48 protein-coding genes and 1 tRNA gene (1 of these 49 only partly in view) are annotated in these 53,619 nt (G+C 74.5%); 10 read left to right on the top strand and 39 right to left on the bottom strand.

Annotated elements, in window-relative coordinates; translation table 11 throughout:
* The coding region (locus ABWU78_RS04285; protein WP_439157643.1) for a 5'-3' exonuclease at positions 1-399 on the bottom strand (399 nt) is incomplete at its 3' end.
* A 97-nt stretch (positions 400-496) separates the two neighbouring features.
* Here ABWU78_RS04285 and ABWU78_RS04280 point away from each other — a divergent pair.
* Positions 497-880 (top strand): hotdog fold thioesterase, encoded by a 384-nt coding sequence (locus tag ABWU78_RS04280; RefSeq protein WP_253050722.1) that lies wholly within the window; start codon positions 497-499, stop codon positions 878-880.
* A gap of 57 nt (positions 881-937) precedes the next feature.
* Here ABWU78_RS04280 and ABWU78_RS04275 read toward each other — a convergent pair whose 3' ends face one another.
* Together ABWU78_RS04275 and ABWU78_RS04270 are read right to left on the bottom strand one after the other, a co-directional pair.
* On the bottom strand, positions 938-1,603 hold the full coding sequence (locus ABWU78_RS04275) for a GNAT family N-acetyltransferase (protein ID WP_253049697.1): 666 nt from the start codon (positions 1,601-1,603) through the stop codon (positions 938-940).
* 236 nt (positions 1,604-1,839) lie between these two features.
* The gene (locus ABWU78_RS04270; protein WP_053370758.1) at positions 1,840-2,460 is read right to left on the bottom strand and encodes an ANTAR domain-containing response regulator; all 621 of its coding nucleotides are present in this window, start codon (positions 2,458-2,460) and stop codon (positions 1,840-1,842) included.
* A 191-nt stretch (positions 2,461-2,651) separates the two neighbouring features.
* On the opposite strand from ABWU78_RS04270, the gene ABWU78_RS04265 reads away from it, so the two are divergent.
* A tRNA-Leu gene (locus tag ABWU78_RS04265) sits at positions 2,652-2,725 on the top strand.
* Positions 2,726-2,734: 9 nt separating this feature from the next.
* On the opposite strand, the gene ABWU78_RS04260 is transcribed toward ABWU78_RS04265, so the two are convergent.
* The 26 genes from ABWU78_RS04260 to ABWU78_RS04135 all read right to left on the bottom strand — a co-directional run bounded on the left by ABWU78_RS04260 (position 2,735) and on the right by ABWU78_RS04135 (position 35,279).
* Entirely contained in the window at positions 2,735-3,592 is an 858-nt protein-coding gene (locus ABWU78_RS04260; protein WP_439157642.1) for a nucleotidyltransferase domain-containing protein, read from the bottom strand.
* Positions 3,593-3,892: 300 nt separating this feature from the next.
* Entirely contained in the window at positions 3,893-5,323 is a 1,431-nt protein-coding gene (gene pyk, locus ABWU78_RS04255; RefSeq protein ID WP_253049701.1) for a pyruvate kinase, read from the bottom strand.
* Positions 5,324-5,435: 112 nt separating this feature from the next.
* On the bottom strand, positions 5,436-6,902 hold the full coding sequence (locus tag ABWU78_RS04250) for a glutamate synthase subunit beta (RefSeq protein WP_253049703.1): 1,467 nt from the start codon (positions 6,900-6,902) through the stop codon (positions 5,436-5,438).
* Positions 6,895-11,478 (bottom strand): glutamate synthase large subunit, encoded by a 4,584-nt coding sequence (gltB, locus tag ABWU78_RS04245; RefSeq protein WP_353709194.1) that lies wholly within the window; start codon positions 11,476-11,478, stop codon positions 6,895-6,897. The genes ABWU78_RS04250 and gltB overlap by 8 nt, the downstream gene beginning before the upstream one ends.
* Before the next feature lie 140 nt (positions 11,479-11,618).
* Positions 11,619-12,632, bottom strand: a complete 1,014-nt coding sequence (gene lgt, locus ABWU78_RS04240; RefSeq protein WP_253049707.1) for a prolipoprotein diacylglyceryl transferase — start codon at positions 12,630-12,632, stop codon at positions 11,619-11,621.
* Positions 12,629-13,540 (bottom strand): tryptophan synthase subunit alpha, encoded by a 912-nt coding sequence (trpA, locus tag ABWU78_RS04235; protein WP_439157641.1) that lies wholly within the window; start codon positions 13,538-13,540, stop codon positions 12,629-12,631. The genes lgt and trpA overlap by 4 nt, the downstream gene beginning before the upstream one ends.
* Entirely contained in the window at positions 13,537-14,805 is a 1,269-nt protein-coding gene (gene trpB, locus ABWU78_RS04230) for a tryptophan synthase subunit beta (protein WP_253049709.1), read from the bottom strand. The genes trpA and trpB overlap by 4 nt, the downstream gene beginning before the upstream one ends.
* Positions 14,806-14,932: 127 nt before the next feature.
* Entirely contained in the window at positions 14,933-15,745 is an 813-nt protein-coding gene (gene trpC, locus ABWU78_RS04225; protein WP_353709192.1) for an indole-3-glycerol phosphate synthase TrpC, read from the bottom strand.
* Between the two features lie 176 nt (positions 15,746-15,921).
* Positions 15,922-16,353 carry a DUF2752 domain-containing protein gene (locus ABWU78_RS04220; protein ID WP_439157640.1) on the bottom strand — a complete coding sequence of 144 codons (432 nt, stop codon included), beginning with the start codon at positions 16,351-16,353 and terminating at the stop codon, positions 15,922-15,924.
* A gap of 11 nt (positions 16,354-16,364) precedes the next feature.
* Positions 16,365-16,862 (bottom strand): DUF4190 domain-containing protein, encoded by a 498-nt coding sequence (locus ABWU78_RS04215; RefSeq protein ID WP_439157639.1) that lies wholly within the window; start codon positions 16,860-16,862, stop codon positions 16,365-16,367.
* Positions 16,859-17,110, bottom strand: a complete 252-nt coding sequence (locus ABWU78_RS04210; protein ID WP_439157638.1) for an HGxxPAAW family protein — start codon at positions 17,108-17,110, stop codon at positions 16,859-16,861. The genes ABWU78_RS04215 and ABWU78_RS04210 overlap by 4 nt, the downstream gene beginning before the upstream one ends.
* Before the next feature lie 108 nt (positions 17,111-17,218).
* Positions 17,219-17,875 (bottom strand): Trp biosynthesis-associated membrane protein, encoded by a 657-nt coding sequence (locus ABWU78_RS04205; protein WP_439157637.1) that lies wholly within the window; start codon positions 17,873-17,875, stop codon positions 17,219-17,221.
* A complete protein-coding gene (locus ABWU78_RS04200; RefSeq protein WP_253049720.1) occupies positions 17,872-19,449 on the bottom strand; it encodes an anthranilate synthase component I in 1,578 nt (525 codons plus the stop codon). The genes ABWU78_RS04205 and ABWU78_RS04200 overlap by 4 nt, the downstream gene beginning before the upstream one ends.
* A complete protein-coding gene (gene hisI, locus ABWU78_RS04195; protein WP_439157636.1) occupies positions 19,446-19,907 on the bottom strand; it encodes a phosphoribosyl-AMP cyclohydrolase in 462 nt (153 codons plus the stop codon). Before hisI ends, ABWU78_RS04200 begins: the two co-directional genes overlap by 4 nt.
* Before the next feature lie 86 nt (positions 19,908-19,993).
* Positions 19,994-21,874, bottom strand: coding sequence for an ABC transporter ATP-binding protein (locus ABWU78_RS04190; protein WP_439157635.1), 1,881 nt, complete (start codon positions 21,872-21,874; stop codon positions 19,994-19,996).
* Positions 21,871-23,769: an ABC transporter ATP-binding protein gene (locus ABWU78_RS04185; RefSeq protein WP_439157648.1), complete on the bottom strand. Its 1,899-nt coding sequence runs from the start codon at positions 23,767-23,769 to the stop codon at positions 21,871-21,873. The genes ABWU78_RS04190 and ABWU78_RS04185 overlap by 4 nt, the downstream gene beginning before the upstream one ends.
* Positions 23,770-24,062: 293 nt before the next feature.
* A complete protein-coding gene (gene hisF, locus ABWU78_RS04180) occupies positions 24,063-24,833 on the bottom strand; it encodes an imidazole glycerol phosphate synthase subunit HisF (protein ID WP_439157634.1) in 771 nt (256 codons plus the stop codon).
* Positions 24,830-25,768, bottom strand: coding sequence for an FKBP-type peptidyl-prolyl cis-trans isomerase (locus ABWU78_RS04175; RefSeq protein ID WP_439157633.1), 939 nt, complete (start codon positions 25,766-25,768; stop codon positions 24,830-24,832). Before ABWU78_RS04175 ends, hisF begins: the two co-directional genes overlap by 4 nt.
* Before the next feature lie 109 nt (positions 25,769-25,877).
* Complete coding sequence (pafA, locus tag ABWU78_RS04170; RefSeq protein ID WP_253049730.1) at positions 25,878-27,239, bottom strand: Pup--protein ligase; 1,362 nt, start codon at positions 27,237-27,239, stop codon at positions 25,878-25,880.
* Positions 27,240-27,245: 6 nt separating this feature from the next.
* Entirely contained in the window at positions 27,246-27,977 is a 732-nt protein-coding gene (prcA, locus tag ABWU78_RS04165; protein WP_253049732.1) for a proteasome subunit alpha, read from the bottom strand.
* Positions 27,974-28,909: a proteasome subunit beta gene (gene prcB / locus ABWU78_RS04160; RefSeq protein ID WP_439157632.1), complete on the bottom strand. Its 936-nt coding sequence runs from the start codon at positions 28,907-28,909 to the stop codon at positions 27,974-27,976. Before prcB ends, prcA begins: the two co-directional genes overlap by 4 nt.
* Before the next feature lie 19 nt (positions 28,910-28,928).
* Positions 28,929-29,129: a ubiquitin-like protein Pup gene (locus tag ABWU78_RS04155; RefSeq protein WP_047232853.1), complete on the bottom strand. Its 201-nt coding sequence runs from the start codon at positions 29,127-29,129 to the stop codon at positions 28,929-28,931.
* A gap of 152 nt (positions 29,130-29,281) precedes the next feature.
* Positions 29,282-30,919: a depupylase/deamidase Dop gene (dop, locus tag ABWU78_RS04150; RefSeq protein ID WP_439157647.1), complete on the bottom strand. Its 1,638-nt coding sequence runs from the start codon at positions 30,917-30,919 to the stop codon at positions 29,282-29,284.
* A gap of 169 nt (positions 30,920-31,088) precedes the next feature.
* Positions 31,089-32,747, bottom strand: coding sequence for a proteasome ATPase (gene arc, locus ABWU78_RS04145; protein WP_253049738.1), 1,659 nt, complete (start codon positions 32,745-32,747; stop codon positions 31,089-31,091).
* A gap of 182 nt (positions 32,748-32,929) precedes the next feature.
* A complete protein-coding gene (locus tag ABWU78_RS04140) occupies positions 32,930-34,072 on the bottom strand; it encodes a tRNA (adenine-N1)-methyltransferase (RefSeq protein WP_439157631.1) in 1,143 nt (380 codons plus the stop codon).
* A gap of 28 nt (positions 34,073-34,100) precedes the next feature.
* Entirely contained in the window at positions 34,101-35,279 is a 1,179-nt protein-coding gene (locus tag ABWU78_RS04135; RefSeq protein ID WP_253049740.1) for a site-2 protease family protein, read from the bottom strand.
* A gap of 68 nt (positions 35,280-35,347) precedes the next feature.
* On the opposite strand from ABWU78_RS04135, the gene ABWU78_RS04130 reads away from it, so the two are divergent.
* Positions 35,348-36,094 (top strand): phosphotransferase, encoded by a 747-nt coding sequence (locus ABWU78_RS04130; protein ID WP_353709183.1) that lies wholly within the window; start codon positions 35,348-35,350, stop codon positions 36,092-36,094.
* Here ABWU78_RS04130 and ABWU78_RS04125 read toward each other — a convergent pair.
* Complete coding sequence (locus tag ABWU78_RS04125) at positions 36,091-36,804, bottom strand: HAD family hydrolase (RefSeq protein WP_308202245.1); 714 nt, start codon at positions 36,802-36,804, stop codon at positions 36,091-36,093. The genes ABWU78_RS04130 and ABWU78_RS04125 overlap by 4 nt on opposite strands.
* Positions 36,805-36,941: 137 nt before the next feature.
* Between ABWU78_RS04125 and ABWU78_RS04120 the strand changes: the two genes are divergently transcribed.
* Positions 36,942-37,808 carry a PAC2 family protein gene (locus tag ABWU78_RS04120; RefSeq protein ID WP_253049744.1) on the top strand — a complete coding sequence of 289 codons (867 nt, stop codon included), beginning with the start codon at positions 36,942-36,944 and terminating at the stop codon, positions 37,806-37,808.
* 34 nt (positions 37,809-37,842) lie between these two features.
* Here ABWU78_RS04120 and mshC read toward each other — a convergent pair whose 3' ends face one another.
* On the bottom strand, positions 37,843-39,117 hold the full coding sequence (gene mshC, locus ABWU78_RS04115; RefSeq protein ID WP_439157630.1) for a cysteine--1-D-myo-inosityl 2-amino-2-deoxy-alpha-D-glucopyranoside ligase: 1,275 nt from the start codon (positions 39,115-39,117) through the stop codon (positions 37,843-37,845).
* Positions 39,118-39,269: 152 nt separating this feature from the next.
* Between mshC and ABWU78_RS04110 the strand changes: the two genes are divergently transcribed.
* Complete coding sequence (locus ABWU78_RS04110; RefSeq protein WP_439157629.1) at positions 39,270-40,367, top strand: CorA family divalent cation transporter; 1,098 nt, start codon at positions 39,270-39,272, stop codon at positions 40,365-40,367.
* Between the two features lie 7 nt (positions 40,368-40,374).
* Here the strand turns inward: ABWU78_RS04110 and ABWU78_RS04105 are convergent, their stop codons facing one another.
* On the bottom strand, positions 40,375-41,250 hold the full coding sequence (locus ABWU78_RS04105) for an undecaprenyl-diphosphate phosphatase (RefSeq protein ID WP_253049750.1): 876 nt from the start codon (positions 41,248-41,250) through the stop codon (positions 40,375-40,377).
* A 209-nt stretch (positions 41,251-41,459) separates the two neighbouring features.
* Between ABWU78_RS04105 and ABWU78_RS04100 the strand changes: the two genes are divergently transcribed.
* The gene (locus ABWU78_RS04100; protein ID WP_439157628.1) at positions 41,460-42,428 is read left to right on the top strand and encodes an aldo/keto reductase; all 969 of its coding nucleotides are present in this window, start codon (positions 41,460-41,462) and stop codon (positions 42,426-42,428) included.
* 10 nt (positions 42,429-42,438) lie between these two features.
* Here the strand turns inward: ABWU78_RS04100 and ABWU78_RS04095 are convergent, their stop codons facing one another.
* Entirely contained in the window at positions 42,439-42,759 is a 321-nt protein-coding gene (locus ABWU78_RS04095) for a primosomal protein (RefSeq protein ID WP_253049754.1), read from the bottom strand.
* A 101-nt stretch (positions 42,760-42,860) separates the two neighbouring features.
* On the opposite strand from ABWU78_RS04095, the gene ABWU78_RS04090 reads away from it, so the two are divergent.
* Positions 42,861-43,094: a DUF5703 family protein gene (locus ABWU78_RS04090; protein ID WP_009861400.1), complete on the top strand. Its 234-nt coding sequence runs from the start codon at positions 42,861-42,863 to the stop codon at positions 43,092-43,094.
* 10 nt (positions 43,095-43,104) lie between these two features.
* Positions 43,105-43,956 (top strand): fructosamine kinase family protein, encoded by an 852-nt coding sequence (locus ABWU78_RS04085; protein WP_439157627.1) that lies wholly within the window; start codon positions 43,105-43,107, stop codon positions 43,954-43,956.
* Positions 43,957-43,975: 19 nt separating this feature from the next.
* Here ABWU78_RS04085 and ABWU78_RS04080 read toward each other — a convergent pair whose 3' ends face one another.
* The 3 genes from ABWU78_RS04080 to ABWU78_RS04070 all read right to left on the bottom strand — a co-directional run bounded on the left by ABWU78_RS04080 (position 43,976) and on the right by ABWU78_RS04070 (position 48,021).
* On the bottom strand, positions 43,976-45,355 hold the full coding sequence (locus ABWU78_RS04080; protein WP_439157626.1) for a M20/M25/M40 family metallo-hydrolase: 1,380 nt from the start codon (positions 45,353-45,355) through the stop codon (positions 43,976-43,978).
* 183 nt (positions 45,356-45,538) lie between these two features.
* Positions 45,539-47,245, bottom strand: coding sequence for a multicopper oxidase family protein (locus ABWU78_RS04075; protein ID WP_439157625.1), 1,707 nt, complete (start codon positions 47,243-47,245; stop codon positions 45,539-45,541).
* A gap of 242 nt (positions 47,246-47,487) precedes the next feature.
* Positions 47,488-48,021, bottom strand: a complete 534-nt coding sequence (locus tag ABWU78_RS04070; RefSeq protein ID WP_439157624.1) for a hypothetical protein — start codon at positions 48,019-48,021, stop codon at positions 47,488-47,490.
* Between the two features lie 166 nt (positions 48,022-48,187).
* Here ABWU78_RS04070 and ABWU78_RS04065 point away from each other — a divergent pair, with 166 nt between their 5' ends.
* Complete coding sequence (locus ABWU78_RS04065) at positions 48,188-49,513, top strand: sensor histidine kinase (protein ID WP_439157623.1); 1,326 nt, start codon at positions 48,188-48,190, stop codon at positions 49,511-49,513.
* Complete coding sequence (locus tag ABWU78_RS04060; RefSeq protein WP_439157622.1) at positions 49,510-50,229, top strand: response regulator; 720 nt, start codon at positions 49,510-49,512, stop codon at positions 50,227-50,229. The genes ABWU78_RS04065 and ABWU78_RS04060 overlap by 4 nt, the downstream gene beginning before the upstream one ends.
* Before the next feature lie 69 nt (positions 50,230-50,298).
* Here ABWU78_RS04060 and ABWU78_RS04055 read toward each other — a convergent pair whose 3' ends face one another.
* The 3 genes from ABWU78_RS04055 to ald all read right to left on the bottom strand — a co-directional run.
* Complete coding sequence (locus ABWU78_RS04055) at positions 50,299-52,461, bottom strand: M3 family metallopeptidase (RefSeq protein WP_439157621.1); 2,163 nt, start codon at positions 52,459-52,461, stop codon at positions 50,299-50,301.
* Between the two features lie 70 nt (positions 52,462-52,531).
* Positions 52,532-53,167: a GNAT family N-acetyltransferase gene (locus tag ABWU78_RS04050; protein ID WP_439157620.1), complete on the bottom strand. Its 636-nt coding sequence runs from the start codon at positions 53,165-53,167 to the stop codon at positions 52,532-52,534.
* A 100-nt stretch (positions 53,168-53,267) separates the two neighbouring features.
* Positions 53,268-53,619, bottom strand: the end of a protein-coding gene (gene ald / locus ABWU78_RS04045; protein ID WP_439157619.1) for an alanine dehydrogenase. It continues 764 nt past the right edge of the window; the window shows 352 of its 1,116 coding nt (coding positions 765-1,116); its start codon lies beyond the right edge, outside the window; it ends in the stop codon at positions 53,268-53,270.

Genomic DNA, 53,619 nt, shown 5'->3' with positions numbered 1-53,619 from the left:
CTGCGTGGCGAGCGTCGCGAAGATGTCGTCCGCCTCGTAGCCCTCGCGCTCGAGCGTCGGGATGTGCAGCGTCTCGAGGATCTCCTTGATGAGCGGGACCTGGCCGCGGAACGGCTCGGGCGACGACTCGCGCGTGCCCTTGTAGCTCGGGAGGATCTCCGTGCGGAACGACTGGCGCCCCGCGTCGAACGCGACGGCGACGTGCGTCGGCTCCTCGTCCCGCAGGAGGTTGATGAGCATCGACGTGAAGCCGTACACCGCGTTCGTGTGCTGTCCCGTGGTCGTCGAGAAGTTCTCCGCCGGGAGCGCGAAGAACGCGCGGTAGGCCATGGAGTGTCCGTCGATGAGCAGGAGGCGAGGTCGCGCGGAGGTCGTCACGGGTGCCAACCTACAGTCCATGACCGACACGCACGGCCCCGACCGGACCACCGACCCCGCCGCGCCCGCGGCCGCCGCGACAGGCGCGCCCGCGGCCCCGCGCCACGCCTACGAGGCCATGGGCCTGCGCACCGCGGGAACGCTCATCGAGCGCATGGGCATCGAGCTGGAGGTCGTGAGCGCCGACCGGGTCACCGCACGCATGCCCGTCGCGGGCAACACCCAGCCCGCGGGCCTGCTGCACGGGGGCGCGTCGGTCGTGCTCGCCGAGACGCTCGGGTCGATCGCCGCGCAGCTCCACGGCGGGCCCGGGCGCGCCGCGGTGGGGATCGAGGTCAACGCCACCCACCACCGGGGGGTGCGCGACGGCTGGGTCCACGGGGAGGCCGTCGCGGTGCACCGGGGCCGCACGACGGCGAGCTACGAGATCGTGGTGTCCGACGACGAGGGCCGTCGTGTGTGCACGGCCCGCCTCACGTGCATGATCCTCAGCCGGGACTGACGGCGACGCCGCGGCGGCCCGTCCCGGGTGGGCTCTGCCCGCGGACGGCCGCCCGGCTCAGCCGGGCAGGGTCTCGCGGGCCTCGACCGGCGTCACGACACCGCTGCGGTTCCGGTACTCCGCCTGGAACTCGCGCAGGTCGACCGGTCCGGACATCGTCTCGGTCCGGGCACGACGACGGCGCGCGATGAGGTCCTCGAGGGAACGGGTGCCCCGGCGGGTGGGGGTGAGGTCGGCCGCGAGGCGACGCTGGAGCACCGCGGTCGACACGACGCGGTGGCCCGCGACCGGGCCGAAGCCGAGCCGCGCGAGGAAGCGCTGGACGCCGCGGGATCCGGGGATCGGGACCGAGTAGACGTGCGTCGCACCGGCGCCGGCAGCGAGGTCCGCCGTCGCGCTGAGCAGCGCGTGACCCACGCCGCGTCGGCGGGAGTCCTCGCCGACGTAGACGGCCTCGACGTACAGGCTCGGCTCGTCGGCGAACAGGTGCGGGTCGAGCACGCGCGCGAGCACGAACCCGACGGGGCGGCCGTCGTGCAGGGCGACGAGGACGTTGCCGCCCGGGAGCGTGAGCAGCACCGACAGGTGCCGGACCAGGCGGTCCTCGTCGGGCGCGCAGATCTGCGCCCCGGACGCCGACTCGCGCCGGGCCTCCGAGCACAGCACAGCGATCCCCGGCAGGTCGTCACCGACCGCGGGCCTGACCTCCACTGCTGGGCGCACCGCGCTCCTCCTCGTTCGCACCGTGGGACCGACGGCACCGAGGGACGTGGGGGGTGAGATGGTTCCACGTCGCTCGGACGGCGCCGTCGGCCGTCGACTGAGCACTACGTGGCGACCGCGTGTCCACCGCCCCGGGAACTACTGGACGCCAGTCCAAGACGATAGCCCGCCCGGGGCGCCGTGACAAAGGTCCTGCTCAGGACACCGGCCACGGCCGATCGGTCGCCGACGCGGGCTCAGGCGCCGCCGACCTGCTCGATGACGGCGTCCGCGACCTCGCGCATGGTGAGGCGCCGGTCCATCGACGTCTTCTGGATCCAGCGGAACGACTCCGGCTCCGACAGACCCATCTTGGTCATGAGCAGACCCTTGGCACGGTCCACGCGCTTACGCGTCTCGAAGCGCTCCGCCAGGTCCGCGACCTCGGACTCGAGCGCTGTGATCTGCGAGTAGCGCGAGATCGCGATCTCGACCGCGGGCAGCAGGTCCGCCGGCGTGAACGGCTTGACGACGTAGGCCATGGCCCCCGCGTCGCGCGCCCGCTCGACGAGCTCCGCCTGCGAGAACGCCGTGAGCAGGACGACCGGCGCGGCGTGCGCCTTGCCGATCTGCTCCGCGGCGGAGATGCCGTCGAGCTCGGGCATCTTCACGTCCATGACGACGACGTCGGGCTTGAGCTCGAGAGCCAGCTTGACCGCCGTGGCGCCGTCGCCCGCCTCGCCGACGACGTCGAAACCGGCGTCGCGCAGCGTCTCGACCACGTCGAGACGGATCAGGGCCTCGTCCTCGGCGACGACCGCGCGGCGCGCGGGACGGCCCGACGGGGCGGGGGTCGCGGCGGGCTCGGGCTCGATCATCGGGGGCAGGTCGAGCGGCTGCTTGTCCTCGGGCTGCGCTGTCTGGTCACTCACGGGGTTCACTGTAGTGCGCCGCACCCCCTGCCGCCCCCGCGTTTCGCCCTCGGAGGAGTGTGATTCTCGTGAAGGCGCGCACGTGTGGTTCGATGGTGCACGCGCAACGGACCCGGCGACCGGCTCCGACGCGCACCGCCCCGGTAGCCCAACCGGCAGAGGCGTTCGGCTCAAACCCGATCCAGTGTGGGTTCGAATCCCACCCGGGGCACCTCCCCTGTCACCGCGCCGCACCCGGCGCGAGCCGGCGGCCCGTCCCCCACGCCGACGGCTCCGGACCGTACCGGACGACCATCGAGCGGAACGCCTCCGCCGCGCGCGTCCGAGCACCCGCCCGTTCCGCGCCGGGCTCCACCGCCTCCGACGCGCGCGCCAGCTCGTCGTCGACGAACCACCCCAGTGGTCTCGGGACGGCGCCGGCACCCATCTCGCGCGACACCGCCTTGAGCGCGACGAGCTCCGCCGCGGCGCGCACCACGTCCCCCGAGGCCTCCCCCTCCGTGAGCAGCGTCACCAGATCCATGGGCGGTACGGCGTCGTCGGGGCGCACGCGCAGCCACCGCAGCGTCGCCGCCGGGCGCACGACGTAGAAGACCTTCTTGTACGGCACCGCGGGCACCGACCACCATCGGTCGCGCTGACCCAGCGCCACGTGCAGGTAGTGGCGCCGCAGCGCGTCGCGGTCGACGACGTGCTCCGCGAGCGCGAGCAGCTCCGCCCGGAACGCGTCGTCGGCGCGATAGACGATCGGCGAGCGCAGCCACTCCAGCAGGGTCGCGTTCCCCCGTACGAGCAGCCGGACCGCCTTGAGCAGGTCCCACCCGTTCACGTCAAGCACCGCGTCGAGCGGGGTCTCGACGACGTCGCGCCGCGGCCACGGGTCCAGGTAGTCCGCCTGCGACCGGACGTACACGAACCGGCAGTCGTGGTCCGAGTCCGGCGACGGGAACCCCCATGCACGGCTCCCGCTCTCCACCGCGAGCGGTATCGCGACCCGCTCGTCGCGCACGACGGCGTCCAGCCGCGCGTCGACCCGACGCACGACCGCAGGGTCCAGGGAGTCCGGCACGGCACGCATCCCGCGAGGGTAGGGGTACCGAGAACCCCGTGTCGTGCACTTTCCGGCACGGTGCCGGGTCGGACGGTGACGTCACCGGGGAGCGGGGCCGGAGAGGAGGAGGGCGCGGGTCGTGGCGGGGCTGGCGGGAGGCCGCGAGGCACGAGCGGCCGGATGGTAGACCCGCGCCCTCCTCCTCGGAGCGCCTCGCGAAGGCGACCGCACGGGCCGGCTCCGGAACGCCGGACGGCGGCGCCCCCACGAGAGGGGCGCCGCCGTGCGACGTCATGCGCGGTCTACGCCCTCACGGGCGCGACGGCGTCAGGCGCGCGTGTCGGAGTGGTCGCCGATCTTGTGCACGAGGATCGAGTTCGTCGTGCCCGGCTGGCCCACGGGGGCGCCGGAGACGACGACCACGAGGTCGCCGACCTCGGCGAGGCCGTTGGCCTGGAGGGTCGTGTCGACCTGGTCGACCATCGCGTCGGTGTTCTCCACCTCGGGCACCTGGTAGGTCTGGGTGCCCCATGTGAGCGACAGGACGTTGCGCACGTGCTCGCGCGGCGTGAAGGCGAGCAGCGGGATCGACGAGCGCAGGCGCGACATGCGGCGCGCCGAGTCGCCCGACTGGGTGAACGTCGCGAGGTACTTCGCGCCGAGGATCTCGCCGATCTCCGCAGCCGCGCGCGTGATGGCGCCACCGCGCGTGTGCGGGGTCGAGCCGAGCGGCGCGATGCGCTCGCGGCCGGCCTCCTCCGTCGCCTCGATGATGCGGGCCATGGTCTGCACCGTGAGGATCGGGTACTCGCCCACGCTGGTCTCGCCCGAGAGCATGACCGCGTCGGCGCCGTCGAGGACGGCGTTGGCGCAGTCGGACGCCTCGGCGCGCGTCGGGCGCGGCGAGTTCGTCATGGACTCGAGCACCTGCGTCGCGACGATGACGGGCTTGGCGTTGCGACGCGCGAGCTCGACGATGCGCTTCTGGACGAGCGGCACCTGCTCCAGCGGGAGCTCGACCGCGAGGTCGCCGCGGGCGACCATGACGCCGTCGAACGCGTCGACGATCTCGGCGAGGTTCTCGACGGCCTGCGGCTTCTCGATCTTCGCGACGACGGGGACCGTGCGGCCCTCCTCGTCCATGATCCGCTTGACGTCCTCGAAGTCCTTCGCGGACCGCACGAAGGACAGCGCGATGATGTCCGCGCCGAGCTTGAGGGCCCAGCGCAGGTCGTCCTGGTCCTTCTCGGACAGCGCCGGCACGGAGACCGCGACGCCCGGGAGGTTCAGGCCCTTGTTGTTCGACACCGGGCCGGCGACCTCGACGCGCGTCACGACGCGCGGGCCCTCGACGGCGGTGACGCGGACGAGCACCTTGCCGTCGTCGATGAGGATCGGGTCGCCGACGCGCGCGTCGCCCGGCAGGCCCTTGTGCGTCGTGGAGACGAGCTCCTTGGTGCCGACGACGTCCTCGGTCGTGATCGTGAAGGTGTCACCCTCCTCGAGCCAGTGCTTCTCGTCGCCGCCGAAGCGGCCCAGGCGGATCTTCGGCCCCTGGAGGTCGACGAGCACCGCGACGGAGCGGCCCGACTCGGCGGCGGCCTCGCGCACGCCGTGGTAGACGGCCGCGTGCTCCTCGGCGCTGCCGTGGCTGCGGTTGATCCGCGCCACGTCCATCCCGGCGTCGACGAGCGCGCGGAGCTGCTCCTTCGACTCGGTCGCGGGTCCGATGGTGCAGACGATCTTTGCTCTGCGCATATCTCCAGCCTCTAGTCTTCCGACCGGCCGGGAGCCGGTCGTCGCGGGGTGCCCCTCCCTAGGATGCCCCGCTCATCGTCCCGGCGCCGGACACCCGGCGCCGGGGTGCACGTCAAGCGCGCAAGGACACGGTGTTCGCGCGCACAGGCGCGGGCAGCTCGGTCCCTCCCTGAAGGTAGGCGTCGACGGATGCCGCCGCCGCCCGTCCCTCGGCGATCGCCCACACGATCAGCGACTGCCCACGACCCGCGTCGCCGGCCACGAAGACCCCGGGCAGCGACGACGCGAAGTCGTCGCCGCGCGCCACGAGGCCGCGGCCCGTGAGGTCCGCGCCGGCCTGGGTCGTGATGGTCGCCGTCTCCGGCCCGGTGAAGCCCATCGCGACGAGCACGAGGTCCGCGGGGATCTCGCGCTCGGTGCCCGCCTTGGGCACGCGACGGCCGTCGGGCAGGTACTCGGTCTCCGCGACGCGCAGCGCGCGCACGGCTCCGTTCTCGTCGCCCAGGAACTCGACGGTGGACGCGAGGAACTCGCGCTCACCGCCCTCCTCGTGCGACGTGGACACCTCGAACACGATCGGGTCCGTCGGCCACGGCTGGGTCGCGGACCGCTCGAGCGGCGGCTGCTTGCCGATCGCGAGCGTCGTCACGCTCGCCGCGCCCTGGCGCAGCGAGGTGCCGAGGCAGTCCGACCCGGTGTCGCCGCCGCCGATGACGATGACGTGCTTGCCCGTGGCCGTGATCTGGTCGGCGACCTCGCGCCCGGCGACGACGGCGTTCGCCTGGTGCAGGAAGTCCATGGCGAAGTGGATGCCGTCGAGCTCTCGCCCGGGGACCGACAGGTCGCGCGGGACGGTCGCACCCGTGGCGACCACGACGGCGTCGTACCGGGCCCGCAGGTCGTCCCACGTGATGTCGACGCCGATCTCGACCCCGGGGCGGAACCGCGTGCCCTCGGCCTCCATCTGCGCCACGCGGCGGTCGATGTGGTGCTTCTCGAGCTTGAAGTCGGGGATGCCGTAGCGCAGCAGCCCACCGATCGCGTCGTCCCGCTCGTAGACGGCGACCGTGTGGCCGGCGCGCGTGAGCTGCTGAGCGGCGGCGAGGCCAGCGGGTCCCGAGCCCACGACGGCGACGGTCGAGCCCGTGAGGCGCTGCGGCACCTGCGGCGTGACGTAGCCGCGCGCGAACGCCTCGTCGATGATCGAGACCTCGACGTTCTTGATCGTCACGGCCGGCTGGTTGATGCCGAGCACGCAGCTCGACTCGCACGGTGCGGGGCACACGCGACCGGTGAACTCCGGGAAGTTGTTGGTCTCGTGCAGGCGGTCGATCGCGTCGGCCCACTGGTCGCGGTAGACGAGGTCGTTCCACTCCGGGATGAGGTTCCCGAGCGGGCAGCCCTGGTGGCAGAACGGGATGCCGCAGTCCATGCAGCGTCCCGCCTGCTCCTTGAGGAACGGCTGGCCCTCCTCGAGGTGCGCGTGCACGTCCTTCCAGTCCCGCAGGCGCACGGCCACCGGGCGGTTGGGCGGGAGCTCGCGCTCCCGCACCTTCAGGAATCCGCGGGGGTCAGCCACGGGCCACCTCCAAGATCTGGTCCCACACGCCCGGGGCCGCGGGGTCGAGCCCTGCCGACTCCGCCTTCTCGAGCGCCGAGCGCATGCGGGCGAAGTCGGTCGGCAGCACGCGCGTGAAGCGCTGGACGGCCGCGGGGAAGTCCTCGAGGAGCTCGGCCGCGAGCGGCGACCCCGTCTCCTCGTGGTGGCGACGGACGAGCTGCTCGACGAGCGCGACCTCGGCGTCCTCGAGCGGGCTCAGGCCGAGCTCGCCGGTGGCGAGCGCGCTCGTGTTGACGTTGCCCTCGCGCAGGTCGAGCACGTACGCGGTGCCGCCGGACATGCCGGCGCCGAAGTTGCGCCCGGTCGGGCCGAGCACGAGCACCGTGCCGCCCGTCATGTACTCGCAGCCGTGGTCGCCCACGCCCTCGACGACGAGCGTGGCGCCCGAGTTGCGCACGCCGAAGCGCTCGCCGACCCGGCCGCGCAGGAAGATCTCGCCCGACGTCGCGCCGTAGCCGATGACGTTGCCCGCGACGACGTTGCTCGACCCGGTGAGGACCGCGTTGCGGTCCGGGCGCACGACGATCCGTCCGCCCGACAGGCCCTTGCCGACGTAGTCGTTCGCGTCGCCGAACAGGCGCAGCGTGACGCCGCGCGGCAGGAACGCGCCGAGCGACTGGCCGGCGGACCCGGTGAGGGTCACGTCGATCGTGTCGTCGGGCAGGCCCTCGCCGCGGAACCGCTTGGTCACCTCGTGGCCGAGCATCGTGCCGACGGTGCGGTTGACGTTGCGCACCGGCAGGGAGATGCGGACCGGCTCGCGCCGCTCGAGCGCGTCCTCGGCGAGCGCGACGAGCTGGTTGTCGAGCGCCTTCTCGAGGCCGTGGTCCTGCGTCGTGGTGTTGCGCAGCGAGGCGCCCTCCACCGGCACGGGACGCTCGAGCACGGGCCCGAGGTCGAGGCCCTGGGCCTTCCAGTGGTCGATCGCCTTGCGCGTGTCGAGGAGCTCGACCCGGCCGATGGCCTCCTCGACGGTCCGGAAGCCGAGGCGCGCCAGGTACTCGCGCACCTCCTCGGCGATGAACTCGAAGAAGTTCACGACGAACTCCGGCTTGCCCGTGAACCGGGCGCGCAGCTCGGGGTTCTGCGTCGCGACGCCGACCGGGCACGTGTCCAGGTGGCACACGCGCATCATGACGCAGCCCGAGACGACCATGGGGGCGGTCGCGAAGCCGAACTCCTCGGCTCCGAGCAGCGCCGCCACGACCACGTCGCGGCCGGTCTTCATCTGGCCGTCGACCTGGACGACGATCCGGTCGCGCAGGTTGTTGAGCACGAGCGTCTGCTGGGTCTCGGCGAGGCCGATCTCCCAGGGCGTGCCCGCGTGCTTGAGCGACGTCAGCGGGCTCGCACCCGTGCCGCCGTCGTGACCCGAGATGAGGACGACGTCCGCGTGCGCCTTGGACACGCCCGTCGCGACCGTCCCGACGCCGAACTCGGAGACGAGCTTGACGTGGATGCGCGCCGCCGGGTTCGCGTTCTTCGCGTCGTGGATGAGCTGGGCGAGGTCCTCGATCGAGTAGATGTCGTGGTGGGGCGGCGGCGAGATGAGCCCGACGCCCGGCGTCGAGTGCCGGGTCTTCGCGACCCACGGGTACACCTTGTGCCCAGGGAGCTGACCGCCCTCGCCGGGCTTGGCGCCCTGGGCGAGCTTGATCTGGATGTCGTCCGCGTTCGTCAGGTACTCGCTCGTGACGCCGAAGCGGCCCGACGCGATCTGCTTGACCTTGGAGCGGCGCTCCGGGTCGTACAGGCGCTCCGGGTCCTCGCCGCCCTCGCCGGTGTTCGACCGGCCACCCAGACGGTTCATCGCGATCGCGAGGGTCTCGTGCGCCTCCGCGGAGATCGACCCGTAGGACATGGCGCCCGTGTTGAAGCGCTTGACGATCTCGCTCACGGGCTCGACCTCGTCGAGCGGGACCGCGGGGCGCTCGCCCTCGCGCAGCGCGAGGAGGCCGCGCAGCGTCATGAGGCGCGAGGACTGCTCGTCCACGCGGTGCGTGTACTGGCGGAAGATGTCGAACCGGCGCTCGCGCGTGGCGTGCTGCAGGCGGAAGACCGTCTCCGGGTCGAACAGGTGCTCCTCGCTGTCGCGGCGCCACTGGTACTCGCCGCCCGTCGTGAGGCGCACGTGCGGGCGGTGGTTGCCGGACTTGGGGTACGCGTCGACGTGGCGCGCGGCGACCTCGGCCGCGACGACGTCGAGCCCGATGCCGCTGAGGCGCGACGTCGTGCCCGTGAAGAACGCCTGCACGAGGTCGTGGGACAGGCCCACCGCCTCGAACACCTGGGCGCCGCGGTACGAGGAGATGGTCGAGATGCCCATCTTGCTCATGACCTTGAGCACGCCCTTGCCGAGCCCCTTGATGAGGTTCGCGACGGCCTTCGCCGGGTCGACCGTGAGGTAGCCGCGGCGCGCGAGGTCCTCGACCGTCTCCATGGCGAGGTACGGGTTGACCGCGGCCGCGCCGTAGCCGATGAGCAGCGCGACGTGGTGCACCTCGCGCACGTCGCCGGCCTCGACGACGAGCGACACCTGGGTGCGCGTGTGCCGCCGCAGCAGGTGGTGGTGCACCGCGCTCGACAGGAGCAGCGACGGGATCGGCGCGTGCTCGGCGTCCGAGTCGCGGTCCGACAGCACGATGAAGCTCGCGCCCGCGGCGACGTGCTCGTCGACCTCGGCGAAGATCTCCTCGAGGCGGGCGAGCAGGGACTCGCCGCCGCCCGCGACGCGGTACAGGCCCTTGATCGTCACCGCGCGGAAGATGCCGGAGAGCTTCGGGTCCTTGTCGACGCGGATGATCTTCGCGAGCTGGTCGTTGTCGAGCACGGGGAAGGGCAGCATGAGCTTGCGCGCGTGCTCGGGCGTGTCGACGAGGAGGTTCGGCTCCGGGCCGATCGCGCCGCCGATGGACGTGACGAGCTCCTCGCGGATCGCGTCCAGCGGCGGGTTCGTCACCTGCGCGAACATCTGCGTGAAGTAGTCGAACAGCAGGCGCGGACGCTTCGCGAGGACGGCGATGGGCGTGTCCGTGCCCATCGCGCCCAGCGGCTCCGCCCCCGTGTTGGCCATCGGGGTGAGGATGACCTTGAGCTCCTCCTGCGTGTACCCGAAGGCGCGCTGGCGGCGCTCGACGGACGCGGGGCTGTGCGCGACGTGCTCGCGCTCGGGGAGCTGGTCGAGGTAGACCGCGTTCTCGGCGACCCACTGCGCGTACGGGCGCTGGGCGGCGAGCTGGGACTTGATCTCCTCGTCCTCGATGATCCGGCCCTGGCCGGTGTCGACGAGGAACATGCGGCCGGGCTCGAGGCGGCCCTTGCGGACGATCGTCGCGGGGTCGAGGTCGAGCACGCCCGCCTCGCTCGCGAGCACCACGAGGCCGTCCTCGGTCACCCAGTAGCGCCCCGGGCGCAGGCCGTTGCGGTCCAGGACCGCGCCGATGAGCGTGCCGTCGGTGAAGTTGAGGCACGCGGGGCCGTCCCACGGCTCCATGAGCGTCGAGTGGTACTCGTAGAACGCGCGCAGGTCCGGGTCCATGTCGGCGTGGTTCTCCCACGCCTCCGGGATCATCATGAGCACCGCGTGCGGCAGCGAGCGGCCCGAGAGGTGCAGGAGCTCGAGCACCTCGTCGAAGCTCGCCGAGTCGCTGGAGCCCTCCGAGCACACCGGCAGGAGCGGGGCGAGGTCGCCGACGGCCTCGCTCGCGAGGGTGCCCTCACGCGCCGCCATCCAGTTCCGGTTGCCGCGCACCGTGTTGATCTCGCCGTTGTGCGCGATCATGCGGAACGGCTGCGCGAGCGGCCACGACGGGAACGTGTTCGTCGAGAACCGCGAGTGCACGAGCGCGATCTCGCTCGCGTACCGCGGGTCGGACAGGTCGGGGAAGAACGGCTCGAGCTGCGCCGTCGTGAGCATCCCCTTGTACGTGAGGGTGCGCGCCGAGAGCGACGCGAAGAACAGGCCGAGCTCGTTCTCCGCGCGCTTGCGCAGGCGGTACGTGCGACGGTCGAGCTCGACGCCGGACAGCTCGCGCGCGGGGTCCGCGACGACGACCTGACGGAACAGCGGCATGGACGCACGCGCGCTCGGGCCGACGAGGTCGGCCGTGACGGGCACGTCGCGCCACGCGAGGACCTCGAGCTTCTCCTCCGCCGCGATCGCCTCGACGCCACGGGCCGCCTCGGCGGCGGCGTCGGCCTCCTGCGGGAGGAAGGCCATGCCGATGGCGTAGTGGCCCGCGGGCGGGAGCTCCGCGTCGACCACGTCGCGCACGAAGGCGTCGGGAATCTGCGTGAGGATCCCGGCGCCGTCGCCGCTGTTCTCCTCGGCACCGACGGCGCCGCGGTGGTCGAGGTTGAGCAGGGCCGTCAGCCCCGCGTCAACGATGTCGCGTCCGGGCGTGCCGCGGAGCGTCGCCACGAAGGCGACGCCGCACGCGTCGTGCTCGGCGGCGGGGTCGTACAGACCGGATGCCGTGGGAGGGGCGGACAGGGCGGGTGCCCGGTGCGCGTCCCGATACTGCGGCGTGGTCATCAACACCGTCCTCACAGGCGCCCGACCGAGACGGCCGGGCTGGTTCCAGCTGGGGGGGGTTCGGGACGTCGTCGGCCCTATGGACATGACAGAACCCACCGGGCGGTCGCCCGGCGGATTCGCCTATGAATGACGGATGCTCAGCGACCGGGGTCTGGTCGCGCGGCATCTGCCTGCTCGGACTCCTCCGAGTCGTCGGAGTCCTCGGTCGTCGAGGGGTCCTCGTCGTCGGTCGACTCCTCGACCGGCTCCTCGGACCCCGTGGTGGACGCCTCGTCCGGAGCGTCGAGGGACACCGTCTCCTCGCGCCCGGGGTGGCGACGCCCGACAACGATAAACGCAATCAGCGCACCGACACCGACCAGGATCGAGGTCCAGACGTTCAGCCGGAGGCCGAGGACGAGCTCGGCCTCGTCGATGCGCAGCATCTCGATCCACACACGACCGAGCGTGTAGACGAAGACGTAGAGCCAGAATACCCGACCATGACCCAGCCGGAACCGACGGTCCAGGTAGATCAGGAGCAGGGCAGCGCCGATGTTCCAGACCATCTCGTAGAGGAACGTCGGGTGGAACAGGGTGCCCGGCGGGTACCCGGCCGCGGCGGCCACGGAGTCGTCGACGCGCAGCCCCCAGGGGAGGGTCGTCGGGGCGCCGAACAGCTCCTGGTTGAACCAGTTGCCGAGCCGGCCGACGGCCTGCGCGAGCAGCAGGCCGGGCGCCAGGGCGTCCGCGAACGCGGGGAAACTCACGCGCTGGCGGCGGCACCCGATGTACGCGCCGACCGCGCCGAGCGCGACGGCGCCCCAGATGCCCAGGCCGCCCTCCCACACGTAGAGCGCGCGGACGGGGTCGCCGTTCGGGCCCCAGTACGGGTCCGGCGTCGAGAAGACGTGGTAGAGCCGGCCGCCCACGATGCCGAAGGGGACCGCCCAGAAGGCGATCTCCAGGACGTCGTCCGCCTCTCCCCCGCGCTCCACCCAGCGGCGCCGGGTGAGCCACAGGGCCACCGCGATGCCCGCGAGGATCGCGAGGGCGTACGCCCGGATCGGGAACGGCCCGACATACCACGTGTGCTGCGGGGGGCTCGGGAGCGCGGCGGGCAGGGCGCCCGCGGCCTCCACGAGCTGCCCGACGGCGAGCGCGGCGCTCATGCGACCACCTCTCCTGTCGTCGTCGTGCCGGCCGGGACGCCGTCGCCGGCCCCGTCCCGGCCCGCGCGGACGCCCGCGACGAGGTCCGCCGCGACGGCCTTCAGGGCGGCGAGCCGCTCGTCCCACGGCGCGTCGCCCAGGAGCGGGCGGACGAACGCGGAGCCGACGATGACGCCGTCGGCGTAGCGGCCGACCTCGGCGGCCTGCTCGCCGGTGGACACGCCGAGGCCGACGCACACCAGGTCGGCGCCGGCGGCGCGCGTGTCGGCGACGAGCCGCGCGGCCTGCGGCCCGACGGCCGCCCGCACGCCCGTGACGCCCATCGTCGAGGCGGCGTAGACGAACCCGCGCGACGCGCGCGCCGTGAGCCGCAGCCGCTCGGCCGTCGAGCTCGGCGCGACGAGAAAGACGCGGTCCAGCCCGTGCGCCTCCGACGCGTCCAGCCACGCGCGACCCTCGTCGGGGATGAGGTCGGGCGTGATGAGACCGGCTCCCCCGGCGGCGGCGAGGTCGCGCGCGAACGCGTCGACGCCGTACCGCAGGACCGGGTTCCAGTACGTCATGACGAGCACCGGGACCCGGCCGCCGGTGCGTTCGGTGACGGCAGCGACGACGCGGAACACGTCGGCGACGCGCACGCCCGCGTCGAGCGCGGTCTGCGCGGCGGCCTGGATCACCGGACCGTCCATCACGGGGTCGGTGTACGGGATGCCGAGCTCCAGCACGTCCACGCCCGAGTCGACGAGCGCGAGCGCCGCCTCGATCGAGCGGTCCACGGTCGGGAAGCCGACGGGCAGGTAGGCCACGAGCGCGGCCCGACCCTCCGCGCGGAGCTCGAGCAGGCGGCGCGCGGTGCCCGACGCGCCTGCGGTCGTCCCGGGGGCGTCCTTGGTCCGTGCCGCGCTCACAGCTGTCCCTCCGTGCCCGTCGCCGTCTCGGCGATCGCGTCGTCGTCCACGAGGTCGAACCACCGGGCGGCGGTCGCGACGTCCTTGTCCCCGCGCCCCGAGAGGTTCACCAGGATCACGTGGTCGGTGCGGCCCGCGGCGGCCGCCGCGCGGCCGACCCGCAGCGCGCCGGCGAGCGCGTGCGCCGACTCGATCGCGGGGATGATGCCCTCCGTGCGGCACAGCAGCCGGAAGGCCTCCATGGCCTCGGAGTCGGTCACGGGCTCGTAGGTGGCCCGACCGAGGTCGTGGAGCCACGAGTGCGCCGGGCCGACGCTCGGGTAGTCGAGCCCCGCCGAGACCGAGTGGCTGGGCAAGGTCTGGCCGTCGTCGTCCTGCAGCAGGTACGAGCGAGCACCGTGCAGGACGCCGGGAGCGCCTCCGCTGAAGCGGGCCGCGTGGCGGCCGGTCTCCACGCCCTCGCCGCCGGCCTCGAAGCCGTAGAGCTCGACGCCCTCGTCGTCGAGGAACGCGTTGAACAGGCCGAGCGCGTTGGACCCTCCGCCGACGCACGCCGCGAGCGCGTCCGGCAGCCGCCCGATGCGGTCGAGGATCTGCGTGCGCGCCTCCTCGCCGATGACGCGGTGGAACTCGCGCACCATCTCGGGGAAGGGGTGCGGGCCGGTCACGGTGCCGAGGAGGTAGTGCGTCGTGTCGACGTTCGCGACCCAGTCGCGGAGCGCCTCGTTGATCGCGTCCTTGAGCGTGCGCTGCCCGATCGTCACGGGCACGACCTCGGCGCCGAGCAGGCGCATGCGAGCCACGTTGAGCGCCTGGCGCCGAGTGTCCTCCTCGCCCATGTACACGACGCACTCGAGGTCGAGCAGGGCCGCGGCCGTCGCCGTCGCGACGCCGTGCTGGCCCGCCCCGGTCTCGGCGATCACGCGCGTCTTGCCCATCCGCTTGACGAGCAGCGCCTGGCCGAGGACGTTGTTGATCTTGTGCGAGCCGGTGTGGTTGAGGTCCTCGCGCTTGAGGAAGACGCGCGAGCCGCCCGCGTGCTGCGCGAAGCGCGGCACCTCCGTGAGCGGGCTGGGACGCCCGGTGTACTCGCGCTGGAGGCGCGCGAGCTCGTTCACGAACGCCGGGTCGTCGAGCGCCTTGCGGTACTCGGTCTCCAGCTCGTCCAGGGCGGCGACGAGCGCCTCGGGGACGAACCGTCCGCCGAACTCGCCGAAGTAGGGACCCTCCTGGGTCGCGAGGGAGCGCGTCAGGTCGGCGCGCACGGAGTGCTCGGCACTCCGGGAGGTGGTCGAAGGTGTCGAGTCGGGCACGGGGCCGGTCCTCCTGCGTGGTGGGGTGTGCTGGGCCGGGGCGCGGCGCCTGCGGCGTGACGGACGGAGCCGTCGTGCCTCAGGGCCGCACGGACCACAGCGACGGGTGCGACCCGGCCGCGACGAGGTCCGCGACGGACGAGCGCGGGGCGTCGTCGGTCACGAGTGCCTCGCCGACGAGCACCGCGTGCGCACCGGAACGGGCATAGTCCATGACGTCGTGCGGCCCGCGCACGCCGGACTCGGCGACGCGGACGACCTCGTCCGGGATGGCGGGCGCGAGGCGCGCGAACGTGGTGCGGTCCACGTCGAGCGTCTTGAGGTTGCGCGAGTTGACGCCCACGACGCGGGCGCCCGCGTCGAGCGCGCGCGAGACCTCGTCCAGCGTGTGCACCTCGACGAGCGCCGTCATCCCGAGCGAGTGGACGCGCTCGACGAGCGACGTGAGGACCGTCTGCTCGAGCGCGGCGACGATGAGGAGGACGATGTCGGCACCGTGCGCGCGCGCCTCCCACACCTGGTACGGCGTCACGACGAAGTCCTTGCGGAGCACGGGGACGTCGACCCGGGCGCGCACGGCGTCGAGGTCGGCGAGGCTGCCGTTGAACCGCCGCTGCTCGGTGAGCACGGAGATCGCGGCCGCGCCGCCCTTCTCGTACTCCCCGGCGAGCTCGGCCGGGTCGGAGATCGCCGCGAGCGCACCCTTGCTGGGGCTCGAGCGCTTCACCTCGGCGATGACCGCGACCGCGTCGTCCGCCTTGAGGCGGCTCACGCACTCGAGCGCGCCGGGGAGGCGGGACGCACGTTCCTTCAGCTCGTCGAGCGAGGTCGCCGCCTGACGCACCGCGAGATCCTCGCGCACGCCCGCGACGATGTCGTCCAGAACCGTCATCGTCCCACCACTCCCCGTGTCGTCCCGCCCCCCGGCCGGGCCGGTCGGCCATCGTGCACCCACAGGTTCGGGCCGACCCGTTGACAGGGAGGTACCTGCCATCGTAGAGCCGCCCCCGAGTGACGATGACCACGGCCCAGCCCCCGAGACGGCCGTCGCGGCGCTGCCCGACCGTCTCACCCCGCTGCCGGGCCGAGCCACGGGACGAGCGCGGGCACGTTCCGCAGGACGCCGAAGAGCACGAGGACGCCGAGGGAAGCCCACGCGAGCCAGACGGGGAGGCGCAGCGCCGGGCGCCCCCGCCAGGCCCGGACGAGCCACGTGGCCCACAGCGCGACGAGCAGGGGCGCGACGACGACCCACAGGGGGTTCATGGACCAGGCCGCGGCGAGGTCGAGGTGCACGAGGTCGTGGGTGGCGCGCAGGCCGCCGCACCCCGGGCACGCGAGGCCGGTCAGGGCGAGCAGGGGGCACGTGACGTAGCGCCCTGGGCGGTTCGGGTCGACGGCACCGACGTAGACCACCGCCGCCGCGACGAGCGCGCCGACCGCGAGGGGTGCCTGCGCCGCGCGCGGGACCCGTCGACGTCGCACGGCCTCGGACGTCACGTGCGCACCCGTCAGTACTGGTCCGGGATCGTCCCGACCCAGGCGAGGATGCCCGGGACGAAGATCAGCAGGGAGAGCAGGCCGATCACCGACAGAGCGATCGCGACCCAGCCGAGGATGATCCCTGCCGTCGCCATGCCGTCGTTGTCCGCCTGCCCCTCCGCGACCGCTCGCTTCGCGGCGTTGCCGACGATCACCGCCGGGATGCCCGTGAAGAACCCACAGCTCAGCACGAACGAGGCGATCCCGAGCACGAGCGACCAGATGGCCAGGTTGTTCTTCGGGTAGTACGGGGGCGCCCCGTAGGCGCCCGCCGGGTACTGCTGACCGGGGTACTGCTGACCCGGGTACTGCCCGGCGACGTACTGCGGCTGCGCCGCGTAGGGCGCTCCCGCAGGGTCGCCCGTCGGGGGCTGCGGGCCGCCGGGCGCCGACGAGCCGTACGGCGCCTGCGACCCGTCCTGCGGGCCTGCGGGGTCGTACGGGCCGGGACCCGGCGGCTGCGTCACCTCGTGGCCTGCTTCTGGCCGTAGCCCGCGTTCCGCAGGACGAGCCCGCCGATCAGCGCGACGCCCACGACGCCCATCCCGACCCAGAACAGCCAGACGGCGGCGACGACCACGCCGATCGCGGCCACGAGGGCCCCGACCATGATGCCGATCATCGTGAACCAGGCGGCGACGGTGTGGCCGTGGTTCGTGGGCGGAGCCGCGGGCGGCAGGTAGGCGATCTCGGTCGTCTGCTGGTTCTCGGCCATGAGGGTCGTGCCTTTCGTCAAGATGTGGTCAGAGCCTATCGGACCGGGCCGGTGCCCGTCCCCCGCACGGTCCCCGGACGCGGCGACGCGAGCGGGCGTCCGCGCTGCTCAGCGGTCCGTGGGGTCCTCGCCGCGGGACAGCGCGTCCCACGCGTCGTGGTCGGAGAGGTCGTCGGGTGCGGGGCTTTCCGCGGTCCTCGCCGTGGCGTCCGGGCGGTCCTCGGGACCCGTCGCGGACGGCGCCGGGGGGCCCGGGGGCACCGGGCCCCCCGCGCGCTCGTGCCGGGTCGAGGCGCCCGCCCACGACCGCGAGCCGAGCGCGACCCACACCACCGCGAGCACGGTGAGGACGCCGAGTGCCGCGGCGAGCCAGGGCGCGGCGGTCAGCTCGACGGGCGCGGTGAGCTCCGTGACGCTGGTCGCGTCCGCGACGGCCGACCGGGCGCTGGGCTCCGGGTCGAGCGCGACGCCGAGCGCGGAGACGGCCGCGACGACCCCGCTCGCCGCGGCGACGGCGAGCACGACCCACCGGCCGACGCGGCCGACGAGCCCCAGCGCGAGCGCGGCGGCGACGAGCACGAGCGCCGACGCGCTCACCCCCGGCGCCGCCGACGTCCCGGCGACGGCGACCGCGACCTCCGGGTCGAGCGCCGTCGCGCCGGTCGTGCTCAGCCACGTGGGCACGGCCGTCGCGAGGGTCGCGCCGCCGAGCAGGAGCAGGACCCAGATCGCGGTGCGCCGGCTCGGCCCGGCCGGGCGGCTCACGCGAGCCCCCGCAGCCGCGCCGCGACCTGGACGGCCCGGACCGCGGCGGCGGCCTTGTTGCGCGACTCCGCGTACTCGAGCGCGGGCACCGAGTCCGCGACGATGCCGCCGCCCGCCTGGACGCTCGCGCGACCGTCGCGGATCAGCGCGGTCCGGATCGCGATGGCCATGTCCATGTTCCCGTCGAAGTCGAAGTACCCCGCGGTCCCACCGTAGATCCCGCGCGACGCCGGCTCGAGCTCGTCGATGAGGGCGATCGCGCGCGGCTTGGGCGCGCCGGAGAGCGTCCCGGCCGGGAACGTCGCCCGGAAGGCGTCCAGCGCGGTCGCGCCGTCGCGCAGCGTCCCGACGACCGTCGAGCACAGGTGCATGATGTGGCTGAACCGCTTGGTCGCCATGAACTCCACGACCTCGACGGACGTCGGCTCGCACACCTTGACGAGGTCGTTGCGCGACAGGTCCACGAGCATGATGTGCTCGGCGAGCTCCTTCGGGTCCTGCAGGAGCTCCTCGCCCAGCGCGACGTCCTCCTCGGGCGTCGCGCCGCGCGGCCGGGAGCCGGCGATCGGGAACGTCGTGACGCGCCCGTCCTCGACCTTCACGAGCGTCTCGGGGCTGGACCCGACGACCGCGAAGTCCCGCCCGTCCGCGTCCGTGAGCTGGAAGTAGTACATGTACGGGCTCGGGTTGATCGTCCGCAGCGCGCGGTAGACGTCGAGCGGGTCCGCCGGGCAGTCGAGGTCCAGGCGCTGGGACAGCACCACCTGGAACACCTCGCCCTCGCGGATCGCGTCCTTGCCCGCGACGACGGACGCCTCGAACTCCTCGCGCGTCGAGCGGAACTCGAGCGCGGGCTCGGCGGCGTCCGGGGCGAGGACCGACGCGACGTGCGCGCCTCCGGCCACGAGCCGGGCCTGCATCGCGTCCAGCCGCGCGACGGCGTCCGCGTAGGCCTCGTCGACGCGCTCGTCCGTGTCGTCGAAGTTGATCGCGTTGGCGACGAGCCACACGCTGCCCTCCGCGTGGTCGACGACCGCGAGGTCCGTCGCGAGGCACAGCGTGAGCTCGGGCACGCCGAGCTCGTCCGGCGCGTCCGCGGGCAGGGTCGGCTCCCAGTGCCGGATCACGTCCCAGCCGATCGCGCCCGCGAGGCCGCCCGTGAGCGGCGGCAGGCCCTCGACGGCGGGCGTCCGCAGCACGTCGAGCGTCGCCTCCAGCACCGCCACGACGTCGCCCTCGAGCGGGACACCGGTCGGCACGTCACCGGACCAGACGGCCCGGCCCTCGCGCGCCGTGAGCGTCGCGCGGGACGCGACGCCGACGAACGAGTACCGGGCCCACCGCCCGTCCGACTCGGCGGACTCCAGGACGAACGTCCCCGGTCGGCCCTGCGCCAGCGTGCGGTACAGCCCGACGGGCGTGACGTCGTCGGCGAGGAGGCGCCGGACGACCGGGACCACCCGTCGCGACGTGGCCAGCGCGCGGAAGCCGTCGAGCACGGGCCACGTCGCGCCCCACGCGGGACCGCCCGCGGGGACGGTGGTGGTCTCGGCCGGGTCGACGGTCGCGCTCACTGGTTCTCCTCCTCAGGATCGGGGTCGGGCGTGGTCGAGGGGGCGACGGTGCCGGGCGGCAGGTCGCCGACGACGGCGCCGAGGTCTCCCCCGGCCTCGAAGCACGTGCGCGTGCCGGTGTGGCACGCGGCCCCGACCTGGTGGACGCGCACGAGCAGCGCGTCCCCGTCGCAGTCGAGGGCGACCGAGCGCACGACCTGCACGTGGCCCGACGTGTCGCCCTTGCGCCAGTACTCCTGGCGGGACCGGCTCCAGAACGTCACCCGCCCGGTCGTGAGCGTCCGGTGCAGCGCCTCGTCGTCCATCCAGCCGAGCATGAGCACGTCGCCCGTGTCGTGCTGCTGGACGATCGCGGCGACGAGGTCCGCGTCGTCGCGCTTGAGCCTCGCGGCGATCTCGGGGTCGAGCGCCGTGCGGGTCGGCGTGTCGGTCGTGGGTCCGGTCGTGGAGTCGGGCACCCGAGAATCCTGCCAGACGCCGGGCCGCCGCCGGTCCCCCGTCTCGCCCGGCCGGCGTGACGTGGGTCGCCCGGCGGCGGCGCGGGTCAGCGGGTCTGGGAGACCCAGGCGTCGTGCATGCGGGCGTACACGCCGCCCGCTCGGGCGAGGTCGTCGTGGTGGCCGACCTCGACGACGTGGCCCGCGTCCACCACGACCACGAGGTCCGCCGCCTCGGCGGTGGAGAGGCGGTGCGCGATGGTCAGCGTCGAGCGGCCGGCGGTGAGCGAGGCGAGGGCGCGGGCGATGCGGACCTCGGTCGCGGGGTCGACGGCGGACGTCGCCTCGTCGAGGACGAGCAGGTCGGCCTCGGCGAGGTAGGCGCGCACCAGGGCGACGAGCTGCCGCTCCCCGGCGGAGAGCGACTCGCCCCGCTGGCCGACCGGGGAGTCGAGCCCGTCGGGCAGGTCCGCGACCCAGTCGGTGAGCCCGAGCCGTTCGACGGCCGCCTCGATCCGGGCGCGGCGTGCGACGTCGGGCTCGTGCTCGGCGTCGCCGCGCAACCCGTAGGCGACGTTGTCGGCGAGCGTGCCGTCGAAGAGGAAGCCCTCCTGCGGCACGAGCACGACGCGCTCGCGCAGGGACTCGACGGCGAGGTCGCGCAGGTCGGTGCCGTCGAGCAGCACGCGCCCCGCGGTCGGGTCCATGAGCCGGGTGACGAGCTTGGCGATCGTCGTCTTGCCGGACCCGGTGGCCCCGACGACGGCGACCGAGGCCCGGGCCGGGAGATCGAGGTCGACGCCGTGCAGCACCTCGGGCCCGTCCGGGTAGGCGAACCGGACGCCCTCGAGCCGCACGTGGGCGGGCCCGCGCGGGCTGCGCTCGCCGTCGGCGCCCCGGTCGACGACCTCGACCGGCGTCTCCAGCACCGCGAGCACGCGGCGCCACCCGGCGACCGCGTTCTGGAGCTCGTTGAGGATCTCGGTCGCCATCTGCACCGGGCCCGTGAAGAGCTGGACGAGGAAGAGGAACGCGAGGAGCTGCCCGACCGAGACGTCGCCGGCCACGCCGAGGTACGAGCCGACCACGACGACCACGGCCAGCACGAGGTTCGCGACGAGCACGCCGCTCGAGAAGACGACGGCGACGAGCTTCTGCGCCCGGACCATCGCTCGCCGGGTCGCGTCCACGGCGGCGTCGATGCGGCGCGCGGTGCGCGCGCCCGCACCGTACGCGCGGATCGTCTCGGCGCCGACGATCGACTCGGAGATCGCCCCGAGCATGCCGCCGACACGCGCACGCACCTGCGTGTACGCGTCGTTGACGCGGGCCTGCGCGGGGCGCAGGACCAGGAACAGCGGGACGAAGCACGCCCAGACGACGAGCGTGAGCTGCCACGAGTACACGGCCATGAGGACCGTCGCGACGCCGATCTGCAGCACCGAGACGAGCAGCATGATGCCGCCCCACTGCACGAACAGCGAGATGGTGTCGACGTCGCTCGTCACGCGCGAGACGAGCGAGCCGCGCCGTTCCGTGTTCTGCGTGAGGACGGACAGGTCGTGCACGTGCCGGAACGCGCGCACGCGCAGGCCGGCGAGCCCCGCCTCCGTCGACCGGAACAGCCGGACGTTGACGAAGGCCGAGCAGAGGCCCGCGAGGACGATGACGACCGCGGCGACGCCGACGAGCACGGCCACGCGCGTCGTGTCCGGACCGCCGTCGGCGAGCACGCCGGTGTCGACCGTCTGCTGGACGGTCACGGGGACCACGACGCGACCCAGCGCGGCCGCGACCGCGAGGCCGAGCGTGACCCAGATGCCGTCGAGGATCTGCGGCGAGACCTGGACGCCGCGGCGCAGCGTGGCGAGGACGCCGAGCGAGCTCGCCGAGGCGATGCGGGCGTCGCCCGGGCGGCCCGGCGCGCCGTCGGGCGCGGAGGCCGCGGCCGCGGTGTCGGAGCGCTCCGTGGTGGTCGACCGGCTCATTCCTCCAGCGCCCCCGTCTCGACGTGCTGCACGACGTCGTCCTCCTCGATCTCCTCCCGACGCGCGAGGTCGCCCCCGCGCGTCTCCTCGCCGTCCTCGGCCGCCGTCCGCGCGGTGTCGTCGGTGGCGTCCGCGCGCTCCTGCTCGCGCCGCTCCGCCTCGCGGGCGTAGGCCGTCGCGAGCTCGCGGTAGCCCCGGTCGCGCGCGAGGAGCTCGTCGTGCGTCCCGACGTCGACCACGCGGCCGGACTCGACGTGCACGACGACGTCCGCGAGCGCGACGCTCGACATGCGGTAGGCCACCATGACGACGGTCGGGCGGTCGGCCCCGTCGCGGGCGAGGCCCGCGAGGATCTGCTGCTCGACGCGCGGGTCGACCGCGGACGTCGCGTCGTCGAGGACGAGCAGGCGCGGACGACGCACGAGGGCGCGTGCGATGGCGAGCCGCTGGCGCTGGCCGCCGGACAGGTTCGCCCCGCGCTCCCCCAGCGGCGCGTCGAGGCCCTCCGGCAGTCGCGCGACGACGTCGTCGACGCGCGCCAGGCGCAGCGCCTCCCAGACATGGTCGTCGTCCGGGCTCGAGTCGCCGTCGTCGGCGAGCGTGACGTTCGCCCGCACGGAGTCCTCGAAGACGAAGGCCTGCTGGGCCACGAGGGCGACCTGGGACGTCAGGTCGGCCTCGCGCACGTCCCGCACGTCCGTGGCGTCGAGCAGCACCCGGCCGCGCGTGGGGTCGGAGAGGCGGGCGAGCAGCGACACGAGCGTCGTCTTGCCCGCACCCGTCGGGCCGACGACCGCGACCGTCGTCCCGGGGTCGACCTCGAGGTCGATCCCGTCGAGCAGCGTGATCGCTCGGCCGCCCGCGCGGACGTCCACGCCGACGCCCTCGAGGCGGACGCCCAGCCCGGAGCCCCCGCCGGGGAGCCCGCCGGTCCCGGGTCGCAGCACGCCGCCCGCGTCGACGACGCGGCTGATGCGCTCGTACCCGACGAGGGCGCGCGGGAGCTCACCGAGCACCCACCCGAACGCCCGGACGGGGACGGCCATGATCGTGAGGAGGTAGGCGGCGGTGACGATGTCGCCCGCCGCGACGCCGCCCGAGGTGAGCCGGACGGTCCCGACGGCCAGGACGAGGAGCGTGCCGAGCGACGGCAGCAGCTCGATGACCGGGTCGAAGAACGCCCGGACGACGCCGACGCGCACGTTCGCGGCGCGCAGCTCGTCGGTGCGCTCGGCGAAGCGCCGCTCCTCGCGGTCCGCGGTCCCGAGCGACGTGACGAGCAGCGCCGCCTCGAAGCTCTCGTGCGCGACGTCCGAGACCTCGGCCCGGAGCTGCTGCGCGCGCGTGATCGCGGGCGACATGTAGCGCTGGAAGACGATGTTCACGGCGATCGCGAGCGGGATGACGATCAGTGCCGCGCACGCGAGCCACACGTCCACGCGGAACAGCATCACGGCCGCGACGCCGATCATGACGACGACACCGAGCGCGAACGGGAGCGGGTTGAACACGCCCGTCGCCGCCTCGACGTCGGAGTTCGCGTTGGACAGGAGCTGCCCGGCGGGGTGCGAGCGGTGCCACGACATGGGCAGGCGCAGGTACTGGCGCGTCACCGCGGTGCGGTGCCGCGCCTGGAGCGCGGCGTACCCGTTGCCCGCGAAGATGCGGCGCGCGGCCACGCTCGCCGCGAGGGAGACCGCGATGCCGGCGAGGACGAGGCCCGCGACCCAGATGCGGCCGCGCGCGGCCTCGTCGCCCGCGATCGCGGGGACGACGACCTCGTCGGTCGCGGTGCCGATCGCGCTGCTCACGGCGACGGTGAGCGCGCCGAAGAGCGCGGACGACCCGATCGCGAGGGCGTAGGTGCGCGGCTCGTCGCGGATGCCGCGGCCCATGAGGGCCAGCGACCGGCGCACCCGGGACCCGGTCAGGGCGTGCGGGCGCCGGACGCTCGGCTCGTCGGGGAGCAGGTCCCGGGGCGGGTCGGGCCGGTCCGTCGGAGCCGGCAGGTCGGTCGGGGCGGGCGGGGCGTCGGCGCCGGTGGGGCGCGTCCTGCTGCCGGGCACGGGACGGTCCTCGTCTTTCGTTCAGGGGTTGCACGATCTTCTCATGCGCCCCTGACACGCCCCGACGGAGCTCTGCCGACGGGCGACGACGGAGCCGGACCTCCGCCCTGCCCGAGGGTGGCTCAGCGCACCTCGACGCCCTGCGCGCGCATCGCGTCCTTGACCTGGGCGACCGTCAGGGCACCGAAGTGGAAGACGCTCGCGGCCAGCACCGCGTCGGCCCCGGCGCGCGCGGCGGCCACGAAGTGCTCGGGCGTCCCCGCCCCGCCGCTCGCGACGAGCGGGACCCGGACCTCGGAGCGCACCGCCACGAGCATCTCGAGGTCGAAGCCCGCGGTCGTCCCGTCGGCGTCCATCGAGTTGAGGAGGATCTCGCCCGCCCCGAGCCCCGCGGCGCGCGCGGCCCACTCCACGGCGTCGATCCCGGTCCCCCGACGCCCGCCGTGGGTCGTGACCTCGTAGCCGGAGTCGGTGCGCACGTCGCCCGTCGTGCGCCGCGCGTCGACGGACAGGACCAGCACCTGGCTGCCGAAGCGGTCCGCGATCTCGGCGATGAGCTCCGGGCGGGCGATCGCGGCCGTGTTCACGCCGACCTTGTCCGCTCCCGCGCGCAGGAGGCGGTCCACGTCCTCCGCCGAGCGCACGCCGCCGCCGACGGTGAGCGGCACGAAGACCTGCTCCGCGGTGCGCCGCACGACGTCGTACGTCGTCTCGCGGTTCCCCGACGACGCCGAGACGTCGAGGAACGTCAGCTCGTCCGCGCCCTCGGCGTCGTACCGCGAGGCGAGCTCCACGGGGTCGCCCGCGTCGCGCAGGTTCTCGAAGTTGACGCCCTTGACGACGCGCCCCGCGTCGACGTCGAGGCACGGGATCACGCGGATCGCGACGGTCATGAGGACTCTCCTTGGTCGGCCGGCGCGTCGCCGGTCGTGTCGGTACCGGCGCCGTCGGTGCCGCCCTCGGCGGCTTCCTCGGCGGTCACCGGGAACTGGGCGTCGAGGATGTCCACGACGTAGACGAGCGTCTCGCCCGCGAGCGGGTTGGCCGTCTCGCCGTAGGCGAGGTCCGGCGGCACGACGAGCAGCACCTGGCTCCCCACGGACTGCTCCAGGAGGCCCTGCTCCCACCCCTCGATCACCTCGCCGATCCCGATCATGATCGACAGGGGCACGGTGTCGTCGGTCCAGGTCGTGTCGAAGACCCCGCCGTCGGACCAGCGCACGCCCGTGTAGCGGACCGTGACGACCTGGCCGACCTCGACCTGGCGGCCGTCGCCGCGGATCAGCGGCTGCACGACGAGCCCGCCCGGCGCGGCCGTGTCGGGCGGGATCGCGACGCTCGGCGCGCCGTCCTCGGCGAGCGTGACGGTCGGCAGGCCTTCGACCGGCGCGACCGCCTCGCCCGACGCCCGGGTCGGGAGCACGTCCACGACCAGCGCGACGGGGACGCCGTCGTCCTCCTCGAGCCGCAGGAGGCGCGCGCCCACCCGCTGGCCGCGCAGGAGGTCGCGCAGGTCCCGCCCGACCGACTCGTCGGTGAGCGTGCGCCAGCGCGGCGCGTCGGTGTAGGTGTTCTGGAGCACCGTCCCGTCGCTGACGTCCTGCGCGTACAGGTTGAGCAGGAGCGGACCGCCGTCGACGAGCTCGGCGCCGGCGCCCGGCCACACCACCTCCGACGACGCCTCCGGCACGTCGAGCGGGGCGCGGTACTGCAGCTCCGGGGGCGCGCCGGAGGACCCGACGACCGTGAGGTCGGTGTTCAGTGGGGTCGGCGTCGCGTCCTCGGGCTCCGTGCAGGCGGCGAGGGCGAGCGACGCGACGAGCCCCACGAGCAGTGCGAGCGCCCCCCGCGCTCCGGGCGCACGACGACGAGCGGACCGGAGGCCCGGCACGGGGCGCCCGGTCGGAGGAACCAGGTTCGTCACATCACGTCCCGCATCACATCGACTCGATGAGGCGCTCCACGCGCTCGTCGACGTTCCGGAACGGGTCCTTGCACAGGACCGTGCGCTGCGCCTGGTCGTTGAGCTTGAGGTGCACCCAGTCGACCGTGTAGTCCCGGCGTGCCTCCTGGGCGGCGCGCACGAAGTCGCCGCGCAGCTTGGCGCGCGTCGTCTGCGGCGGGACCGCCGTCGACTCGAAGACCTCGAGGTCCGTCGTGACGCGCTCGACCATCCCGCGCGCGGCCAGGAGGTTGTACAGCCCCTCGGTCCGCGAGATGTCGTGGTACGCGAGGTCCAGGCGCGCGATCCGCGGGTCGTCGAGCTCGAGCCCGTGCTTGGCCTGGTACCGCTGGATCAGCCGGTACTTGATGACCCAGTCGAGCTCGCGGTCGACCAGCGAGAGGTCGCCCGTCTCCAGGGCGCGCAGCCCTCGCTCCCACAGGTCGAGGACCTGCTTGACGACCGGCGTGGGCGAGACGTCCTGCTCGACGAACTCCTTCACCCGCTGCAGGTACTCGCCCTGCAGGTCGATCGCGGTGACGGTCCGTCCGCTCGCGAGCTGGACCGGCTGCTTGCCGGTCATGTCGTGGCTGATCTCGCGGATCGACCGGATCGGGTTCTCGAGCGCGAGGTCGCGCATGGGCACGCCCGCCTCGACCATGCGCAGGATGAGGTCGGTCGTGCCGACCTTGAGCATCGTCGTCGTCTCCGCCATGGACGAGTCGCCGACGATGACGTGCAGCCGCCGGTAGCTCTCGGCGTCGGCGTGCGGCTCGTCGCGCGTGTTGATGATCGGGCGGGACCGGGTCGTCGCGCTGGAGACCGCCTCCCAGATGTGGTCGGCGCGCTGCGACAGGCAGTACACCGCGCCGCGCGGCGTCGTGAGGACCTTGCCCGCGCCCGTGAGCACCTGGCGGGTGATGAGGAACGGGACGAGCACGTCCGACAGGCGCGAGAAGTCGCCCTGGCGCCGCACGAGGTAGTTCTCGTGGCACCCGTACGAGTTCCCCGCCGAGTCGGTGTTGTTCTTGAACAGGTGGATGCGGCCGGGCAGGCCCTCGTGCTCGAGGCGCTGCTGCGCGTCCGCGACGAGACCCTCCAGGATCCGCTCCCCGCCGCGGTCGTACGCGACGAGCTGGTGCACGTCGTCGCACTCCGCCGTCGCGTACTCGGGGTGCGAGCCGACGTCGAGGTACAGGCGCGACCCGTTGCGCAGGAAGACGTTCGACGACCGGCCCCACGCCACCACCTTGCGGAACAGGTAGCGCGCCACCTCGTCCGCCGACAGCCCGCGGCCGTCGTCGGACGCGCACGTCACGCCGTACTCCGTCTCCAGCCCGAAGATCCTGCGGTCCATGCGGTCCTACCCCTCGTCCGTCGCGGCACCGGTGTCGGTCGCGTCGTCCGCGAGCAGGTCCTCGAGGGCCTGCCCGGACAGCCGCCGGAAGGCGCGTCGCGGGCGCGTGCGGTCCAGGACGGCCACCTCGAGCTGGGCGGCCGGGATGGTCCGCACCTCCTCGCCGTCGCCGCCCGACCCGAGCGCGCGCACGGCGAGGCGCAGGACCTCGGCCAGCCCCAGACCCGGCTGCCACGCGTCCTGGAGCACGCGGCCGAGCTGGTCGGCCTGCCCGCCCATGACGACGACGCCCTGCTCGTCCGCGACCGACCCGTCGTAGGAGATCCGGTAGAGCTGGTCCTGCGCCGCGGTGCGGCCGACCTCCGCGACGACGAGCTCGACCTCGAGCGGCTTGGACTCCGTGGTGAACACCGTGCCCAGGGTCTGGGCGTAGGCGTTCGCGAGACCGCGGGCGTTGACGTCGGTGCGGTCGTACGAGTAGCCGCGCAGGTCCGCGTAGCGCACCCCCGCGACCCGCAGGTTCTCGAACTCGTTGTACTTGCCCACCGCGGCGAACGCGATGCGGTCGTAGATCTCCGAGATCTTGTGCAGCGCGCGCGACGGGTTCTCCGTGGCGAACGCGATCCCGTCCTCGTAGGCGAGGACCACGACGGACCGGCCGCGCGCGATGCCCTTGCGCGCGAAGTCCGCCCGGTCCTTCATGAGCTGCTCGGGCGAGACGTAGAAGGGCATGTTCACTCGGCGTCACCTCCCGACGCGGGGCCCTGCGACAGGTCGTCCGGCTGGTCGTGCGGGACGGACTCGGCGTTCGTCGCCGCGGGGCCGCGGCGCGGCACGCCCGTGCCCGACCGCTCGGCCACGATCTGCTCGACGACGGCGGCGAGCTCGTCGTCCGGGACGCGCTCGTAGCCGTCCCGGGTCACGACCGCGACGACGGGCCAGATCCGGCGCACCGGGTCGGGACCGCCCGTGGCGGAGTCGTCGTCCGCCGCGTCGTACAGGGCCTCGACCGCCACGCGCACGGACGCGTCCCGGTCGAGCTCGGTGCGCCAGAGCTTCTTCAGCGAGCTCCGCGCGAACACCGAACCGGAGCCCACCGAGTGGTAGGCGCGCTCCTCGTACCGGCCGCCGGTCACGTCGTAGGAGAAGATGCGGCCCGTGGCCCGGTCGAGGTCGAACCCGGCGAACAGCGGGACCACGGCGAGGCCCTGCATCGCGAGGCCGAGGTTCTGCCGGATCATCGTGGACAGCCGGTTCGCCTTGCCGTCCAGCGAGAGCAGGGTGCCCTCGATCTTCTCGTAGTGCTCGAGCTCGAGCTGGAACAGGCGCACGAGCTCGACCGCGATGCCCGCCGTCCCCGCGATCCCGACCGCCGAGAACTCGTCCGCGGGGAAGACCTTCTCGATCTCACGGTTCGCGATCATCGAACCCATCGTCGCGCGACGGTCGCCCGCCATCACGACGCCGCCCGCGACGCCCTCCGCGCCGAACGTGAGCGCCACGATCGTCGTCGCGTGCGGCGCGTCGGGCGCCGCGCCCCCGGACGTGTGCCCGGCGGTGCGGTGCGACGGCAGCAGGTCGGGGGCGTGCCCGGACAGGAAGTCCAGGAAGGACGACGACCCGGGGGTCGTGAAGGCGTCGGGCAGACGCCCTGGCTGGTCCGTGCTCATCGGGTTGCCGTCACCCTTCCTACTCGCCGCCCTTCTGGACGAAGCCCCGGACGAAGGACTCCGCGTTCGTCTCCAGCACCTCGTCGATCTCCTCGAGGAGCGCGTCGACCTCCGCGTCGCGCGACTGCGCCTGCGGCGCGACCGGGACCTCGGGGCCCTCGGGCTCGTCGTCGGGACGCCGGTCCTCGTGCGACGCGTGGGTGCGTTCGGTACCCGCCATGGCTGCCTCCTCGTCCGTCGGCCCGGTGCCGCGCCGACGCTCTGTCCGTTCCAACCCGGTCGGGGCTCGCGCCCTTCCCGGCCCTGCTCGCACGCGGCGCCCGTTCCGCGAGGGGCGGGGCGCCGTCGTACGTCCAGCCTAGTCGCCGCCGCTCACGACGGGCCTGCCAGACCCGCCAGGAGCGCCGCCGCGTCCGGGCTCGCGTCGAGCAGCGCGCCGATGTGCGCGCGCGTCCCTCGCAGCGGGTCCATCATCGGGACCCGCTGGAGCGACGGTGCCCCCTGGACGTCGAAGATCACCGAGTCCCAGCTCGCGGCCGAGACCTGGTCGCCGTAGCGGGCCATCACCTCGCCGCGGAAGTACGCGCGCGTGTCCTCCGGGGCGTGGTGCACGGCGGCGCCGACCTCGCGCTCGGTGACGACCCGGTCGACCGCGCCCGCCGCGAGGAGCCGGTGGTAGATGCCGCGCTCCGGGCGCACGTCCGACCACTGGAGGTCCATCGCCGCGAGCCGCGGGTGGCCCCAGTCGAGCCCGTCGCGTTCCCGCAGCCGGTCGAGGAGCCGCAGCTTGGCGACCCACTCGACGTCGCGCGCGCACGCGGCACGGTCCGTCCTCAGGCGCTCGAGCACGGAGGCCCACCGCGCGAGCACGTCGCGCGTCGGCGCGTCGACGCCGTCGGTGCCGGCGAGCAGCTCCGCCGCCTGCGTCGCCACGTCGAGGTACTCGCGCTGGACCTCCAGCGCCGTCAGCTCGCGCCCGTCGGCGAGGGTGAGCCGACGCGTGAGGTCCAGGTCGCGGCTGACCCGCTGCACGTCGGCCACCGGGTCCGCCAGCCGCAGGCCCGCGAGCCGCGACCGCACCTGCGGCCCCAGCTCCTCCAGGTGCTCGACGACGAACAGCACGAGCGACGTCGTCCCCGTCTTGAGGTAGGTCGCGGTCTCGAGCATGTTCGCGTCGCCGATGATGAGGTGCAGCCGGCGCCAGCGCTGCCGGTCGGCGTGCGGCTCGTCGCGCGTGTTGACGATCGGGCGGCGCAACGTCGTCTCCAGCCCGACCTCCGCCTCGACGTAGTCCGCGCGCTGGGAGATCTGGAACCCGTGCTCCTCGCCCGCGGGGCCGAGGCCGACGCGCCCCGAGCCGGCGAACACCTGCCGGGTCACGAGGAACGGCGTGAGCATCTCCACGAGCACCCCGAACGGGACGTCGCGGTCCACGAGGAAGTTCTCGTGCGTGCCGTAGCTCGCCCCCTTGCCGTCGACGTTGTTCTTGTAGAGCACGACGGACCCGCCGGGCACCTGGTCCAGCTCGCGCGACGCCGCGAGCATGACGCGCTCCCCCGCCACGTCCCAGCACACGACGTCGTGCGGCACCGTGACCTCGGGCGAGGAGTACTCCGGGTGCGCGTGGTCGACGTACAGCCGGGCACCGTTCGTGAGGATGACGTTCGCGGCGCTCGGGTCGTCGTACTCCTCCGTCGTCGGCCGTGCGACCTCCTGGAGCGAGCCCTCGGCCGCCCCGCCCCCGGCGGGCTCCGCCACGGGCCCCGAGGGCGCGGGCCGGGTCGGGTCGTCGGTGAGCAGCGACGGGTGCGCCGACGCGCGCGGCACGTGGAACCCCCGTGCGTCCTGCAGCGGGTCCTCGTCGTCGTAGTCCCACCGGGCCCGGCCGCGGGCGCCGTCGCTCCGCGCGGCGAGCGCCCGGTAGGTCGTGACGACCTGGCTCGACAGGAGCATCGGGTTCGACATCGGCTTCCCCGGCTGCAGGACGCCGTACTCGGTCTCGATCCCCATGACCCGTCGCACGCTCACGCGCTCACCCTATGTCGGTCCTCCGACGGCGCGCGGACCGTGTCCACCGACGACGGCCCCCTCCCACGCAGCGGCGAGACCCCGCCGGTGCGACGGCCCGCGCCAGCAGGTCGCCGACCCGACGGGGTCTCGGGGCGTCGGTCGGGCGGTCCTACAGGTACTGGCCGGTGTTGGTGACCGTGTCGATGGTGCGCGGGGAGCCGCCCTCGCCCTTCTTCTGGACGATCGTGCGGATGAAGACGATGCGCTCGCCCTTCTTGCCGCTGATGCGCGCCCAGTCGTCGGGGTTGGTCGTGTTGGGCAGGTCCTCGTTCTCCTTGAACTCGTCCACGCACGCGGCGAGCAGGTGGTCGACGCGGATGCCGCGCTGGCCCGTGGCGAGGAAGTCCTTGATCGCGGACTTCTTGGCCCGGTCGACGACGTTCTGGATCATCGCGCCCGAGTTGAAGTCCTTGAAGTAGAGGACCTCCTTGTCGCCGCTCGCGTAGGTGACCTCGAGGAACTGGTTCTCGTCCTCCTCGGAGTACATCCGCTCGACCACCGACCGGATCATCGCGTCGAGCGCCTCGCGCTGGTTGCCGCCGTGCTCGGCGAGGTCCGCGGCGTGGATCGGCAGGTCCTCGGTGAGGTACTTGGCGAAGATCTCCTTGGCGCCCTCGGCGTCCGGCCGCTCGATCTTGATCTTCACGTCGAGGCGACCGGGCCGCAGGATCGCGGGGTCGATCATGTCCTCGCGGTTCGACGCGCCGATGACGATGACGTTGTCGAGCCGCTCGACGCCGTCGATCTCGGCGAGGAGCTGGGGCACGATCGTCGTCTCGACGTCGGACGACAGACCGGTGCCGCGCGTGCGGAACAGCGACTCCATCTCGTCGAAGAACACGACGACCGGGGTGCCCTGGGACGCCTTCTCCCGGGCGCGGGCGAAGATCAGGCGGATGTGCCGCTCGGTCTCGCCCACGTACTTGTTGAGGAGCTCGGGACCCTTGACGTTGAGGAAGTAGCTGCGCGCCGCGCCCGACCCGGCCTCGACCTGCTCCCCGCGCGCCCGCGCGACGGTGTGCGCGAGCGAGTTCGCGACGGCCTTGGCGATGAGCGTCTTGCCGCACCCGGGCGGGCCGTACAGGAGGACGCCCTTGGGCGGGTGCAGCCCGTGCTCACGGAACAGGTCGGGGTGCGTGAACGGCAGCTCGACGGCGTCGCGGATCTGCTCGATCTGCGGGCCGAGGCCGCCGATGTCCTCGTACTCGATGTCCGGGACCTCCTCGAGGACGAGCTCCTCGACCTCGGACTTGGGGATCACCTCGAACACGAACCCGCTGCGCGTGTCGATGGTCAGCGAGTCGCCGACGCGGAGCGACGCGTGCGCGACCGAGCCCGCGAGGCGCACGACGCGCTCCTCGTCGGCGCGACCCACGACGAGCACGCGGTCGGCGTCGAGGATCTCCTTGGCGGTGACGATCTCGCCCGTGCGCTCGTACCCGCCCGCCGCGACGACGGTCATCGCCTCGTTGAGCTTGACCTCCTGGCCGGGGCGCAGCCGCTCCACGTCGAGGCTCGGGCTCGCCCCGACGTGCATCTTGCGCCCGGCGGCGGACACGTCGACCGACCCGTCCGGGTGCGCGGCGAGGAACACCGCGTACGTGCCGGGGGGCTTGGCGAGGTCGTCGATCTGCCGCTTGAGGTCGAGGATCTGGTCGCGCGCGGCCCGGAGGGCCTCGGCGAGCCTCTCGTTCTTCGCGGAGAGCAGCGCGAGCTCGCGCGCGCTGCTCTGCGGGGCCTCGTCGCTACGGCCGAATGTCTCGCTCATGGGGTGTCCCCTCTCGCCGGCGGCTCGCCCGACCGCGTGGTGGACGGCGGACGACGGACCCGCGGGAGGACCCGTGCCGACCACCGTCCGGCGGTCGGGTGACGACCTTAGGCACAATTCTCGCCCGAGCACACCGACGACACCCAGGGTGAGACGACCGGGTCCCGATCGTTACCGGACCGTCACGGCCCCGACACCTCGGACGGGTGCTCGCCCTGCTCGGCGTCGTGGCCGGGGACCTGCTCCACGCCGCGGGCCTCGGGCTGCTCCGGCCCCTGTCCGACGTCGCGACGCACGCGGCGGATCTTCTTCTCCGACACCGGACGCTCGCCGAGCTCCTCGGGCGACCACTGCTCGGCGTCGGTCGGGTAGGCGCCCTTGGCCGGGCGGCGCTTGCGCTCCGGCGGCGCGACGCCGTCGGCCAGACGGCGCGCGGTGAGCAGGAAGCCCGTGTGCCCGATCATCCGGTGCTGCGGGCGCACCGCGAGGCCCTCCAGGTGCCAGCCCCGCACCATGGACTCCCACGCGACCGGCTCGGCGTAGCGCCCGTCGGCGCGCAGGTCCTCCGCGAGGCGCGAGAGCTGGGTCGTCGTGGCGACGTAGCACACCAGCACGCCGCCGGGGACGAGCGCACGGGCGACGACGTCGAGGTTCTCCCACGGCGCGAGCATGTCGAGGACGACGCGGTCGACCGTGCCGTCCTCGGTGACGGTCGGCAGCACGTCGGCGAGGTCGCCCACGGAGAGCGTCCAGGCGGGGTGCGCGCCGCCGAAGAAGGTCTCGACGTTGCCGCGCGCGATGGCCGCGAAGTCCTCGCGACGCTCGATCGAGTGCAGCTCGCCCGCGTCGCCGACCGCACGCAGGAGCGACATCGTCAGCGCGCCCGATCCGACGCCCGCCTCGACGACGCGCGCGCCGGGGAAGATGTCCGCCATCGCGACGATCTGCCCCGCGTCTTTGGGGTAGACGACCGCGGCACCGCGCGGCATGGACAGCACGTAGTCCGCGAGCAGCGGGCGCAGCGCGAGGTACTCGATCTCGGCCGTGTTGCGGACGACGCTCCCCTCGGGCTGCCCGATGAGGTCGTCGTGCCGCAGGTAGCCCTTGTGCGTGTGGAACGTCGCGCCCGGCGCGAGCGTGATGGTGTGCAGGCGCCCGCGCGGGTCGGTGAGCTGGACCTTGTCCCCCACGCGCAGGGGACCGCGGCGCTCGTCGGCGCCCGTCGCGCCGGGGCGGTCCGGTGCGTCCGCCGCGGGCGCGGCGGTGTCCTCCGGTCCGGAGGGCGTCGTCTGGGGGCCGGGCGTGGCGGCGGGCTCGGAGGTCACGGGCGACCATCCTACGGGCCGGACGCGGTCAGCGACCGCGCTGCGCGTCCCGCAGCGCCGCCACGACCCGCGCGACCTCGAGCGCCCCGACGACGCGGCCGCCGTCGGTCACGACGACGACGGCGGCCTCGCGCCCGACGCGCGCCAGGGCGGCGAGCATGTCCTGGCCCTGGAGGTGCGCGTCGATCGTCGCCCCCGGGGGCAGCGGCACGGCGACGGCCCCCACGGGCGTGGTCTCGGCGGCGTCCGGCGGCACGGCGGCGGCGGCCGTGGGGTCCGCGTACCCCACGGGCAGCCCCGCCCCGTCGACGAGCACCGCGAGGACGTGGGGCCCGCCCGCGAGCGCCACCGACCGCCCCACCGCCCCGACCGTCGCCGTGGAGGGCACGGCGACCGCGGGCCGTGCGAGGCCGCGCACGGAGAGCCCCGAGACCGCCTCGCGCGCACGTCCCGCGGCGATCGCCTGCCCGGCACCGCTCCAGAGGAACGCACCGATGAGCGCCGCCCACGCGACGGTCCAGAGGTCGGGCTGGCGGCCGAGCGTCAGCGGCCAGACGAGGGCCCACGCGACGACGCCGACGGCGACCGCGCGCCCGACCCAGCCCGCCGCGACCGTGCCGCGGGTGCGCGAGCCCGTCGCGGCCCACACGGCCGACTCGAGGATCTGCCCGCCGTCGAGCGGCAGCCCCGGCAGGAGGTTGAAGAACCCGACGAACGCGTTGGAGAACGCCCCGGCGTAGAGGAGCAGCGCGGGCACGGAGAACGTCGGCTGCGCCTGGAACGTCACCCAGAACACGACCGCGAGCGCCAGGTTGGTCAGCGGCCCGACCACGGAGATGAGGAAGCCGTCGAGCGGGCGGGCGGACGTCCCCGAGTACGCGGTGTGCCCGCCCCACAGCGTGACGGCGAGCTCGGTGACGTGCTGCCCGCGGGCCCGCGCGACGAGCGCGTGCGCCACCTCGTGCAGGAACACGGAGGCGAACAGCAGGAGCACGAACGCGAACGACACGAGGTACACCTCGTTGCCCAGGTGCGGCGCGAGCCGGCGCACCGTGGGGACGAACAGCACGGTGAGGATCGCGGCGGCGAGGAACCACGACGGCGTGAGGATGACCGGTGCGCCGACGATGCGGCCGATGACCCAGCCCTTCGTGCGCGGGCCGACCGGTGCGGGCGTGCGGGGGGCGCTGGGCTGGGGTCCGTCCACCCGGAGAGCCTATGCGTTCCGCGCGCCGACCCGGACGTCGGGCGAGCGGCGGGTGCGATGATCGGGCCGTGCACGCTCACGACGACGACCAGGTCGAGGTCCCCCTGACCGGAGGGAACGTCAACGCCGTGGTGCGCGTCGGCGACACCGTGCGGCGGACGGCCGGTCCGTGGACGCCGACGGTCCACGCGCTCCTCGCCTGGGTCCGCGCCCAGGGGGTCTCCGTGGCCCCCGCGCCGCTCGGCCGCGACGCGGCCGGGCGCGAGGTGCTGACCTGGACCGAGGGCGAGGTCGGCGGCTGGCCGCTCCCGGACTGGCTCTGGGACCGCGCGACGCTCCGCCAGTCGGGCGCGATGCTGCGGGCGTGGCACGACGCGACCGTCGGCTTCGCGCTCGCCGGGGCGGTGTGGCGCTCACCCGTGCGCGAGCCGGCGGAGGTCGTGTGCCTCAACGACGCCGCGCCGTACAACATGGTCCGCGCGGGGGGCGCCCTCGTCGGGTTCATCGACGTCGACATGGCGTCGCCAGGGCCCCGGGTCTGGGACGTCGCCTACCTCGCCTACCGGTTGTGCGGCTGGTGCGAGGACATGCCGGCCCCGCCCGGGCTCGCGCCCGAGGAGCGGCTCGCCGAGCTGCTCGTCGGCTACGGCCACGACCGCGCGCCTCGTCCCGACGACGTGCTGTCGACGATGCACGACCGTCTCCTCGACCTCGCCGGCTGGACGGACGCGCACGCCCGGGACACCGCTCGGCCGGACCTCCACGACCACGCGGCGCTGTACCGCCGGGACGCGGCACGCCTCGCGCGAGGCTAGGCGGCGTCGTCGTCCATGAGGTCGACGACCTCGCCGGAGACGAGCCGGGCGAGCAGGCCGAGGTCGACGAGCTCGAGCGACGGCGTCCGGCTCAGGCCGGGCGCGGGCAGGACGGGGACCACGGCTTCCACGCCGAGCGTCGCCGCGCCGGCCGCGCGGGCCGAGGCGATGCCGGCAGGCGAGTCCTCGATCGCGACGCAGCGCGCGACGTCGACGCCGAGGCGCTCGGCCGCGAGCAGGTACGGCTCGGGGTCGGGCTTGCCGCGCTCGACCTCGTCCCCGCACACGAGCACCTGGAACGCGTCGTCCGGCGCGAGCTCCGCGACGGGCGCGGCGAGCTCGCGGTAGGACATCGTGACGAGCGCGCACGGCACGCCGGCCTCGCGCAGCGCCGTGAGCAGCTCGCGCGCGCCGGGCTGCCACGGGACCTCGGCCCGCACCTGCTCGATGACCCGGCCCAGGAGGAACGCGACGATCTCGTCGACCGGCAGGTCGACGCCCCCGCGGTCCCGGATGATCCGCGCGGACTCGCGCAGCGGGTTCCCCACGAGCGACATGGCGTCCTCGTGCGTCCACGTGCCCCCGTGCGCCTCGACGAGCTCGTGCTCCGCCGCGATCCAGTACGGCTCGGTGTCGACGAGCGTCCCGTCCATGTCCCACAGGACGGCCTGCGGCAGGACGGGATCGGTGGACGGGCGCGGGGACGTCACGGCATGGCTCCAAGGACGAGGGGTGGGGGTCCGGGCGGGGCACGACGCGGTGCACCCGGTCCCTCCACCCTACGTGCGGCTACGCCACGCGCGAACCCGCTCCGCCGTCGTCGGGCCCGGCCGCATAGGCTGGGGCGATGACCGAGAACGCGACCGAGGGCACCCGGCAGACCGTGATGATCGCGGCGTTCGAGGGCTGGAACGACGCGGGGAGCGCCGCCACGGCCGCGCTCCAGCACCTGCACGAGGTGTGGGGCGCCGAGGACGTCGACGAGCTCGACCCGGAGGAGTACCACGACTTCCAGGTGAACCGCCCCGTCGTGACGACCGACGACGACGGGCTCCGGGAGATCACGTGGCCGACGACGACGATCGCGTCCGCGACCCTGTCGCCCGGCGGGCGGCGGGTCGTGCTCGTGCACGGCATCGAGCCGTCCATGCGGTGGCGCCGGTACTGCCGCGAGCTGCTCGACATCGCGGAGGAGCACGACGTGCGCACGGTCGTCACGCTCGGCGCGCTGCTCGCCGACGTCCCGCACACGCGGCCCATCCCCATGACGGCGACGTCGGAGAGCGTCGGGCTCCAGGCGGTGCTCGACGTCGAGCCGAGCACGTACGAGGGGCCGACGGGCATCGTCGGGGTGCTCCAGCACGCCGCCGCCGAGCGGGGCCTGCAGTCGGTGTCGCTGTGGGCGGCCGTGCCGCACTACGTGGCGCACCCGCCGTCGCCCAAGGCGACGCTCGCGATCCTCGCGCGCATCGAGGAGCTCCTCTCGGAGCCGATCCCCCTCGGGGACCTGCCCGAGGACGCCGAGGCCTGGCAGCACGGCGTCGACGAGCTCGCCGCGGAGGACGCCGAGATCGCGGAGTACGTCCAGCAGCTCGAGGAGGCGAAGGACACCGCTGAGCTGCCCGAGGCGAGCGGCGAGGCGATCGCGCGCGAGTTCGAGCGCTACCTGCGCCGTCGCGACCGCGGCAACCCGGGCAAGGGGCCGACGGTCTGACGCCTCCCCGCCGCCGCGGGCGTGCGGCGGCGCGTCAGAGGCGCACGCCGAGCAGCGCGTTGACCGCGCGGGCGACCACGCCGGGCGCGCCCTCGTCGTCGCCGGACGTGTCGCGCCCGGGACGCAGCGACTCCGCGGCCCACGCGTCGACGGCCGCGAGCGCCGCGGGCGCGTCCAGGTCGTCGGCGAGCGCGGCGCGCACGGCGCCGAGCGTCGCGGTGGCGTCGGGACCGCCGTTGCCGGAGACGGCGTCGCGCCACGTCTCCAGGCGGCGCACCCCCGCGGGCAGGTCGTCGTCGGTCCACTCCCACTCGCCGCGGTAGTGGTGCGCGAGCAGCGCGAGGCGGATCGCCATGGGGTCGACGCCCGTGGCCCGCAGCTTCGAGACGAGCACGAGGTTGCCGCGCGACTTGCTCATCTTCTCGCCCTCGTACGCGACGAGGCCGGCGTGGACGTGGGCGCGGGGCGCGCCACCGCCCGAGAGCATGCGGTCGTGCGAGGACGACATCTCGTGGTGCGGGAACAGCAGGTCCGCTCCCCCGCCCTGCACGTCGAACGGCAGGCCGAGGCCGTCGCGCGAGATGACGGCGCACTCGACGTGCCAGCCGGGCCGCCCGGTGCCGAGCGCGCCACCGTCCCACGCGGGCTCGCCCGGGCGCTCGCGGCGCCACAGGAGCGGGTCGAGCGCGTCCTTCTTGCCCTCGCGGTCGGGGTCGCCCCCGCGCTCGGCGAAGAGGTGCTGCATGACGTCGCGCGCGAGGCGCGAGACGGAGCCGAACGCGGGGTCGGCCGAGAGGTCGGCGTAGACGTCACCGAGGCCCGGGTCGGTCCCGCCCGCCCCGGGCTCGACCGGCACGCGGTAGGCGAGCCCGGCGTCGAGGAGCTGCGTGACCGCCTCGACGACGGCGGGGACCGTCTCGACCGCGCCCTCGTAGACGTCCGGCGGGACGACGCCGAGCGCGGTCATGTCCTCGGCGAAGAGCGCCGTCTGGTCGACGGCGAGCGCGCGCCAGTCGACGCCCGTCGCGGCGGCGCGCTCGAGCAGCGGGTCGTCGACGTCGGTGACGTTGGACGCGTACCGCACGCGCTGGCCGGCGTCCGTCCACGCCCGCACGAGCAGGTCGAACGCGACGTAGGTGGCCGCGTGGCCGATGTGGGTCGCGTCGTACGGCGTGATGCCGCACACGTAGAGGGTCGCGTCCTCGCCCGAGGCCGCGACGACGAGCTCGCGGGTCGTCGAGTCGTGCACCCGGACCGGGAGGCCTCGTCCGGGGAGCTCGGGGATCTGCGGGGCGGGCCAGCTGTGCACGCGTCAACCTTAGCCGTCGGGACGTCGGCGCCGGACCGTCGTCCGGAAGGCGGGCGCCGCGCGCACGGGACACGGACGGCACGCCGCTGCCCGCACCGACGGCGAACCCGCGCGACCGGGCAGGTCCGCGCCGGGCGCGGGACAATGCGGACGTGACGAAGCCCACCGACCCGCGCGTCGACGCCGCGCGAGGCGCCCTGCTCCCCGACGCCACCGTCCTGGCGGCGTGGACCGTGGACCCGGGCGCGGCCGGGGTGCGCGAGGTCGACCCCGGCACGCTCGGGGACGCGCGCGCCGGGGACGACCCGGCCCGCGACCACGAGCGCGGCGACCATGACGCGGGCGAAGGCCGGACCCTGCGTGGCCCGGCGACGTGGGCGCGGGTCGCCGACCTCGACGCCGTGCTCGACGCCGCGGCCCGCGTCTCCACGAGCCCGGGACCGACGCACCACGAGCTGTCCCGGCACGCGCACCACCCGCTGGCGCACGTGCGCCGCCTCGCGCCCGACTGGCTCCTGCTCGTCACGCCGACGGCGTGGTTCACCGAGGCGGACCGCCAGGTGCGCACCGGCCAGTTCGCCGCGCTGCTCGGACCGGGCACCGTCGTCACCGCCGAGGAGGGGGACGCCGGCGTGCACGCGACCATGCTCGACAAGCTCGCCGCCCCGGGGGACCCGCGGGGCACGCCCGTCCAGCGGATCGTGTCGGCCGCCGTCCTCGCGATCGTGGGCGGGGCGTCGCAGGTCGAGCTCGGCCTGGGGGACGCGGTCGCGGACACGGAGCGGGTCGTGTTCGACCAGCAGCGCGAGGACCCGGTCGAGCGCATCTACGACCTCAAGCGCGAGATCACCGAGGCGCGGCGCGCGCTCATGCCCGTCTCGGCGGAGCTGCCCGAGCTGCTCGACCCCGACGTCCCGGACCACCTCGCGGTGAACCGGCGCATGCTCGAGCGCGTGGTGACGACCGTCGAGCGGATCGACCGCCACCTCGACGTGCACGACGACCTGCTCTCGGACATGCTGCAGGTCCACATGTCCCAGGTGTCGGTGCGCCAGAACGAGGACATGCGCAAGATCTCGGCCTGGGCCGCGATCCTCGTCTACCCGACCATCGTCGCGGGGGTCTACGGCATGAACTTCCGGAACATGCCCGAGCTGCACTGGGCGTTCGGCTACCCGTTCGCGCTCGCGCTCATGGCGGTCGGCTGCCTCGTGCTCTACAGCGTGTTCAAGCGGGTCGGCTGGCTCTGACCGCGGGTCACGGGGTGGACGCGGCGGTCCCGCCGGGCTCGAGCACGCCGGTGAGCAGGAGCAGCACGACGAGCGCGGCGAGCACCAGGCGGTAGACCACGAACGGCGTGTAGCTGAAGGTCGAGACGATCTTGAGGAACGCGATGATGACGAAGTAGCCGACGACGAACGCGACGAGCGTGGCGATGAGGGTCGCGCCCGCGCCGGGTGCGCCGGGGGCCGGCTCGTCCGCGGACTTGACGAGCTGGTAGAACCCCGAGCCCATCACCGCGGGGATCGCGAGCAGGAACGAGTAGCGCGCCGCGGCCTCGCGCGTGAAGCCCATGAGGAGGCCCGCCGTGATCGTGCCGCCGGACCGGGAGACGCCCGGGACGAGCGCGAGCGCCTGCGCGAAGCCGAACGCGACGGCCTGGCCGGGCGAGAGCTCGCGCAGCGTGCGCCGCTTGGCGCCGATCCGGTCCGCCCAGCCGAGCAGGAGCGCGAAGACGGCGAGCATGAGCGCGGTGAGGTAGAGGTTGCGGAACGTGTTCTCGATCGCGTCCTGGAAGAGCAGGCCGAGCACGACGATCGGGACGGAGCCGAGGGCGATGTACCAGGCCATCGCGGCGTCGTGATCGTGCCGACCGAGGCGCGACCTCCAGTCCGTACCGTGGTCGCCGCGCACCGAGCGCCACCACGCCGCGCAGATCCGCGCGATGTCGCGACGGAAGTACAGGAGGACCGCCGTCTCGGTCCCGATCTGGGTGATCGCCGTGAAGGCGGCCCCCGGGTCCTGCGAGCCGATGAGCTCGCCCACGATGCGCAGGTGCGCGCTCGAGGAGATCGGGAGGAACTCGGTCAGGCCCTGGACGAGGCCGAGGAGGACGGCTTCCCACGCGTTCACGAGCGGCCACGATACCCGCTCGGGCAGGCCCTCCCGGCACCTCGTCGGCGGGTCGGCGCCCCCGGATGAACGCCGGGCGACGGGCGCGTGAACACCGTCCCGCGGACCCGGCCCGCAGGCTTGGAGGGACGGGTGAACCTCGCCGCTCCCGGGGTCCGTCGCGCGCCCCGACGGTCGCGCGGCGGGGTCCGCCGGTACCCTCGGCTCCCATGGAACACCGCCACCTCGGCAGCACCGGCCTGCGCGTGTCCGAGCTCGGCCTCGGCACCATGACGTGGGCCCGGGACACGGACGAGCTCGACGCCGCCGAGCAGCTGCGCGACTTCGTCGACGCGGGCGGGACCCTCGTCGACACCGCCGCCTCGTACGCCGACGGGGACGCCGAGTCCCTGCTCGGGTCGATCCTGGGGACGAAGGTCGACCGGCGCGACGTGCTCCTGTGCACCAAGGCGGGCGTGCGCCGCACGGCGCAGGGACCGGTCGTCGACGCGTCCCGCGGGGCGCTCCTCGACTCGCTGGACGACTCGCTGTCGCGCCTGGGCACCGACCACGTCGACCTGTTCCTCGTGCACGCGCCCGACCCGCGCACGCCGTTCACCGAGACGCTCTCCGCGCTGCGCCACGCCGTGACGTCCGGCCGGGCACGGTACGTCGGGCTGTCCAACCACCCCGCGTGGGCGACGGCGCGCGCCGCGACGCTGCTCGGCGGTGCCGACGACGTGGGCCTCGCCGCGGTCGAGCTCGAGTACTCGCTGCTCCAGCGCGGCGCGGAACGGGAGGTCGTGCCGGCCGCCGAGGCGCTCGGGCTCGGCCTGCTCGCCTGGTCGCCGCTGGGCCGGGGCGTGCTCACGGGCAAGTACCGCCGCTCGCTCCCCGCGGACTCGCGCGGCGCGTCCCCGCACCTGTCCGGGTTCGTCGAGCCCTACCTGGACCAGTCCTCCTCGGGGATCGTCGAGGCCGTCGTCACCGCGGCCGACGGTCTCGGCCGCGCCCCGCTCGACGTCGCGCTGTCGTGGCTCCTGGGCCGCCCCACGGTGGCGAGCGCGATCATCGGCGCCCGGACTCCGGCCCAGCTGCGCACGTCGCTCGCCGCGACCGACCTCGAGCTCCCCGACGCCGTCCGCGCGGCGCTCGACGACGTGAGCGACCTGGAGGTCGGCTACCCCGAGCGGTGGTGACGACGGCGCGTCAGCGCGCGCCGTCGGTCTCCAGCTCGCCGGTCAGGACGTCGTCGTCGAGGGTGTCGTCGAGGTCGTCGAGCGCGTCCTCGTCCTCCTCGTCGTCGTCCTCGTCCTCGTCCTCGTCGTCCTCCTCCGCGAGGTAGAACGGCGTCGCCTCCCCGTGGACCTGGCCGAGGGCCTCGTCGTAGACCTCGAAGGCGTCCGCGAGCACGTAGTAGGCGTCGTCGACGGCGGGGTCGTCCTCCCCGCGGCGTGCGGCGACGGCGTTGTAGTGGGCCTCGAGCGCGGCGATGAACCGGTCGAGCGCGGCACGCGGGTCAGCGGTCATACCCTGACGGTAGCGCCGAGAGGGGCACAATGGCACTCGTTAGTCGAGCGGGTTCTCCCGCCCGGCCGACGACCGAGTCAGGCGAGAGAGGACGGTGGCACGTGGAGGAGAGGCCGACGTCACGTCGGCGGTCCGGATGGGCCGCGCACGGCGGGCAGTACGAGTACCGCGTCCTGACGATCGACCGCTCCACGAGCCGGTCGGACGCGAGCAGGCTGCTCACCGACGAGGCCGAGTACGGGCGCTGGGAGCTCGCCCGGACGAGGCTCTACGTCGGGGGCGAGCGCCGCGTGTGGCTGCGCCGCAAGATCATCCGGGTCAGCTCGACCCTGTGAGCCCCGCCCCGTGAGCGGTCCCGGCCGCGGGGACGGCTCCGCGGGCTCCCCGCCGGACGTCTTCACGAAGTCGCGCGCGGACGCGCCCGCGGGCTTCTTCGACTGCGAGGCCGCGGGGCTCGCGTGGCTCCGCGTCCCGGGCGGGCCGCGCGTCGCGACGGTGCGCGGGGTCGGCCCGACCCGGCTCGACCTCGAACGCGTCCTGCCCGCCGCACCGACGCCCGAGGCGGCGCACGCGTTCGGCCGGGCGCTCGCCGTCGTGCACGACGCGGAAGCGCCGGCGTGGGGCGCGCCGCCGCCCGGCTGGTCGGGCGACGCGTTCTTCGGTCCGCTCGACGACCCGCTGCCGATGCCGACGGGCTCGTGGCCCGACTGGCCGACCTTCTACGCCGAGGCGCGGCTGCTCCCGGTCGCGCGCCAGGGCCGCGACCGCGGGGCGCTCGACGCCGACGACGCGCGCCTCCTCGAACGCCTGGGAGAACGCCTCGCGGACCTCGCGCGCCCCGCGCTCGACGACTCCCCGGCGCGCGTGCACGGCGACCTGTGGTCGGGCAACGTGCTGTGGTCCCCGCTCGACCCCGGCCCGGGCGGACGACCGGGCGACGTCGAGGCGGTGCTCGTCGACCCCGCGGCGCACGGCGGGCACCGCGAGGCCGACCTGGCGATGCTCGCGCTGTTCGGCGCCCCCTTCCTCGAGGAGATCCTCGCCGGGTACGACGCCGCGCACCCGCTCGCGCGCGGGTGGCGCCACCGGGTCGCGCTGCACCAGGTGTACCCGGTCGCGGTGCACGCGGTGCTGTTCGGCGGCGGCTACCGCGCGCAGCTCCGCTCGTCGGTCCGGGCGCTGCTGGGCGACGCCTGAGCGGTCGACCCGGACGGCGTCAGCAGGTGCGCAGCAGGCGGTCGAGCACGCGCACGCCGAAGCGCAGCGAGTCGACCGGGACCCGCTCGTCGACCCCGTGGAACATCCCGGAGAAGTCGAGGTCGCCGGGCAGGCGCAGCGGCGCGAAGCCGTAGCCCGTGATGCCGAGGCGCGCGAGCGACTTGTTGTCCGTGCCGCCCGAGAGCGTGTACGGCAGGACGGTCGCCTCCGGGTCCTCGGCGAGGAGCGAGTCGACCATCGCGTCGACGAGGTCGCCCTCGAACGGCACCTCGAGCGCGATGTCCCGGTGGATCTCCTCGACCCGCACGTGCTCGCCCGCGAGCGCCCGCAGCGTCGCGAACCCCTCCTCCTCGTGCCCGGGCAGCAGGCGCGCGTCGATCGCCGCCTCCGCCCGGCCCGGGATGACGTTCGCCTTGTACCCGGCGGAGAGCTGCGTCGGGTTGGACGTGTGGCGCACCGTCGCCCCGACGAACCGCGACGCGGGGCCGAGCGCGGCGACGAGCGCCGCGACCGACGACGGGTCCTCCGGGTCGTACCGGAGCCCGGTGAGGTCCGCGACGCCGCGCAGCAGCCTGTCGACGGTCGGGGTGAGCGTGTTGGGCCAGTGGTGGGCCCCGATGCGCGCGACCGCCTCCGCGAGCCGCGTCACCGCGTTGTCCTCGTTCACCTGCGACCCGTGACCCGCGCGGCCCTCCGCGACGAGGCGCAGCCACGCGATGCCCTTCTCCGCCGTCTGGAGCAGGTACGCGCGCCGGCCCCCGACCTCGACCGAGAACCCGCCGACCTCGCTGATCGCCTCGGTCGCGCCCTCGAACAGCTCGGGCCGGTGGTCGACGGCGTAGCGCGCCCCGTACACGCCGCCCGCCTCCTCGTCGGCGAAGAACGCCACGACGACGTCGCGCGCGGGCTTGCGCCCCTCGCGCGCCATCTGCCGCACGACCGCGAGGATCATCGCGTCCATGTCCTTCATGTCGACGGCGCCGCGGCCCCACAGCAGGCCGTCGATCTCCTCGCCCGCGAACGGGTCGACCGACCAGTCCGCGGCCTGCGCCGGCACGACGTCGAGGTGCCCGTGGAGCACGAGCGCCGGGCGGGTCGGGTCCGCGCCCTCCAGACGCACGACGACGCTCGCCCGGCCGGGCTCCGACTCGAACAGCTCGGGCTCGAGCCCGACCTCGTGCAGCAGCCCCATGACGTACTCCGCCGCGCGACGCTCCCCCGGACCGGTCCCGTCGCCGAAGTTCGACGTGTCGATCCGCAGCAGCTCCCGGCAGATCCGCACCACCTCGTCCTCCGCCCGCGGCACCGTGCCGGAGGGGACGTCGACGGTCGCCGGGGTGCCGGCGCTGGCCTGGGATTCCGGGTACGGAGCGGTCATGGCCACACGCTACCCGTCGCGATCGCCCCGCCCGCCTGTCCCCGCCGCCCCTCCCACATCCCGGACGCTCCCCCCACCATGCCAGCCGCCGCGTCGAGCAGGTCGTCCAGGCGCGTCCGGGTCGCGTGACGCGCCCACATCGCCTGCTCGACCCGGCAGGATGGGCTGGTCGGGTCCTCGGGGTCAGTGGGTGGCGCCGTGGGGGTCCGGGGCGAGGTGGCGGGGGCCGGTGCCGTCGCCCGGGAGCGTGTCCGCGTGGTCGGGGTGGGTGGCGCCGTCGGGCACGTCGATGCGGGACGGCGCCCGCTCCCCCGGCGCGACGACGACGAGCTGGCCCATCATGCCCTGGTCCTCGTGCGTGAGCAGGTGGCAGTGGAACATGTACGGGGTGCTCGGGTCGGTCGCGCCCTCGGCCGCCTCGAACCGGACGAGCAGGCGCGTGACGCGGCCGGGCTGGACGTAGACGGTGTCCTGCCAGCCGTCGAGGTCGGGCGTGGGCGGCTGCCCGCCGACGTCGAGGACGCGGAACTGGACGTCGTGGACGTGGAAGTTGTGCGGGGTGTCGTCGAGCCCGGTGACCTCCCAGACCTCGGTCTCCCCGACGGTCACGACCTCGTCGACGCGGGACATGTCCATCGACCGCCCGTTGATGGACCGGCCGGAGAGCTGGAACGTCCGCGTCCGGACGGCGTCGGCCTCGTCGAGCACGTCCGCCGGGTCGGTGCCGAGGGTGTCGGGGACGGCGGGGCTCGGCGCGAGCGTGGGAGCAGCGCGCAGCTCCAGGAGGTCGAACGTGTCGTCGCCGCCGGAGAAGCGCTCGAACAGCGGGTTGACGCCGAGCTCGGGCGGGAAGCTGCGCAGGACGGCGCGCTGCCCCGGGGCCATGGTCACGACGACCTCCGCCCGGTCGCCCGGGGAGAGGCGCACGCGCTCGACCGTGCGCGGGGCGGGGAGCAGCCCGCCGTCGGTCCCGACGAGCTGGACCGTGCCGCCGTCGGCAAAGCCGACGTCGTAGACCCGCGAGTCGGAGCCGTTGAGCAGGCGCAGGCGGACTCGCTCGGTCGTGACGTCGAGGTAGGGCCCGGGCGTGCCGTTGACGAGCACCGTGTCGCCCAGCGTGCCGACCGGTGAGAGGAACGAGGCGGCGTCGTCGAGCCGCCCGTCGGGGTGGAAGCTCTTGTCCTGGAGGATGACCGGGACGTCGTCGACGCCGTACTCGTGCGGAAGGTCGGCGGCGGGGCCGTCGGCGGCGGCCGGGTCGTCGAGGAGGAACATCCCCGCGAGCCCCCGGTACACCTGGCTCGCGGTCCGCCCGTGCAGGTGCGGGTGGTACCAGAGCGTCGCGGCGGGCTGGTCGATCGTCCACGTGGGCGACCACGTCTCGCCGGGCTCGACCATCTGGTGCGGGCCACCGTCCATCGCGGGCGGGAGGTGCATGCCGTGCCAGTGGAGCGTCGTCGTCTCGTCGAGCGCGTTCGTCACGTCGACGCGCACGCGCTCGCCGCGCGCGGCCCGCAGGGTGGGGCCGAGGTAGTCGCCGTTCAGGCCGATCGTCGGGGTCGGTGCGGACGCGCCGAGGTCCGCGACGCCCGCGCGCGCCTCGAGCTCGAAGACGCGCACGCCGTCCTCGACCCGGGACTCCGCGAGAGGCGGGACGGCGAGCGGCCGCGTGAACTCCACGGCACCCGCCGTGCTCGTCGCGGCACGCGCCCAGGCGACGCCCACGACCGCGACGACCGCCCCGACGAACAGGACGACGACGAGCCCGAGCACCACGAGGACGCGGGCGAGCGGGCCGCGCCGCCGTCGCGGACGACCTCCGGGTGGTCCGGCGGGCGCACCGGGCGCCGGCGGGACGGCAGGCGGCGTGGTGGTGTACGTGGTCGTCATCAGGTCTTCTCCAGGGTGGACGACGGCGGTCGGCGGGTGCGGGTCGACGGCGGCCCGGCCGTGCGGGCGACGCCGTCGACGCTAGGGACCGGGCGGTGCCGGGCGCGTCCGCTCGGAAGCGTACGCGGGCCCGGAACCGACCCCGAGCGCACGGGGGCGCGGCTCGGGGTGGTGCCGGGTCGGGTGTGCGGGTCGGGTGCGCGGATCAGGGGTTGCGGGTCGGGCGGGATCGGCAGCCGGCCTCAGCGGCGTCGGGCCGCGAGGAGACCGAGCGCCACGGCCCCCGCGAGCGCGCCCCAGACCGCGTTGGTGAGCAGCATCGGGACGATCGCGACGGGGTGGGCGACGGGTCCCTGCAGCTCGCCGGTGAGGATCGGCGACAGCACCGCGCTGAGCACCAGCGCGAGCACGCCGTAGGCGAGCCCGACGGCCACGCCGGTCGCGAGCGGGTGCGCGGGGCGGGCGACGACGATCGCGACGATCCACACGACCGTGAGCACGAGGGTCGTGAGCAGGGGTGCGGCGGGTCGGCCGATCGCGTCGTCGAGGCCGGTGACGCTCAGGAGCGGTCGGACGAGCGCGAGCGCACCGAGCCCCAGGACGAGGGGCCAGCTCAGCGAGCGGACGGTCTCGCCGAGCGTGGGGCGGGCCGCAGGAGCCGGCGCCCCCGACCGTCCGGGAGGGACGGCGGGGCCGGGCGGGACCGGGCCGTCAGGTGGGACGGACGAGGCGGGCGGGGTCGGGCGGTCCGGTGCGGGGCCGGGGGTCGGGTTCATGCCGTCGACGCTAGAGATCGGCATCGCCCCGCTGCGTCCGCCCCGGCGCGCGGCGCGATGCGTCGTCCCGCGCCCCGCGCCTACGCGTCTCGACGTAGTCGACCCTGACGCGGACCCGCCCCGCGACGGACGCGCGTCGGGGTGCGTCTTCCTAGACTCGATGGTCGTGACGTCCCCCGACCTCCCGCACGAGCGGCCCGCCGGGTCGCCGCCCGCGACCCGGGCGGCGCGCCCTTCGCCGCCGCCGTGGCTCATCGACGCCCTGCTGGGGTTCGCGGTGTTCGACGTCGTCGCGTTCGCCATCGCGGCCGACGTCGGCGGCACGCGCGCCGACCCGTGGGTCGCGTACCCGCTCGCCCTCGTGCTGGGCCTGCTCGTCCTCGGCCGGCGCCGCTTCCCCGTGGGGGTGCTCGTCGCGACGGCGGTCGTGATCTGCGCCTACTACACGCTCGACCTGCCCGCGATCGGCCTCGCCCTGCCCGTCTCGGTCGCGCTGTACTCGGCGGCCGTCGCGGGCCGGCTCGGGTGGGCCGTGGGGGTCGCGGCGGCGCTCGTGGTCGCCTCGACGTACTTCCGGCTCGCCGAGGGCGACGACGTCCGGTACGTCGTCGGGTACGAGCTCGCGACCACGGTCGCGCTGATGTCCGCCGCGATCGCGCTCGGTCACGGCGCGTTCGCCCGCCGGCAGCGCGACGAGCAGCGGCGGCACGCGGACGCGCTGCTGGAGCAGACCCACGAGCTCGAGGCGGCCGACCGGCTCGCGCGCGACCGGGAGGCCGTCGCGCGCGACCTGCACGACGTCGTCGGGCACCACCTCGCCGTCGTGTCCCTGCACGCGGGCGTCGCGCACGAGGCGCTCGACGACGTGGGACGCGCCGACGGCGCCGGGCGGGAGGACGCGCTCGCGGTGGCCCGCGCCGAGCTCGACCTCGTACGCACGTCGGCGACGGCCGCGCTGGCGGACCTGCGCGCGACCGTGCGCTCGCTGCGGGGTCCGTCCGGGCCGGCGGGCGTCGCGGAGCAAGCCCGCCTCGACCGGCTCGGCGACCTCGCCCGCACGGCGCGGGCGGCAGGCCTCGAGGTCACGCTGGACGTCGACCTGCCCGCGGGCACGCCGGACGGCAGCGCGGCGGGCGCGGCGGTGTTCCGCGTCGTGCAGGAGGGACTGACCAACGTCCTGCGGCACGCCGGGGCGCGCGCCGCCGTCGTGCGCGTGACGCTCGAGCCCGCGACCGGGACGCCCGGCGACGTGCTCGCGGTTGAGGTGCGCGACGACGGTCGCGGCGCACCGGGCGGCACGTCGGACCGGGAGGGGTTCGGCCTGCGCGGGCTGCGCGAGCGGGTCGCCGTGCTGGGCGGCACCGTCACGACCGACGCGCCCGACGGCGGCGGCTTCCGCCTGCGCGCCCGGGTCCCGGTCGGCGCGCCCGGCCCCGCACCGGCGCCGGCCGGGGCACCGGGGAACGAGGCCGCGGGCGGAGGCCCCGCGTGATCCGCGTCGTGCTGGTCGACGACCAGCCCCTCGTGCGAACGGGCATCCGCGCGCTGCTCGAGCGTGCGGACGACGTCGAGGTCGTCGGCGAGGCCGCCGACGGTCGCGAGGGCGTGGCGCTCGTGCGCCGGGCGCGGCCCGACGTCGTGCTCATGGACCTGCAGATGCCCGTCCTCGACGGGGTCGAGGCGACGCGGCAGATCGTCGCGGGCGCCACCGGCACCGACACGCCGGTCGCGGGCGCCGTGTCGACCGGCCACCGCCCGGACGGTCCCCGCGTCGTCGTGCTCACGACGTTCGACGACGACGCGAACCTCTTCGCGTCGCTGCGGGCCGGGGCGTCGGGCTTCCTGCTCAAGGACGCGAGCCCGGACGAGCTGCGTGCCGCCGTGCGCACCGCAGCCGCGGGCGACGCGCTGCTCTCCCCCGCGGTGACGGCGCGCGTCGTCGCGCAGGCGGTCGACGCCGGGCGGCGGGACGACGCGCTCGCCGCCGCCGTCGCCGACCGGCTCACGGACCGCGAGCGCGAGGTGCTCGCGCACGTCGGGCGCGGCCTGACCAACGACGAGATCGGGTCGGCGCTGTTCATGAGCCCGGCGACGGCGCGCACGCACGTGGGCCGCGTCCTCGCCAAGCTGGGCGTGCGGGACCGGGCCGGCCTCGTCGTCGTCGCGTACGAGACCGGCCTGGTCCGCCCCGGCACCCCGCCGAGGTAGAGGCGTGGTCATGACCACGCCTCTACCTCGCGGTACCGGGGCTCTACCTCGGCGGGGCGGGTCCTCGGGTCAGGCGTCGAGGCCGCGGCGCGCGAGGAGCGGCGCGATGTCGGCGTCGCGGCCGCGCAGCTCGCGGAACGAGAGGAGCGGGTCCTGCGAGCCGCCACGCGCGAGCAGCACGCGGCGGAAGCGCTCGCCGTTCTCGCGCGACAGGCCGCCGTTCTCGCGGTACCACTCGACCGTGTCCGCGTCGAGCACCTCGGACCAGATGTAGGAGTAGTACCCGGCCGCGTACCCGCCGCCGAACACGTGGTTGTAGTACGTGGTCCGGTAGCGCGGCGGGACGGGCGCGAACGCGACGCCGGCCGCCTCCAGGGCCGCGGCCTCGAACGGCACGACGTCGGCCTCGGACGACGGGACGCCGTCCGGCCCGACCTGGTGCCACGCCTGGTCGAGCAGCGCCGCCGCGAGGTACTCGGTCGTGCCGAAGCCCTCGTTGAACTGGCGCGAGGCCAGCATGGTGTCGACCCACTCGGCGGGCATCGGCTCGCCCGTCACGTGGTGCACCGCGTAGGAGCGCAGGATCGACGGCTCCCACGCCCACATCTCGTTGACCTGCGACGGGTACTCGACGAAGTCCCGCGGCACCTCCGTGCCGGACTGCGACGGGTAGCGCACGTCGGAGAACAGCCCGTGCAGCGCGTGCCCGAACTCGTGGAAGAGCGTGATGACCTCGTCCCACACGAGCAGCGTGGGCTGTCCAGCCGGCGGCTTGACGATGTTGAGGTTGTTGACGACGACCGGCTTCTGGCCGAGCAGGTGGTTCTGGTCGACGAGGTTGTTCATCCAGGCACCGCCCCGCTTGGACTCGCGCGTGTACCAGTCGGCGAGGAACAGGCCGAGCCCCTGACCCGGCTCCCCGGGCGTCTCGCTGTCGAAGACCTCGAAGACTCGCACGTCCGGGTGGTAGCCGACGAGGTCGTGCCGCTCGGCGAAGGAGACGCCGAACAGGCGGTTCGCGGCCAGGAACACGCCGTCGTGCACGACGCGCTCGAGCTCGAGGTACGGGCGCAGCAGCGCGTCGTCGAGCGCGTAGCGGTCCTTGCGCACGCGCTCGGCGTAGAACGACCAGTCGGAGGCGCGCAGCGTCGCGCCCGGCTCGTCGGCCCGCAGCGCCGTCTCGAGGTCGGCCGCCTCGCGGCGCGCGTTCGCGACGGCGGCGGGAGCGAGCCGGTCGAGCATCGCGTTCACGGCCTCGGTCGTCTTCGCGGTCGCGTCCTCCGCGACGTACGCGGCGTGGTGCTCGTACCCGAGGAGGCGCGCGCGCTCGGCGCGCAGGCGCACGGTCTCCAGCACGATCTCGCGCGTGTCGTGGTCGTCGCCGGTCGCACCGCGCGACTCCGACGCCTGCTGGACGCGCTCGCGGACGTCGCGGCGCGCGAGCGACGCGAGGACGCCCTGCTGGGTGGGGAGCTGCATCTCCAGCAGCCACGCCCCCTCGTGCCCGCGCGAGGCGGCAGCGGCAGCCGCGCCCGCGACCGCGTCCTCGGCGAGGCCGTCGAGCTCGGCGCGGTCCGTGACGAGCACGCTCGCCGCGTTGGCCCCCGCGAGCAGCTTGCGGCCGAACGCGGCCTCGAGCGTGGTGAGGCGGCCGTTGAGCTCGCGCAGGCGCGCCTGCTGCTCCGCGTCGAGCTCGACGCCGGAGCGGCGGAACCGGACGAGCAGCGTGTGCAGCAGCCACGCGGCGTCGGGGTCGAGGATCTGCTCGCCGGCGTCGACGGCGTCCTGCAGGGCGCGGGCACGCGCGTAGAGGCGCGCGTCCATGTAGATCGCGTCGTGGTGCGCGGCGAGCTCGGGCGCGAACTCCTCCTCGATCTGCTCCAGTCCCGGCGTCGCGTCGGCGGAGAGCTGGTTGTAGAACGCGTTGAGCACGCGCGCGAGGTCGCGGCCCGACCGCTCGAGCGCCGCGAGCACGGTGGCCTCGCTCGGGGGTGCGTCGTCGGTCGCGACCGCCTCGATCGCGGCGCGCTGGGCCGCGGTCGCGGCGCGCAGCGCGGGGAGATAGTGCTCCTCGCGGATCGCGTCGTAGTCGGGCAGCTCGTACGGCAGCGCGGAGGGCGCGGCGAACGGGTTGGCGGGATCGAGGTCGATCAGGGCGGAGGCGACTGCGGGCGCGGAGGTGGGCGCGGGCGCGTCGGTGCGCGTCGTGGGCTCGGAGGTCATGGTGCCCATCTTGACCCCGCGGGCGGGCACGACGGAAACGCATTCGCGGACGCCCCCTTGGCGACCGCCGGCGAGTGCGTCAGGCGGCGCGGCCCGACGACGGCGCGTCCGCGGGCCACGGCTCGTTCGGCGTGCGCGGGTCGTCGGGCAGGAGCGTGCCGAGCCACGCGTCGCGGCGCTCGCCGCGCTGGAGCGCGAACCCGCGCACCGTGCCCTCGACCCGGAAGCCGAGCCGCCAGGCGGTGCGCCGCGACGGCCAGTTGCCGACGTACGCCTGCCAGAAGAGCCGCGCGAGCCCCCCGCCCTCCGGATCGAAGGCCCAGTCGACGACGAGCCGGCACGCCGCGGTCATGAGGCCGCGGCCCCGGGCCTCGGGAGCGGTCCAGTAGCCGATCTCGGCCGACCGTCGCCCCTCGGGCGCGTCGTCGAGGCTCAGCCCGACCATCCCGAGGAGGGCACCGACGCCGTCGGGGCCGGGGATGCCCGAAGGGCCGGCGCTGTCGCGCACGCCCCAGGTGAGGACGTCGCCGCGCTCCCAGCCCGGTCCCACGTAGTCCGACACGAACTGCACCGCGTCCTCGCGCGCGTACGGGGACGGGACGACCGTCCACGCAGCGGTCTCCGCGTCCTGGCACGCGGCCGTGATCGCGTCGACGTCGTCGAGGGTCGGGGTGGACAGGTGGACGCGGCCGTCGTCGAGGGCGAAGGGGTGCACCCGCACGAGCCTGGCACGTCCCCCGCACGTCGTCACCCGGATTCCCGAGCGTGGCCACCCCGCGGGGCCACCGACCCGGCGTCCCCGTGCCGCGGGTGCGTCACGGGCGCAGGGCGTCCTCCGCGGGCGTCCACGGCAGGCCGTGCGCGGCGGCGACCGCCTCGTTGAGGAGCGCGCCGCGGTGGGTGGACGCCCCCGACCGCAGGAGCGGGACGTCCCGCACCGCGTCGACCCCGCCGTCCGCGAGCGCCGCGAGGTACGGGAGCGTCGCGCTGGTCAGCGCGAGCGTGCTCGTCACGGGGACCGCGCCGGGCATGTTCGCGACGCAGTAGAACGTCGTGCCGTGCACCGCGAACGTCGGGTCGTCGTGCGTGGTGGGCCGCGACCCCTCGAAGCAGCCGCCCTGGTCGACGGCGACGTCGACGAGCACGGCGCCGGGGCGCATGCGTGCG

The sequence above is a fragment of the Cellulosimicrobium sp. CpK407 genome (genome assembly GCF_051844275.1).
In the GTDB taxonomy this organism is placed as follows: domain Bacteria; phylum Actinomycetota; class Actinomycetes; order Actinomycetales; family Cellulomonadaceae; genus Cellulosimicrobium; species Cellulosimicrobium cellulans_G.
The sequence above is the reverse complement of the archived record's forward strand: the minus strand, read 5'-3'. Positions and strand labels throughout refer to the sequence as shown.

Bases quoted from the DNA above. Each gene is read 5' to 3' on its own strand.
- ABWU78_RS04280 (WP_253050722.1), top strand. From the start codon at position 497: ATGGGCCTGCGCACCGCGGGAACGCTCATCGAGCGCATGGGCATCGAG.
- ABWU78_RS04270 (WP_053370758.1), bottom strand. From the start codon at position 2,460: ATGATCGAGCCCGAGCCCGCCGCGACCCCCGCCCCGTCGGGCCGTCCC.
- ABWU78_RS04260 (WP_439157642.1), bottom strand. From the start codon at position 3,592: ATGCGTGCCGTGCCGGACTCCCTGGACCCTGCGGTCGTGCGTCGGGTC.
- pyk (WP_253049701.1), bottom strand. From the start codon at position 5,323: ATGCGCAGAGCAAAGATCGTCTGCACCATCGGACCCGCGACCGAGTCG.
- gltB (WP_353709194.1), bottom strand. From the start codon at position 11,478: ATGACCACGCCGCAGTATCGGGACGCGCACCGGGCACCCGCCCTGTCC.
- lgt (WP_253049707.1), bottom strand. From the start codon at position 12,632: ATGAGCGCCGCGCTCGCCGTCGGGCAGCTCGTGGAGGCCGCGGGCGCC.
- trpC (WP_353709192.1), bottom strand. From the start codon at position 15,745: ATGACGGTTCTGGACGACATCGTCGCGGGCGTGCGCGAGGATCTCGCG.
- ABWU78_RS04210 (WP_439157638.1), bottom strand. From the start codon at position 17,110: ATGGCCGAGAACCAGCAGACGACCGAGATCGCCTACCTGCCGCCCGCG.
- ABWU78_RS04190 (WP_439157635.1), bottom strand. From the start codon at position 21,874: ATGAGCCGGTCGACCACCACGGAGCGCTCCGACACCGCGGCCGCGGCC.
- ABWU78_RS04185 (WP_439157648.1), bottom strand. From the start codon at position 23,769: ATGGGCCGCGGCATCCGCGACGAGCCGCGCACCTACGCCCTCGCGATC.
- hisF (WP_439157634.1), bottom strand. From the start codon at position 24,833: ATGACCGTCGCGATCCGCGTGATCCCGTGCCTCGACGTCGACGCGGGG.
- pafA (WP_253049730.1), bottom strand. From the start codon at position 27,239: ATGGACCGCAGGATCTTCGGGCTGGAGACGGAGTACGGCGTGACGTGC.
- prcB (WP_439157632.1), bottom strand. From the start codon at position 28,909: ATGAGCACGGACCAGCCAGGGCGTCTGCCCGACGCCTTCACGACCCCC.
- ABWU78_RS04155 (WP_047232853.1), bottom strand. From the start codon at position 29,129: ATGGCGGGTACCGAACGCACCCACGCGTCGCACGAGGACCGGCGTCCC.
- dop (WP_439157647.1), bottom strand. From the start codon at position 30,919: ATGGGGATCGAGACCGAGTACGGCGTCCTGCAGCCGGGGAAGCCGATG.
- arc (WP_253049738.1), bottom strand. From the start codon at position 32,747: ATGAGCGAGACATTCGGCCGTAGCGACGAGGCCCCGCAGAGCAGCGCG.
- ABWU78_RS04120 (WP_253049744.1), top strand. From the start codon at position 36,942: ATGACCGAGAACGCGACCGAGGGCACCCGGCAGACCGTGATGATCGCG.
- ABWU78_RS04100 (WP_439157628.1), top strand. From the start codon at position 41,460: ATGGAACACCGCCACCTCGGCAGCACCGGCCTGCGCGTGTCCGAGCTC.
- ABWU78_RS04095 (WP_253049754.1), bottom strand. From the start codon at position 42,759: ATGACCGCTGACCCGCGTGCCGCGCTCGACCGGTTCATCGCCGCGCTC.
- ABWU78_RS04080 (WP_439157626.1), bottom strand. From the start codon at position 45,355: ATGACCGCTCCGTACCCGGAATCCCAGGCCAGCGCCGGCACCCCGGCG.
- ABWU78_RS04075 (WP_439157625.1), bottom strand. From the start codon at position 47,245: ATGACGACCACGTACACCACCACGCCGCCTGCCGTCCCGCCGGCGCCC.
- ABWU78_RS04070 (WP_439157624.1), bottom strand. From the start codon at position 48,021: ATGAACCCGACCCCCGGCCCCGCACCGGACCGCCCGACCCCGCCCGCC.
- ABWU78_RS04055 (WP_439157621.1), bottom strand. From the start codon at position 52,461: ATGGGCACCATGACCTCCGAGCCCACGACGCGCACCGACGCGCCCGCG.